Annotated in this window: 38 protein-coding genes; 22 read left to right on the top strand and 16 right to left on the bottom strand. The window is 57.9% G+C overall.

The window, feature by feature from the left end; translation table 11 throughout:
* Positions 1-369 precede the first annotated feature (369 nt).
* Entirely contained in the window at positions 370-876 is a 507-nt protein-coding gene (locus WCO56_10400; GenBank protein MEI7729972.1) for a hypothetical protein, read from the top strand.
* An 18-nt stretch (positions 877-894) separates the two neighbouring features.
* Positions 895-1641, top strand: coding sequence for a hypothetical protein (locus tag WCO56_10395; GenBank protein ID MEI7729971.1), 747 nt, complete (start codon positions 895-897; stop codon positions 1639-1641).
* Between the two features lie 9 nt (positions 1642-1650).
* Here the strand turns inward: WCO56_10395 and folE2 are convergent, their stop codons facing one another.
* Together folE2 and WCO56_10385 are read right to left on the bottom strand one after the other, a co-directional pair.
* Complete coding sequence (folE2, locus tag WCO56_10390) at positions 1651-2436, bottom strand: GTP cyclohydrolase FolE2 (protein ID MEI7729970.1); 786 nt, start codon at positions 2434-2436, stop codon at positions 1651-1653.
* Positions 2437-2574: 138 nt separating this feature from the next.
* A complete protein-coding gene (locus WCO56_10385) occupies positions 2575-3603 on the bottom strand; it encodes an SDR family oxidoreductase (protein ID MEI7729969.1) in 1029 nt (342 codons plus the stop codon).
* A 355-nt stretch (positions 3604-3958) separates the two neighbouring features.
* On the opposite strand from WCO56_10385, the gene WCO56_10380 reads away from it, so the two are divergent.
* From WCO56_10380 to WCO56_10360, 5 genes are read left to right on the top strand one after another with little or no spacing between them, the layout of a single operon-like run.
* Entirely contained in the window at positions 3959-4723 is a 765-nt protein-coding gene (locus WCO56_10380) for an outer membrane lipoprotein-sorting protein (GenBank protein ID MEI7729968.1), read from the top strand.
* Positions 4724-4726: 3 nt separating this feature from the next.
* Positions 4727-5944, top strand: a complete 1218-nt coding sequence (gene bamD / locus WCO56_10375; protein ID MEI7729967.1) for an outer membrane protein assembly factor BamD — start codon at positions 4727-4729, stop codon at positions 5942-5944.
* A gap of 39 nt (positions 5945-5983) precedes the next feature.
* Entirely contained in the window at positions 5984-7765 is a 1782-nt protein-coding gene (locus tag WCO56_10370) for a glycine--tRNA ligase (GenBank protein ID MEI7729966.1), read from the top strand.
* Positions 7766-7804: 39 nt separating this feature from the next.
* Positions 7805-8344: a DUF2127 domain-containing protein gene (locus WCO56_10365; protein ID MEI7729965.1), complete on the top strand. Its 540-nt coding sequence runs from the start codon at positions 7805-7807 to the stop codon at positions 8342-8344.
* A gap of 42 nt (positions 8345-8386) precedes the next feature.
* Positions 8387-9160, top strand: coding sequence for a hypothetical protein (locus WCO56_10360; protein MEI7729964.1), 774 nt, complete (start codon positions 8387-8389; stop codon positions 9158-9160).
* A 35-nt stretch (positions 9161-9195) separates the two neighbouring features.
* Here the strand turns inward: WCO56_10360 and WCO56_10355 are convergent, their stop codons facing one another.
* The 5 genes from WCO56_10355 to WCO56_10335 form a co-directional block, all read right to left on the bottom strand.
* Entirely contained in the window at positions 9196-10167 is a 972-nt protein-coding gene (locus tag WCO56_10355; protein MEI7729963.1) for a glycosyltransferase family 2 protein, read from the bottom strand.
* Positions 10168-10203: 36 nt separating this feature from the next.
* Entirely contained in the window at positions 10204-11067 is an 864-nt protein-coding gene (locus WCO56_10350) for a serine/threonine-protein kinase (protein ID MEI7729962.1), read from the bottom strand.
* A gap of 54 nt (positions 11068-11121) precedes the next feature.
* The gene (locus WCO56_10345; GenBank protein MEI7729961.1) at positions 11122-11592 is read right to left on the bottom strand and encodes a hypothetical protein; all 471 of its coding nucleotides are present in this window, start codon (positions 11590-11592) and stop codon (positions 11122-11124) included.
* Positions 11589-11897: an ATP-dependent Clp protease adaptor ClpS gene (locus WCO56_10340; protein ID MEI7729960.1), complete on the bottom strand. Its 309-nt coding sequence runs from the start codon at positions 11895-11897 to the stop codon at positions 11589-11591. The genes WCO56_10345 and WCO56_10340 overlap by 4 nt, the downstream gene beginning before the upstream one ends.
* Before the next feature lie 129 nt (positions 11898-12026).
* Positions 12027-13877, bottom strand: coding sequence for a hypothetical protein (locus WCO56_10335; protein ID MEI7729959.1), 1851 nt, complete (start codon positions 13875-13877; stop codon positions 12027-12029).
* A gap of 147 nt (positions 13878-14024) precedes the next feature.
* Here WCO56_10335 and WCO56_10330 point away from each other — a divergent pair, with 147 nt between their 5' ends.
* From WCO56_10330 to def, 3 genes are all read left to right on the top strand, one after another.
* The gene (locus tag WCO56_10330; protein MEI7729958.1) at positions 14025-14990 is read left to right on the top strand and encodes a ParB/RepB/Spo0J family partition protein; all 966 of its coding nucleotides are present in this window, start codon (positions 14025-14027) and stop codon (positions 14988-14990) included.
* A gap of 22 nt (positions 14991-15012) precedes the next feature.
* A complete protein-coding gene (locus WCO56_10325; GenBank protein ID MEI7729957.1) occupies positions 15013-16149 on the top strand; it encodes a hypothetical protein in 1137 nt (378 codons plus the stop codon).
* Positions 16150-16258: 109 nt separating this feature from the next.
* The gene (gene def, locus WCO56_10320; protein ID MEI7729956.1) at positions 16259-16837 is read left to right on the top strand and encodes a peptide deformylase; all 579 of its coding nucleotides are present in this window, start codon (positions 16259-16261) and stop codon (positions 16835-16837) included.
* A 73-nt stretch (positions 16838-16910) separates the two neighbouring features.
* Here the strand turns inward: def and WCO56_10315 are convergent, their stop codons facing one another.
* Positions 16911-17405 (bottom strand): indolepyruvate oxidoreductase subunit beta, encoded by a 495-nt coding sequence (locus WCO56_10315; protein ID MEI7729955.1) that lies wholly within the window; start codon positions 17403-17405, stop codon positions 16911-16913.
* Positions 17389-19008, bottom strand: a complete 1620-nt coding sequence (locus tag WCO56_10310) for a thiamine pyrophosphate-dependent enzyme (GenBank protein MEI7729954.1) — start codon at positions 19006-19008, stop codon at positions 17389-17391. Before WCO56_10310 ends, WCO56_10315 begins: the two co-directional genes overlap by 17 nt.
* 135 nt (positions 19009-19143) lie before the next feature.
* Here WCO56_10310 and WCO56_10305 point away from each other — a divergent pair, with 135 nt between their 5' ends.
* Positions 19144-20373: an argininosuccinate synthase gene (locus WCO56_10305; GenBank protein MEI7729953.1), complete on the top strand. Its 1230-nt coding sequence runs from the start codon at positions 19144-19146 to the stop codon at positions 20371-20373.
* 82 nt (positions 20374-20455) lie between these two features.
* Here WCO56_10305 and WCO56_10300 read toward each other — a convergent pair whose 3' ends face one another.
* Positions 20456-21565 (bottom strand): aminoglycoside phosphotransferase family protein, encoded by a 1110-nt coding sequence (locus WCO56_10300; protein ID MEI7729952.1) that lies wholly within the window; start codon positions 21563-21565, stop codon positions 20456-20458.
* A 3-nt stretch (positions 21566-21568) separates the two neighbouring features.
* Positions 21569-25111 (bottom strand): DEAD/DEAH box helicase, encoded by a 3543-nt coding sequence (locus tag WCO56_10295; protein ID MEI7729951.1) that lies wholly within the window; start codon positions 25109-25111, stop codon positions 21569-21571.
* Between the two features lie 206 nt (positions 25112-25317).
* Between WCO56_10295 and WCO56_10290 the strand changes: the two genes are divergently transcribed.
* The 11 genes from WCO56_10290 (at position 25318) to WCO56_10240 (ending at position 39090) form a co-directional block, all read left to right on the top strand.
* A complete protein-coding gene (locus WCO56_10290; protein MEI7729950.1) occupies positions 25318-27276 on the top strand; it encodes a hypothetical protein in 1959 nt (652 codons plus the stop codon).
* 23 nt (positions 27277-27299) lie between these two features.
* On the top strand, positions 27300-28409 hold the full coding sequence (locus WCO56_10285; GenBank protein ID MEI7729949.1) for a hypothetical protein: 1110 nt from the start codon (positions 27300-27302) through the stop codon (positions 28407-28409).
* Between the two features lie 306 nt (positions 28410-28715).
* Entirely contained in the window at positions 28716-29816 is a 1101-nt protein-coding gene (gene ilvC / locus WCO56_10280; GenBank protein ID MEI7729948.1) for a ketol-acid reductoisomerase, read from the top strand.
* A gap of 347 nt (positions 29817-30163) precedes the next feature.
* Complete coding sequence (cobA, locus tag WCO56_10275; protein ID MEI7729947.1) at positions 30164-31708, top strand: uroporphyrinogen-III C-methyltransferase; 1545 nt, start codon at positions 30164-30166, stop codon at positions 31706-31708.
* A 56-nt stretch (positions 31709-31764) separates the two neighbouring features.
* The gene (locus WCO56_10270; protein ID MEI7729946.1) at positions 31765-32592 is read left to right on the top strand and encodes a hypothetical protein; all 828 of its coding nucleotides are present in this window, start codon (positions 31765-31767) and stop codon (positions 32590-32592) included.
* 52 nt (positions 32593-32644) lie between these two features.
* Positions 32645-33226: a GNAT family N-acetyltransferase gene (locus WCO56_10265; protein ID MEI7729945.1), complete on the top strand. Its 582-nt coding sequence runs from the start codon at positions 32645-32647 to the stop codon at positions 33224-33226.
* 22 nt (positions 33227-33248) lie between these two features.
* Positions 33249-33536: a zinc ribbon domain-containing protein gene (locus WCO56_10260; protein MEI7729944.1), complete on the top strand. Its 288-nt coding sequence runs from the start codon at positions 33249-33251 to the stop codon at positions 33534-33536.
* Between the two features lie 12 nt (positions 33537-33548).
* The gene (locus tag WCO56_10255) at positions 33549-34499 is read left to right on the top strand and encodes a tetratricopeptide repeat protein (GenBank protein MEI7729943.1); all 951 of its coding nucleotides are present in this window, start codon (positions 33549-33551) and stop codon (positions 34497-34499) included.
* A gap of 105 nt (positions 34500-34604) precedes the next feature.
* Complete coding sequence (locus WCO56_10250) at positions 34605-35594, top strand: malate dehydrogenase (GenBank protein ID MEI7729942.1); 990 nt, start codon at positions 34605-34607, stop codon at positions 35592-35594.
* Positions 35595-35726: 132 nt separating this feature from the next.
* Positions 35727-37754 carry an acetate--CoA ligase gene (gene acs / locus WCO56_10245; protein ID MEI7729941.1) on the top strand — a complete coding sequence of 676 codons (2028 nt, stop codon included), beginning with the start codon at positions 35727-35729 and terminating at the stop codon, positions 37752-37754.
* A gap of 46 nt (positions 37755-37800) precedes the next feature.
* The gene (locus tag WCO56_10240) at positions 37801-39090 is read left to right on the top strand and encodes a hypothetical protein (protein ID MEI7729940.1); all 1290 of its coding nucleotides are present in this window, start codon (positions 37801-37803) and stop codon (positions 39088-39090) included.
* A 24-nt stretch (positions 39091-39114) separates the two neighbouring features.
* Here the strand turns inward: WCO56_10240 and WCO56_10235 are convergent, their stop codons facing one another.
* From WCO56_10235 to WCO56_10215, 5 genes are all read right to left on the bottom strand, one after another.
* The gene (locus WCO56_10235) at positions 39115-40041 is read right to left on the bottom strand and encodes a phosphatase PAP2 family protein (protein ID MEI7729939.1); all 927 of its coding nucleotides are present in this window, start codon (positions 40039-40041) and stop codon (positions 39115-39117) included.
* A 10-nt stretch (positions 40042-40051) separates the two neighbouring features.
* Positions 40052-41041: an NAD(P)-dependent oxidoreductase gene (locus tag WCO56_10230; protein ID MEI7729938.1), complete on the bottom strand. Its 990-nt coding sequence runs from the start codon at positions 41039-41041 to the stop codon at positions 40052-40054.
* A 56-nt stretch (positions 41042-41097) separates the two neighbouring features.
* Complete coding sequence (locus tag WCO56_10225) at positions 41098-42405, bottom strand: aminotransferase class I/II-fold pyridoxal phosphate-dependent enzyme (protein ID MEI7729937.1); 1308 nt, start codon at positions 42403-42405, stop codon at positions 41098-41100.
* A 371-nt stretch (positions 42406-42776) separates the two neighbouring features.
* Positions 42777-43001 (bottom strand): DDE transposase family protein, encoded by a 225-nt coding sequence (locus tag WCO56_10220; protein MEI7729936.1) that lies wholly within the window; start codon positions 42999-43001, stop codon positions 42777-42779.
* Positions 43002-43231: 230 nt separating this feature from the next.
* Positions 43232-43576, bottom strand: a complete 345-nt coding sequence (locus tag WCO56_10215; protein ID MEI7729935.1) for a hypothetical protein — start codon at positions 43574-43576, stop codon at positions 43232-43234.
* Positions 43577-43605 lie beyond the last annotated feature (29 nt).

Below are 43605 nucleotides of genomic sequence, written 5' to 3'. Positions count from 1 at the left end.
GCCGGGGAACAGGGCAGGGGCGCTCATCCGGGGTTCCCGGACGCGCTCACCGTTCACCGTGGTTCGCTGGGGCCGCAGCATAAGACGCAAATTTGACGCAGGGACGCTACGATCAACATACGCAGAACCACGATTCCTGTCAAATCGCCGCCGGACGCCCCGCCCCCGCCCGGCGCGGGAAAATTTGGAGTGCGGTGGCAACCAAAGGGGGAAAAGGGGGCGGCGGGCGACACCGCTTTGGATTTATGCCGTCCACTGGAGAGAGCGCGAGTGTACTTGGGCTGCTCAAATATCGTGGCTTAGGACGGTGTACTTTGTGCTCGTATTTTCGGGATGGTTTCGCCAGAGTGCGTGCGGAAAGGCAACGGGATGAATCTTGCGCTGAATCCGTTTGTGCCCGGCCAACTGGTTGGCGCGGGGCGGTTCAAACTGGTCAAACAAATTGGCCAGGGCGGGATGGGCGTGGTCTGGCTGGCGGAGGATGAGCAGTTGCAGGAGGCCGTCGCCCTCAAGTTTGTCTCGCCCCTGATGCAGAATGACCCGGAAGCCCTGGCCGGGTTGCGCCGGGAAACCATCCGCGCCCGGCGGTTGACGCATCCGCGCATTGTGCGCATTCACGATTTTCACCATCTGCCGGGCGAAGGGCTCGCGTTTCTATCCATGGAGTATGTGGCGGGGCAATCGCTGGAGCAGGAACGCCGGAAGCAACCGGACGGCTGCTTTCCGTGGCCGGTGTTGGCTCCGTGGGTGGGCCAGTTATTGCGGGGCGCTTCCTGGCGCACGGATGATCCCGCGTATCTGCTCGCTTCCTATCGCGCCAGTGATACCTCTCGGGCGCGCAGCAGTTATGGCTTTAGGATAGTTCTGGGCGGTTGAACCATGGATGATTAACTTATGAAGCAATTCCTTACTGATTCCAATACCGGTTGCGCGAGCCGTTCGGCCCGTCGCTGGCTGCAACGCGTGGCGCTGCTGGGCCTGCTTTGGCCGGTTGGGTGGCTCGCGGCGGCGGAAACCTCCGGCAAGGACGCCGATCACCCAACCCTCAAGGAGATGAAAGCCGTGCTGGGCCAAACTGCGCCCGATACGATGGTCAAGCTCATGAGCAAGACGCCGTTTAAAATCGGCAAGGACTTTACCAATGAGGTGGTGGAAGTGGGCGCGCCGGGCTGGGCGCCGATCAGCGGACCGGAGAGTGAGGATAAGTTCTGGCTGGTCAAAGCGCGCACCACGATGGACCTGACCCGCGGGACGCTGAAGACCAATCTAACGCTCGGGGTGATGTATCGCGTGTATCGCGGCGACAACCAATGGAAGGCCGTCTATGCGGGGCTTTACGAGGCGGGGGATATCGAGCAGCAAGCCCGCCAGATCGGCGGCATTTTCTGGAAGACCAAAGGCAGTGGTTCCCCGGCGGTCCGCAACGCCTGCATTAATAATCTGCGCCAGTTGGATGGTGCCAAGGAACAGTGGGCGTTGGAAAACAAGAAGCGCTTGCAGGATGCCCCTGACTGGGAAGACCTCATTGGCTTCGACAAGTACATCAAGAACAAGCCCGAATGCCCGGACGGCGGCACGTATATATTGGGGACGATGGCCGATCGGCCCGCGTGCAGCATTGAAGGACACGTGCTCCGCTGAGCCGCGCTGTTAGCCCTTCTCGATGCAGGCGTAGGCGTTGTGGTTGTGGATACTCTCGTAGTTCTCCGCTTCGACGCGGTACCACGTGACGTCCGGATGGGCGTTGAGCTTGAGCGCCACGTTCCGCACGAGGTCCTCCACAAACACCGGGTTCTCGTACGCCCGTTCGGTGACGGCTTTTTCATCCTGCCGTTTGAGCAATGAATAGAGTTCCGAACTGGCGGAGCTTTCCACCATGGCGATCAAATCCTCAATCCAGATGGAATTCCGGGAGCGGATGGCCACGGTGACCACCCCGCGCTGGTTATGCGCGCTGTACTGGCTGATGGCCTTGGAGCAGGGGCACAGGGTGGTCACCGGCACCTTCACCGTGAGCTTGAAATCAATTTCCTCGCCGCAGGCGGCGGCATCGAAGCGGGCGGTGTAATCCATCAGGCCTTCCATGCGGGACACGGGCGCTTGCTTGGTCATGAAATAGGGGAACTCCATCTCCAGGTGCGCGGTGGCCGAGTGCAGCTTCTTCTGCATGGCAAAGAGGATGTCCGGAATGTTGTCCACATGCACGATGTTGCCGTGGGCATTCAGCACCTCGATAAACCGACTCATGTGGGTGCCCTTGAATTCCTTGGGCAGATCCACGAACATGCCGATGGTGGCGATGGTGTTCTGGAGGGCGCGCGATTTATCCAGCACCTGGATGGGGAAACGCAGGCCGCGCACGCCGACCTTGTCAATGCGGATATCCCGATGGTCGCGTTCGCTCTGCTTGTCGGTCATGGGCACTTTCGGTTTCATCTGTGCGGATGTTTCATGGTCTGCCGCCGCCGTGGTGATCTGTTCTTCCTGCAACAACATGGCCAAACGTAGCAGCGGTTTCGCCAATGGCAAAAAGCAATCTTGCGTTCCCCTGGGCCGCTGGTTGCCCCGCGTGGTTCATCCCACGTTCAATTGGTACCATGCCAGCGCCTCGTCCAATCCGGCGGAAAGTGAGTGCGTGGGCACGTAGCCGAGCCGGGTTTGGGCCTTGGAAATATCCGCCAGCGAATGGCGCACGTCGCCATCCCGGAATTCGCGGTACACCGGATCGGCGATTTTCAGGCCGGGCCGGGCGTGCTGGAGTTTCTCCCGCAAATAGTGAAATAATTGGTTCAGGGTGGTGCGTTCGCCCACAGCGACGTTGTACGCCTGGTTCACGGCGTCCGGGTTCGCTGCGGTGGCCGCCAGCAGATTGGCCTGCACCACATTGGCGATATAACAAAAATCGCGGCTCGTTTCGCCGTCGCCATTGATGAACACATCCTCCCCCTTGAGCATCGTGGCGATCCACTTGGGGATGACGGCGGCATAAGCGCCATCCGGGTCCTGGCGCTGGCCAAATACATTGAAGTAGCGCAATCCCACGGTTTCCAGTCCGTAGTTGAGCGCGCAGACGCCGGCATAAATTTCATCCATCCATTTGGTGGCCGCATAGGGGGAGAGCGGAGTGCCGATCTTGTCCTCGACCTTCGGCAGGCCGGGATGGTCGCCGTAGATGGAACTGCTGGAGGCGAAGACCACGCGGCGGACCCGCTGGTCGCGGGCGGCCAGCAGCATGTTCAGAGTGCCGGTCACATTGGCATCGTGGCTCACCAGCGGTTCGGCGATGGACCGCGGCACGGAACCGAGTGCGCCCTGGTGCAACACGTAATCCACTCCCAGGCAGGCATCCTGACACGCCGCCGCATTCCGAATATCGCCTTCCTTGAATTGAAAACACTGCCACTGCGCGGGCGTTACCTTGGCTTGGACCTGATCGAGGTTCTTGCGGTAGCCGGTGGCGAAATTATCCAGGCCGACCACGCGCTGGTCCAGGCGCAGCAGGGTTTCGACCAAATTGCTGCCGATGAAGCCGGCGCTTCCGGTCACCAGCCAGGTTTTGGGCGTGCTGCGTAATGTTGCTTGTAAAATTTGGTATGCGGTCATGAGTAATCAAGGATTCCTGAGTTTGTTGGACATATGCGGGAAGCTATCCATGGTGATGCAGGGCTGGCACTTCACGACATCAAAATGCGATCCCACCTCTTGGCGGACTGAGCCAGCGCAATGCCTTGAGGATGGCAACCCGGCGCAGCCAAGCCTCACACTGCCGAATTCGTCATTTAAACGCTTCACCCACATGATATCGTTGTCTGGCGGGGGGCCAGTCATGAACCGGATTGCCCGCACCAGGCACCCGGCGACTGTGGGCTGGAACGTTCCGTAAATCAATACTGCAAATCGGGCAAATACTGGAATCTCATGCTTGAACCGGCACGCAGTCAATGTAACTATCGGGGCAATGGATAACACGTTGCGAAATCGTTTAGGCCAGATGGTCCTTTGTTGCGTCTGGTTCTGCCTTGCGGAGCGCGGATTTGGCGCGGCAACTTCCCCGCCGGAAGTGTTACTGAATGATCCCGTTGCCGGTCAAACGCTTGCCGCTGAATTGCGCGCCGTGCGGGTGCCGGAGCGGGTGGAGTTGCGCGGCGTGATGAAGCTGAAACGTTCCGGTCAGGATATGCGGCAAGTATCATTTGTCTTTACCACGTTTCCGATCACCAATGGTTGGCGCGCCACGTATCGCTTACTTTTTCCGGACAATACGGACCTTTCCCGCGTTTATGCCATCACGCATCAGTTTGGTTCCACGAACGCCTATGCGGTGGTGATGGAAGCGGGTACGCGCGTGGCGGGCGCGGCGGAGCCGTTGGGCGAAAGCGATTTTCTGCTCGGGGATTTGGGGCTGGAATTCCTGCATTGGCCGCAGCAGGTGCTCATCAAGAAGGAACTGAAGCGCGGACGTGCCTGTCAGGTGCTGGAATCCCGGCCCAGCCCGACGGGAACCTCGTTGGGGTACGGACGGGTTCTGGCGTGGGTGGATACGGAGACCGGTGGCATCATTCAGGCCGATGCGTACGATGCGGCTGGCAAGGCGCTCAAGGAATTTCAGTTGAACAGCTTCAAAAAGGTGGACGGCCAGTGGCAGTTGGAGGAAATGCAGATTGTCAATGTCCAGGATAAACGCCGCACGCGGCTGACGTTTGAACTGGAGAAGAAGCCGTAACGCATGGAAGAAACCACCGCCCATGCCATTCGCGGCACGCTGATCTTGATCTCCGCGCTGCTGTTGTGCGGCGTGGTGGCGTGGTGGAGCTTCAGGCGCAGTGTGGACCAGGCGCGCTGGGTGATGCGTATCGGACTTTCGGTGGTGATACTGGGAGCCATGGTGTACACCACCAAGGCCGGGATGGGCGGAATCACGGAAATATTCTCCCTTCTCGCCGGGTGTGTCTTTGCTTTGATGCTGGCCATCCTCTGGGGGCCTTCGATCATTGGGTTGTTTGCCAAGCCGCTGGGGGAGATGTTCACCGGCAGCGATGAACCGCCGGATCCCGAGCCGCTGTATTCCGTCGCCATGGCGCGCCGGCAGCAGGGGCTTTTCCAAGCCGCAATCCATGAAGTGCAGATGCAATTGCAACAGTTCCCGCAGGATGTCACCGGGCAGATGCTGCTGGCGGAGATCCAAGCGGAGAACTTGCGGGACCTAGCGTTGGCGGAGATTACTATCCTGCGTTTGTGTAACCAACCGGGGCATCCGCCGGCCACCATTGCTTTGGCGCTCGCCAGCCTGGCGGATTGGCAATTGAGCGTCGCGCACGATATCGAAGCCGCCCGCCAGGCGATGGAACAAATCATTGAGCGTTTTCCCGATACGGAGTTTGCCATGCAGGCCCGCCAGCGCATCGCTCATTTGCCCACCGCCGAGATGTTGGACGAGAAGCAGCATGGCAAAACCGTGACTTTGACGCCGTGGGTGAAAGACATGGGCTTGCGCAAGGTGGCCATTGCGGCGGAAGACGTCGTCAAGTCCAAGGAACCCAACGAGGCCGCCGCCGAATGGGTGGCGCACTTGACCGAGCATCCGGCGGACACCGACGCGCGGGAACGGCTGGCACGGTTGTACGCGGAAGAATTGGATCGCTTGGACTTGGCGGTGGAGCAAATGGAAGCGCTGATTCATTGTGAGCATCTGCCGGTGAAGCAAGTGGCGCATTATTACCATGTGCTGGCGGATATGCAGGTGCGGGTTGGCCGGAACCTTGAGGCGGCGAAGGCTGCCCTTCAACGGCTGATTGAGCGGTTCCCCAACACCGCCCACGCCGTCCAGGCCGAGACCCGTAAATCCACTCTGGCCAATGAGTTGCCCCGGCCGGAGCATGATCCCATTAAACTCGGCACGTATGACAACCGGATGGGTTTGAAGCAAAAAACACGCTCGCCTTGACATCCTGGCACGCCTGCCGGAAACTCCCCGCTTAAATTTATGGCTGAACCGAAACAAAATGAATTGATGGAAAAGATCGTTTCCCTCTGCAAACGCCGGGGATTCGTCTACCAATCTTCCGAAATCTACGGTGGCATTAATGGTTTTTGGGATTACGGCCCACTCGGGGCGGAACTGAAGCGGAATGTCAAAGACCTTTGGTGGCGCTCGATGGTGCACCTCCGGGATGACGTCGTTGGCTTGGAGGCCACGATCATCATGCATCCGAAGATTTGGCGCGCCTCGGGGCATGTGGACACCTTTTGTGATCCCATGTGCGATTGCTTGCTGACCAAGAAGCGTTTTCGCGCTGACCAGATTGATCCGCAATCCGGCCTCGCCTATTATTACACGGGCGCCAAGGACGCGGTTTCCGGCAAAGAGAACAATGAGCCGTATGCGGTGTTGTTGCCGGTTGGCAAACCGCCGGAAAGCGCTCGCAAAACCGCCACGGTGTTCTACCAGATGCGCGGGCTGCAGAATGTGCAGTTGCAGGGCGAGCGCATGGAAAAAGTGGAAAACTCCCAGCGCTTCAACCCGGAGAATGGCTCGCTCCTGACGGAGCCGCGTCCCTTCAACCTGATGTTCAAGACGTACGTGGGGCCGGTGGCGGACGAGGAGAATGTGGCCTTTCTGCGGCCGGAAACCGCGCAAGCCATCTTCGCGCAGTTCAAGAACGTGGTGGAAACGTCGCGGCAGAAGGTGCCGTTTGGCATTGGGCAAATGGGCAAGGCGTTTCGGAACGAAGTCACGCCGCGTAACTTCACATTCCGCTCGCGCGAGTTTGAGCAAATGGAGCTGGAGTTCTTCATCAAACCGGATGAAACGGTGGCGGCCCAGGTGGGCGAGGTGGCCAGCGTCAGTGGGGCAGGGCACCCGGGCGAACCGAAGCCCAACTGGGGTTGGCAGATGTGGCACAAGTATTGGGTGGAAGAGCGCCTGAGCTTTTACGAAAGCATTGGTTTGCCGCGCACGTCGTTGGAGGAGTATTGGCAGAAACCGGAGGAGTTGGCGCATTACGCCCGGGCCACGGTGGATTTGCTGTATAAGTTCCCGTTCGGCACGCAAGAACTGGAAGGCATTGCGGCGCGCGGTGACTTTGATTTGACGCAGCACCAGAAACACAGCGGCAAAGGCATGGAAGTCTTTGACGAGGAAGTGCGCCAGACCTGGACCAAGCTGGACGACACCCGCAAGCAGGCGTTGCGCGACCAATTCCTCGCGGCCAAACGCGCGGGCTTTATTAAAAAAGGAGTCGTCGAGGCAGAGGCCCAGGCGCAAGCAGAAGCCGAAACCAAGACCTATTTCGAGAAACTCGCGAAGGGATTGTTCATCCCGCACGTCATCGAACCCTCCGCCGGGGTGGATCGCCTGATCCTGGCGCTGCTCTGCAACGCCTATTCCGAAGAGGAGACCGTGGATGAAAAGGGCAAAAAGGAAGTGCGCGTAGTGATGAAGTTTCATCCGCGCGTGGCACCCGTCAAAGTCGGGATATTCCCCCTGCTCAAGAATAAGCCGGAACTCGTGGCCAAGGCGCGCGCGATCTATAATCAGTTGCGGGTGAAGATGACCGCCTTTTACGACGAGGCCGGCTCGATTGGCCGGCGGTATGCGCGCCAGGACGAGGCTGGCACGCCGTTTGGTGTCACCATTGACTTCGATACGCTGGGTGAAACCCCGGAGTTGAAGGATACCGTGACGCTGCGCGATCGCGACACGCAGAAGCAGGAGCGCGTCAAGATTGACGATCTGCTGCCGTTGCTGCTGCAAAAGCTTCAGTAACTTGATGTTTATACGCGGGCGGGTTGCCCGTGAATACGGATGAACGAGAGCAAAACGCAGGACGCCACTCAGGACGGGCAAGGCCACCGCACGGCGGCTTTGTCCGGCATTGCCTCGTTTAAACTGGGCAAGGGACTCTTCTTTTTTCTGGTGGCTTGGGCGGTGTACTGTTTATCGGATGATGACCTGCATGAGGCGTTCAGCATCGTGTTGCTGACGTTTCATCAGGACCCCAAACTCCATGCCTTTGACGGTACGTTTAAATGGTTATCCACCATCACGGAATCCAACATGTTGTGGGTGGCCGGCGGCATATTAAGTTATGCGTTGCTCGCCATGGTCGAGGGAGTTGGGCTGTTCCTGCGGTATTATTGGGCGGCCTATCTGGCGATTGCGGAATCTGCGATCTTCATCCCGATGGAAATCGTCAAGCTGATGAACCATTTCACCTGGCTGATGCTGGGGTTGCTGCTGCTGAATATCTTTATTTTGATCTACCTCTGGATTAATCGCCATCGGCTCTTCCGGCATACCCACTATCACGACCGGCATAAAGCCAAACCGCCGGTGTCCACGTAACAACCCTTTGACTTGCGACCGGTTGGATTGCATATTATCGCCATGAGTTTTGACATTTCGCAACTGCTAGATGGCTGGGAATACCAGCCCGGACAAGTCATGGTCCGGCGGTTTGTCGCGGCGGATGGTCTGGAAAAAATTCAATTGCGCGTGGATCTGGGACTGCTCCAAATGAATGTCGAGGGGCGGCCCGATGGAAAGCGCCCCAATGGGTGTCCTTCGCTTTGGGAGTTTTTTGCCAAGCGCCTGGCAAAACACCAGCAGGAGCATGATGGCAATGTCGAAGATTTCACGTTGTCCGGCGAGGATTGCTCCCGCCTGCAGATGGAGGCGCTGCAATATCATCACCGGTGTATTTGCCTGCTGCAACTCAATGATTTCAGCGGGGTGGTGCGGGATACGGAGCGCAATCTGGAAGTCTTCAATTTTGTCAACGAGCACGCCGAGTCGGATGAGATGGCTTGGGGCCTGATTCAATTCCGTCCCCAAGTGGTAATGATTCACACGCGCGCCTTGGCGGCGCAGGTGCTGGCGACGGAAGACTATCCCGAGGCCATCCGCATCATGGAGGAAGGCATTGAGGATTTACGCGGGTTCTTCCGGGAAACGGATCGGCCGGACCTGGCGGATAATTCAGCGGAAATTCTATCGTTGGAGGATTGGCTGTCGGACTTGCGCGCCAAGCGCCCGCTTTCCCAACGCGAGCGTTTGGAGCAGGCGCTGGCAGATGCCTTGCAGAACGAGAATTACGAGAAGGCGGCCCAAGTCCGGGATGCGTTGCGAAAACTGGAATCCCGGGATAGCGCGGGAAAATAACCGGCGCAATCTGGTTGCCGGTCTGCGGGACGTGGCTAGCGGCGTTTCACGGCTCGGTAAACTTGCGAGCACAGTTTGACTCCGCGCCAGCCGAGCAGGCGGATGCACCCTTTCAGCAAGGAACGGGAAAACGTTTCGGGTGGCGCTTGCAAAAAAACTCCGCAATTATATTTCAACATGCGCGGGGAGAATCCGGCCCCATGCCGAAGCAGGGCATTGGCCGGAAAGATGTTCAGCGACAGATGCCGGGCGCGGTCGAAACGCGCCTTTGAATCCCGCAGATGCAGCAAATGGTAGTTGCGTTTGGCTTGTACGAAGTCCACACAGAATTTCAGCCCGCGCAGTTCAATCTTGGTGGTGCCGCGCTCGGCGTGAAAATGGCTGCGCGCAAACGCCATGCAGGCATTGGTGCGCGCCCCGCCATAGTGATAGGCCAGGTTGAACCACATTTCCCAGTCGCCGCAGAACAGCGACGTGGTGCGGAAGCCGCCCAGCGACTTCGCGTCCTTGGGACGGAACAACGTGCCGGGAAACAACGTCAGATTTAGGTCGGCAAACTGGTTCATATCCAGTTCCTCCATCTCCTTGGACAGCGGCGGACAGCCAAAACCATGCTCCTGGCCCGTTTGATCCGTGTAACGCCCGCGCCCGCAATAGAAACCGCGATCCGGGAAGGCCGACGCGAGGCGGATGGCGTTTTCAATGAAGTCCGTGGCCAGGTAATCGTCGTCGTGGAGGATGGATAACCACGGCGTCGGGCATTGTTCCAGGCAGGTGTTCCAGTTGCCGAACAATCCGTGCCGCACCGGGCTGCGATAGTACGTGATACGATCCCCGAACTTCGCCAGCACCAAGTCGCGCAGGCTCGCATCGGGGCCGCAGTCTTCCACCACCATCACGCGCACTGGCACGGTTTGCGATAGCGCGCTCTCCACCGCTTTCAGGATGTAATCCCGCCGGTTATACACCGTCACCGCAATGGTTATGTCGCTCGGAGCGATGCTCATGGGATTGGCTGGGTTCGCTGGGCGGGCCGCAAATGCTTAACTGACATACAGTGCGGACTTCAGCTCATGCACCACGCTGCTCATGATGGGGTAACGCTTATCCGGATCATTATCCAGACACCGCAGGATTACCTTTTCCAGGGTGGCGGGTATGTCCGGATTTAATTCGCGCGGGGCAATGAACGAATCGGTGCGGGCTAACTGGCGGCGTAATACTTCATCCGGGGTTTCGCCGGGGAACGGCTTCTGATACGTCAGCAACTCGTATGCTGTGACGCCGAATGCAAAGATATCCGCGCGATGATCCATCGGTTTGCGCTGCAATTGTTCCGGGGCCATGTAGTGCGGGGTGCCGGGGTTGCGCGAGGTTTTCTTGGGTTTCTCCGGAATGGGTTGGCAAAGGTCGAAATCCACCAGCCGGATCGCCCCGCTGCGGGTCATGATGACATTCTCCGGCTTGAAATCCAGGTGCATCACATGATTGTCGTGCATGTGTTCCAGCGCGACGGACATATCAATCAGGATATTCGCGATATTCTCCGAAAACAGCGGGTCATTGCGCGCCTGCAACAATTTCAGGTTCGAGCTTTCCACGTACTCCATCAGCAGGTACAGCGTGCTCTCCATTTTGCCGTGGTCCAGATACCTTACGATCCCCTCATGGGGCGGCAACGACGCCAGAATCTCGCACCCGCGGGTGAACCGCCCGCGAGCGATGAAATTAAACCGGAATTTGTCATGCATCCGGCGCAGCGCGTATGTCTGCCCTTGCGCGTCGGTGGCCACCCAGATATCCGCCATGCCGCCGCTATTGATCAACTCATGCAAATAAAAGCGTCCGAAGGGCCGGGGTTGCCCTTTGGCGCCTTCGTTCATATCTTTATTCGGATCAAATGCCATGCTGCGTGCGCGGTTTCAATATCATAGACGCATCGGGTCTGTCATCGGTTAAATTTATTCCAATGCCTCCAGGATATTCGCTTGGAAGAACCCGCTCACATCCATCGCCCAGAGATGCGGCAGCGTCTTTTCGCTGATTTCGAGCTTATTGGCATCCAAATCCTCCGGCGCGCCGGCGGCATACCAACTGCCCACGCGCAAATCATTCAATATTTGCAGGAACCATTCCACCTCGCTGAGTTCCAGCGTGAATTTGCACCCGGCGGCGTTGGGTTTGAACCGCTCCGGTAGGCCCAGGAACTTTGCCAACCGCAGGCGGTTCTCGGCTTTCTGCACCGCGAGCGCCTCCTCCAGCATCTGCTGATCCGCCCGTTGTTTTGCTTCCTCGCGGGGCGCGTGTTTGCTCAACGGTTGATAGCCGGTGCTCAGCACCGGGTAACGGCTGAGCACCTCCAACAGCAAGGGCGCTTCCTTCTTGCCCAATTGGAACACCAGCGCCGTCTCGGTGCGTCGCAGTAACCTCATTCGGCACGCTCCATGGTGGCGTGCAGGCTGTAGCTCTGCAATTGGTGAACGTAATGTTCCGATTTTTCCAAGCCCTCGCGGACCAGGACGCTCTTCCCATTAGCATGTACCTCGCGCATGTGGATTTCCGCCTTTTGGCGGGTCCAACCAAACACGGTTTGGAAGACATGGGTGACGTACGTCATGAAATTTACGGGATCATTCCAGCATATAACCAGATACCCCGGTTCCAAGGCATCCTTGGAATCGGTGTCGGTCGTATGATTGATGTCGGGTAACACCAATGGTTCCAGTGTTTCTGGCATGGGAGTACTTTATGCATAGCCCGGACAAAAATCAATCCGGCATTATTGGCGTTCCGTTCTGGGGGATTATTTTTCATGGCCAACCGCGCTGCTCGTCACCTACCAGCGACCAGATAGTCCCTGCAACACTCAGTAAGGCACGGGCTGGCCACGGTCATCGGTGCGAAAGGTGAATTTGAAGCGTCCGACGGCGTTTGTTTGAGCAGGAATCCGACCCGACAACTGGTATGTTTGGTGTGGCTCCAGCAGCAGATCCGGTGGGAGCGGATAGAGGTGCTCGCACGTTGAGGTAGTCGAAAACGCCACTGGCGATTTGAGCATGAGGTGCTGTTTGCGTGTCTGGATTGTTCCGAGGCATCCCCACAGCGTCAGCACGTTGGATAAAGGCAGGACTTTGCCGAGCCTCACTTCAACCGAGGCATTACGGTTGTGTTGGGAGAAGCCTGGCGTCCAAACATGCAGAAAAACTTGGTCGCCCGAAAATGTGTATTTCCCCCAATCCAGCGATCCACGGGGCAGGAGGGTCAGGGCTTGGGCTTTGGCGGTGATCCATTCGGCTCCCAGTTCGTTCGTCCGATATTCGCGAAGCCCCGCAAAACCACCATAACACGACGCCACGCGGCGGGTGGAAGTATCCTGGGTGGGGGCAAAACTGCTCAGCAGCATACCGTTCGAGTCGAGGTCATCCAATCCCCCATGAGTACCTCCGAATCTGGCTAACCGGCTGGCGGCTCGAACCAGCCAATCCGCATGGACATAACCGTCGTTCAAGCTGATGAGAATGGTCGCGGGATTGAGGGCGGCCCGGGTGTGGCCCCAGGCAATGCGCTCCAGTGCCAGCGGATACCGAAGGGGCAGGGTTTCAGCCATCCAAGCATCGGACGCGGCATACCCATTGACATCCAACTGCCCTTTTTGGGCGAGCGTTACGAGCACCGGGCGGTAGTTGAGGGGATCGCCTGATTCGGGGGCATAGCGGAAAGAGTTATTGGCGGTATCCCATGCGATACTGGCCCGTTCGCCCTTTGAGTTCATGACGATGAAGCGATTGGTTTCACCGGGAATCTGAGCCGACAATACGTCCACGCCTTGCAGGTGCGAGAGGAGTTCCACCAGTTGTTCGGTTTCGGCAGGCTGATTGTGGAGTTCCACCCAGGACTCGATCCCGGCCGTTGGCAGCACCACATCCTTGGGCTGAAGCAGGGATTTCGTGATCCGATATCCCGCCTTTTTCAAATAACTCCGAATCTGGACCCGCTGGCCGGCGCCGGTATGGTTATTCGCGTGATCCGACAGGATTAAAACTTCAAGTTCCCGTCCCTCGCGTGCCAGGTAGCGCGCGCGCAGTTCCGTCAGCTTTTTATCCAGCGTGGCCAGCATGGTAAAAATGTCGCACGCCATGTGCTGGGCGGAGTCGGTCGAGACAAAATACGCGTAGTAGTTCGCGTCCGGGCTGGTGGTGTTGAGAAAATCCTCTACCAATTTATCTGCCTCGTATTGAAAGGTCTTGCGCGGACGGACATAACCCATGGCATTGTGAACGCTGCTATTCACCCGCCAAGTCATCTGCTTTTCGTACTCCATGGAACTGGTCACCCCGTTCATCCATATCTCCTGGTTTGCCGCAATGCTGAAGTAGGTGCGCTGGTATCCGGGTAGCGGGCGATTGCCGAAAATCTCAGTCCAAGCAACATCGCTGGCGGAGGGAAAGGTTGAGACCAGGCGGCTGACCGGGAAATAGCCCTGATGAAAACCCTGTAGCTGACACAATTTGCCGTGCCGATCTTTGTAGGTGATGCCTTCCTGCAACGCTTTCACGTCGCGATATGCGATGCTATCCAGCGCCAAAACCAATCGTCGGGGAGCGCCGAGCGCACTCAACGAGGGAATGGTCAGGAGAGTCGCGAGCAGAAGCAAAATAGTTTGGCTCGCAGCTCTGCTGTGACGGGCCGACTTGGTGATGTTCGGGCTGGTATTCACGGAACCGATCCTGCGGCTGGGGGGCTTGTTGTTTGTGCCACCAACGCCGCACGCTTAGGGAAACATTGATTTTCGTTGGTGTCCATGGAAATCAGCCGGTGGAAAAATCATTTTGCCTTTTTCGCGAAGGTTCGCCACTCTCCCTGCATGGTCAAGCAAGTATTGGGACGCGGACTCGGCGCTCTTTTGAGCGGTCACGCCACGGCAGGCAAGCCGGCGGCGGCCAATCCCATTGGGGCGACGGTCCCCCCGGCTCCAGAATCCGCCCACGCTGCCGCTCCACTGCCGTCGCCGCCAGCGCCGGTAGATGCGCGGGAAAGAATATTGACCGTGCCGATGGATCGTATTCGCGCCTGCCCGTTGCAGCCGCGCAAGGATTTCACGGCGGAGGCTATCAAGGAGCTGGCGGATTCCATTCGCGAGCAGGGTATCATCAACCCGTTGGTCGTGCGCCAAAAAGGTGAGGTGTACGAATTGATTGCCGGGGAACGCCGCTGGCGCGCCTCACAATCCCTTGGCTTGGCCAGTGTGCCGGTGATTGTTCGTGAGGCGGATGATGTCACCGTGCTGGAGTTATCCCTGATTGAGAACTTGCAGCGCGAAAACCTGAATGCGATTGAAGAGGCGCATGGGTATGCGCAGTTGATCAGCCAGTTCCAATTGACCCAGGAAGAAGCGGCGATCAAGGTGGGTAAAAGCCGTGCCATGGTAGCGAACGCTGTGCGCCTACTCAGACTGCCGGCGGAGATTCAGACCTGGATTCGCGAAGGCCGGTTATCCGTGGGCCATGCCAAAGTGATTCTCGGCCTGAATACGGATGAAGAACAGTATCTGGCGGCGGAACGCGCTTTGCGGGATGGGCTCAGCGTGCGGCAGCTTGAGGAGATGGTGGCCTTGTGGCAAAATCCGGCGGCGGTTCCCAAACCCGGCAAAGTGAAAAGCTCGGGGGTTCGAGACCTGCATGTGGTGGCTTTGGAAAGCCGGATGCAGGAGCGCTTTGGCACGAAGGTAACCCTGCGCTATCGCCAGGGGAAAGGCTCGCTGGAGATTCGCTTTTACAGCGATGACGAGCTGGAACGAATTTTAGGAATTGCGGGCATCAAGCCCGAATGACTCGACGGTAATAATAACTAACATGAAAATACAACCCATGATTGATTCGCAGGAATTGAGGACGCAGTGCGCCGACCAATTGAGCGCTGCCGTCAAACAGGTGAACAAACTTACCGCCTTCGTTGGCTTGGATGGTTTCGTGGACGAAATCATCCACGCGGTGGACAAACGTGAAAACGCGGAAACCTTCCAACGCATTGCCACCATCAGCAAGTTGGGTGAGCGTATTATTGCCGCGGCGGGCCGCAGTACCAATGTCGAATTAGTGCGCCAACTGACCAAACTCGGCGGCAACGGCCCCATCATGGGCAATGCGCTGGCCAGTTTTGGCATTCAGGTCACCTATGTCGGCGCGCTGGGTTGGCCGAATCTGCACCCGGTTTTCAAAGGCTTCTCCAAGATTGCGGAAGTTCACACCATTGGCGAACCCGGGTACACGGATGCCTTGGAATTCGAGGATGGCAAACTATTGTTCGGCAAGCTGGTCCAGTTGGCGGAAATCACCTGGCCCAACATTCAGGCCCGTTATGGCCGCGAAAAGTTTGCCAAAAAATTCCAGCAATCAAACCTCGTCGGCTTTGTCAACTGGACGATGTTGCCCTACATGAGCGACATTTGGGAATCCTGCCTCAAAGAACTTTGCAAAGACATGAAAGGCCCCAAACGCACGCTGTTTGTGGACCTGGCGGATCCGGAAAAACGCTCGAATAGCGATATTACGCGCGCGCTGAAGTTGATCGTCAAGTTTAACAAGTTCTTCAACGTCATTCTGGGGTTGAACGAAAAAGAGGCGTTTGAAATCGGGCGGGTGTTGGGTTTGGCGGAACAACCGCATACGCCTGAAGGGTTGGCGGTGCTCACACAGGAAATCCTGAAACATGTGTCGGTGAGCACGCTGGTGGTGCATCCGACGTCGTACGCGTTGGCGGCCAGCAAGGATGGCGTTACCATCGTCAAGGGACCGTTCGTGGAAAAACCGTTCATTACGACCGGTGCCGGCGATCACTTCAATTCCGGTTTCTGCCTGGGCAAGCTGCTCGGCTTCGACAACACGATGAGCGTGATGTGCGGGGTGACCACCAGCGGGTTCTATGTGCGCACAGCCAAGAGTCCCGCCGTGAAAGATCTGGTTGGCATGTTGCGCAAGTGGCCCGCTTGATTCAAACGAAAATTAAGTCGCCCTCTCCCGCAAGATGGGGAGAGGGTGGGATTGGTTCATGAAATGCCTCATGATTTGAGGTTCTGCGAATGCTTTTGTTTGGCAAAAAATGATTTTAGAAATTGTAAAATATGGGCATCCGGTGTTACGCCAAAAGGGTGTACTGGTGGATGAGGTTACGCCGGAAATTCGGCGGTTGATCAAGGACATGTTCGAGACGATGTATGAAAACAACGGGATCGGACTGGCCGCGCAGCAGGTCGGCCAGGCACTGCAATTGACGGTGATTGATGTGCGCACAATCACGGACCGGCCATCCACGTTGGAAATCAATGGCGAACCGGCCGAAGTGGACAGCATCATGCCACTGGTGCTGATTAATCCGGTGCTCACGCCCAGTGGCGATCCTGCCAAGGGCCCGGAAGGGTGCCTGAGTTTTCCCGAGATGTATGCCGATATCGTCCGTCCGGCAGGAGTGCTCGTGTCGGCGGAAGATGCGGATGGAAAACGAATTCGTTTCCGGTGCGGCGGGTTATTGGCGCGCGCTATTCAGCATGAAACGGACCATTTGCATGGTATTCTTTTCATAGACCGTATGACGCGGTCCGTCAAAGAAGATATGCGCCCCGAATTGGAAAAGTTACAGGCAAAAACCAAGGCCGAATTGGAAAAGAAAATGAAGAAGTAAGGAGATATAGCGCTCCTGCCCCAACACCGGTGTAACTGCTGGATGCCCTTAACGGCTGAACTGTCTTATCCAATCACGGTTTCCCGGCTTGGCGTCCGAGTTCAAAGGCCTGGCTGTTTCCAGTGAAGAAGGTTTCGGCAAAGTTTTCCTTGAGGGCTTGCAGCCAGATTTCGGCAGGGATATCCAGACGGCTGCTGAGGAAACCGAGCATGGCCACGTTCAGGCTTTTTTTGTTGGGGAGCTTGGTGGCGTCAATCAGGTCCGGGGTGATGAGGGTACCGGTGCTGGGGCGCAGCAGCCATTGGTTGGGGGCGACTTGATCCGGCGAGAGCACTACCAGAAAATCCGCTTCCGCTGGCGGCACCATCGGGCTGAATACCTGGCGTCCGTAGCGGATATCGCTGCAAACACTGCCGCCGCGCTGGCTCATGCCGTGGACTTCGCTCTTTTTGACGTCGTGCCCGGCGCGGAAGATCGCATCCACAAGAATATCCGAGGCTTTGAGCACGCCCTGGCCACCGAGGCCGGCGACGACGATGTTAGTGACTTTGTCAGGGGGTTGGGACATGGTCGCAATTCCTTTCCGCATCGAGGCGTTCGTATTCGCGCAGTTTGTTGACGATGAGAATGCAAGGGCGGCGCACGATGATGACCGCCAGTTCGTCCTGCTTGAGGCATCTAGCCAGCAGGTCTTCAAATTCATTTGAGCCGAGCCGGGGCTCGACGACATAGACGTTGGGCACACCCGCCGCACGGCAGAGATCTTCCAGCACCAGGCGTCGCGAAGGTTCGTGCGCCAGCGAGCGTCCTGTGCTCGGGTTCTCCTGATGCCCCGTCATGGCGGTGGTGTAGTTATCGAGGATGATGACGACGTGGCCGGTGGCGGGCGGGTTGTACGCCATATCCACGACGCCGGTGATGCCGCTGTGGACAAAGGTGCTATCCCCGATGAGGCTGACGACGCGCCGGGCTTCCTCCGGCGGCAACACTTTACGCAACCCCAACCCAACGCCGATGCTCGCGCCCATGCAGACGCAGGTATCCATGCCCTCGAACGGCGGCAGCACGCCCAACGTGTAACAGCCGATGTCCCCCGCGACGATGCAGTCGAGTTTGCGCAAGGTCGTGAAGACTTGCCGGTACGAGCAGGCGTCGCAGAGCTGCGGCGGTTTGCCGGGTGGCTTGGGCGGTTCGGGGGAAAGGTCGTGGGCGATGATTTTGCGCACGCGCGCGACGTTCAGTTCGCCAAAACGAAAGACGGACGGCTTGCCTTCGACAGGGATGCCGGCGGCGGTGAGGGCTTCGACGAGGTACGGATCGCCTTCTTCGATGACCACGCAGCGCTTCACGGTTTTGGCAAAGGCGGCGATGGCTTGCAAGGGTAGGGGATAGGTGAATCCGAGCTTAAGCACGCTGGCCTCGGGAACTGCCTCGCGCACGTGCATATAGGAGATGCCGGAGGTGATGATGCCGAGCGAGTTGTTTCCGGCAACGACGCGGTTCAACGCGCACGTCTCATTCCATTGCGCCAGCTCGTCCAGTTTCTGCCGCAACTTGCGGTGCGCCGGGCGCGCGTAGGCGGGAATCATCACTCGCCCCGGAATATCCCGTTTGAAGGCGGGTGGATTCGCCGGGCCTTGGGCGGCGCGCGGTTGGACGATGGTCTTGCTGTGGCAGACGCGGGTGGTGACCCGCAGGATGACGGGAATATGGAAGCGCTCGGAAAGTTCAATTGCCGCCCAGGTGAAGTCGTATGCTTCTTGGGAGTCAGAGGGTTCGAGCATCGGCACGCCCGCCGCTTGCGCGTAACGACGGTTGTCCTGCTCGTTCTGGCTGGAGGCCATGCCGGGGTCATCCGCCGAGATGATTACCAACGCACCGTTAACGCCGGTATAGGACACGGTGAACAGGGGATCGGCCGCCACGTTCAGCCCCACATGTTTCATGGTGCAGAGTGTCCGGGCGCCACCGAAAGCCGCGCCGATTGCCACTTCGAGGGCGACTTTCTCATTGGGCGACCACTGGGCGGGGCCGCCCAGTTCGGAAAAATATTCAAGAATTTCGGTGGATGGCGTGCCGGGATAGCCGGCCCCCAGCGCTACTCCGGCATGAAATGCCGCGAGCGCAATCGCCTCGTCCCCGCTTAATAACTGTCGTTGTTGCTTGCTCATGTTACAAACACCGGTGATTTATGCCTGCCGATCCCGTCTTGGTAAAGCATAGAAAATTGTAATTTCCGCTTTTCTACCGTCGGGAAATGGCGTTTATTCAACGCCGTAACGATTACGGTTGTGGAATTCTAACTTATGAAAATTGTATTAGCCTATTCCGGTGGTCTCGACACTTCGGTGTTGATGTCCTGGATCAAAGAGAAATATAACGCCGAGATGATCGGTTTCTGCGCCAACATTGGCCAGGAAGACGAGCTGAAAGGTTTGGAAAAGAAAGCCAAGCAGACTGGAGCTTCCAAGATTTACATCGAAGATTTGCAGGAGGAGTTCGCCCGCGATTTCATCTTCCCAATGATCCAGGCGGGGGCCATCTATGAAGGCCAGTATTTCCTTGGCACCAGCATCGCCCGCCCGCTCATCGCCAAGCGCATGATTGAAATCGCGCTCGCCGAGAAGGCGGACACCATTGCCCATGGTGCCACTGGCAAGGGCAACGACCAGGTGCGCTTCGAGTTGACCGCCGCTGCCCTGGCGCCCGGCCTGGACATCATCGCCCCGTGGCGCGATGCCTCCTTCCGCGCGCAATTCCCCGGGCGCGCCGAGATGATCCAGTACTGCGAGGATAAAAAAATCCCGGTGCAGGCCACCGCCAAGAAACCCTATTCGAGTGATCGCAACCTGCTGCACATTTCCTTTGAGGCCGGCATTCTGGAAGACCCGTGGATGGACGCCTTTGCGCCCAAGAACAAGGACATGTTCAAGTTGTCCGTCGCGCCCGAGGACGCGCCGAACACGCCCGAGTTCGTTACGTTGGATTTCGTGCAAGGCCTCTGCGTGGCGGTCAATGGTAAACCTCTGAACCCGTTGACCGTGATGAAGGTCCTGAACAAACTGGGTGGCAAACACGGCGTCGGCCGCGTGGACATGGTGGAAAACCGCTACGTCGGCATGAAATCGCGCGGCGTCTATGAAACCCCCGGCGGCTCCATTCTCCAGTTTGCGCATCGTCAGATCGAAAGCCTCACCATGGACCGCGAAGTCATGCACTTGCGCGACTCCCTGATTCCGCGCTATGCGGAGCTGGTCTATTACGGATACTGGTTCGCGCCGGAACGTTTCGCCTTGCAGGCGTTGGTGACGGAAAGCCAGCGCAACGTCACGGGCACCGTCAAAGTGAAGCTCTACAAGGGCAACATTTTTGTATCCGGGCGCAAATCCGCTGTCAGCCTCTACAACCCGCACATCGCCACCATGGAAGCCGATCCGACCAAAGCGTACAATCAGGACGATGCCACCGGGTTCATCCGGCTCAACGGCTTGCGCTTGCGCGTCGCGGCCAAAGTGCATGGTCCGCTGAACAAGTAATCCAAGTTTACGATGGGAACAAAAAGCCCTGGCGCGTTTACCGCGCCAGGGCTTGTTAATTCCTGTGGTGTTCGTTCCAGAGTCACAGACTGTCGGCGAATTTCTGCATGGCGGCTTCCTGGCGCTGGATGGATTCCACGAGTTTGAATTGAGTGCGGCAACGGTCGAGGTTGTGGTCCGGGCGGTGGACGCGAAAATAGACATCACCTTGCAGGAAGTCCGTCAGGAATCGGAGGCCGATGGTGAACGTGATCAGCTTCCCGGCGAAGGCGATCAGGGATCGTTCCTTTTTGTTCAAAAACGGGCTGGCGGATTCCAGGTAACCGCGGGCCAGTGCCTGGAACATGGGGGCATGCATTTTGACCTTGGAGAGATCCTGCTCGTCTTCAAGCGTGGGGCTGGTGGTGGTGCGCACCATGTCGCCAAAGTCGTAGAGGGCGCAACCAGGCATGACGGTATCCAGGTCCACCACGCATAGGGCCTTGCCGGTGTCCGCATCCAGCATCACGTTATTGAATTTGGTGTCGTTATGGGTGATGCGTTCGGGCAGTTCCCCGCTGGCCATCGCATTTAGAATCACATCCACGAGGGGCTCCTGCTTCAGGGCAAAGGCGATTTCTTTTTTCGCCAGAGCGGCGCGGTTGCAATGGTCGGCTTGGGCGGCGTTCTGCAACGCGGTGAAACGCGAGCGGGTATTGTGAAAGTTGGGAATGGTCTCCACCAGGCGCTCGCCGGGGAGATCCGCCAACTGGCATTGAAAATCGCCAAATGCCAAGCCGGCTTGATAGGCTTGCTCCGGGGTTTGTGCCGCTTCAAACGTCTGGGCTCCCTCAATAAACACAAAGGTCCGCCAGTATTCGTTACCGCCGTTGACGTAAAAGTCTTTGCCGTTCTTGGTGGGCACGACCGTTAGCACCCGCCGGGTGATGGCATCGGTGCTCTGCGCCTCAAGCTTGGCGCGCACATGCCGGGTGACACGGGCCAGGTTGGACATGACCGATACCGGGTCTTTGAATACGGAGATGTTAATTTTCTGGTGGATGTACCGGACTTTGATGCCACCCTGGTCATAGGTGGCCGTGTAGGTTTCGTTGATGTGCCCGATTTTACACGGCTCGGCGTGGAGAATCTGCCCGTAAATTTGGAATTGCTGCGAGACGTGCCGCAGCCGCTCTTCTTGATAGATTGCCATATTCTAAATTTCGTCCTCAAATAAATATTTCAGGTCGTCCAGCGTCAGTGCTTTTGCAAAGCTTTCCTCACCCAGCACGTCTTCGGCAAGCGATTTTTTCGTTTTTTGTAACTGCCGGATTTTTTCCTCGATGCTGTTTTTGATCAGGAGGCGGTAGGCGATGACTTTGTTCACTTGGCCGATCCGGTGGGTGCGGTCAATGGCCTGGTTCTCGACGGCCGGATTCCACCAGGGATCAAACATCACCACATACGAGGCGGCGGTCAGGTTCAGCCCAAACCCGCCCGCTTTGAGGGAGATGAGAAACACCGCCGCGCCCTCGGCGGCTTGAAAGGAGGCTACCAATTCGCCGCGGTTCTCGGTATCCCCGGCAAGGTAAAAGTATCGCCACTCGCGGCTGGTCATTTCTCGCTTGAGAATCTCCAGCATGGTGACGAATTGTGAAAAGACGAGGACCTTGTGCCCCTCTTCCAACAAGGGTTCCAGCAAATCCAGCAAGGCGTTGACTTTGGCGCTTTCCGCCCCCATCAACGTATCGTTGACCAGCCCGGGATGGCAGCAAATCTGGCGTAGGCGCAGCAAGGAGGTGAGGAAATGAAAGCGTTGTTCATTGAGTTCCTTCTGGGTTTTAAGCTTGAGCAACATCAGGCGGGCCCGCTTGTACTCCGCCTGGTACAGGGTGCGTTGGTCGCCTTCCAATTCGCAGATCAAATCCTCTTCCACGCGCTCCGGCAAATCCTTGGCCACCTGGCCTTTGGTCCGGCGCAAGAGGAAGGGGCGGACGCGTGCGGACAGGCGCTGGCGGGCCAGGGAATCGGTCTGCAGGTTGTAGCGTTTGCCAAACGCGGTGCGATTGCCCAGCACGCCGGGCATCGCATAGGCGAAGATGCTCCAGAGGTCCATCAGGCGGTTCTCGATGGGCGTGCCGGTGAGCGCCAGCCGTTGTTGCGCCTTCAGGGCGCGGGCCGCCTGCGCCGTCTGGGAATCCGGGTTCTTGATGTATTGCGCTTCATCCAGGATGGCCGCATGCCATTGGCAATTGCCAATCTCGGGCGACAGGCTGCGCAATTGAGGGTAGTTGATGACGATGAGATCATTCGCGGTGCGCGCCTCCTTGAGCGCGTCGGCATCCTCGCCCTGCCAGAGCCGCACTTTGAGTTCCGGCAGAAAGCGCTCTGTTTCGCTGCGCCAGTTGTCCATCACGGATTTGGGGCAGACGACCAGGCTGGGGTGTTTGTTGGCATCGGTCTGGGAGCGCGACCATGCCAGCCAGGTCAGCGCTTGCACCGTTTTGCCCAAGCCCATGTCATCCGCCAAAATCCCGCCGAACCGGTTGGCGGTGAGATAGGCGAGAAAATGGAATCCCTCGATCTGGTAGGGACGCAGGGTGGCACGGATGCTGGCGGGCACCTCCGGGGTGACGCGCGCTTTTAATTCACTGGCGCGGGTCTGAATCTTTTGTGCCTGCTCTTGCGGTAAAAAACGTTGGGCGGCGCTATCCGCCAGTTGGAAGGCGTGGAGGCGTTGCGGCTCGGTGGAAAAGTCGTGCGGGTTCAACCCCAAGCGGGCCAACTGCTGATCCTCCTCTTCGGATAGGTTGAATTGCAGACGGTGCCAGCCTTTTTTCCCCAGGCGCACGAACTTGCCGCCGGCGTTCAGGAGCAATTGCAGTTCTTGCTGGGTCAGATTCGAGTCTTTGACATCCAGTTCGACGCGCAGGTCAAACCAATCCACCTGGGCTTCTTCAACGGACAAACGCACATTGCCGGCCACCGGCCCTTCGCGCAGGCTGGCTAATTCCGGGTCCAACAGCAGCTCGACGTTCGGCGGCAGGTTATTCAGCCATTCCACAAACATTTCCGGGAAGGTCTTGGTGATGCGGACCCGCCATTTGCCCTGGTACCCATCAAATTTTACCCCGAGATCGAATAGCAACCCAGGGACTTTGCCTTGCACCACCCGGTCCACAATGGGAATCATTTCGCCGGGCTTGAGACTCTGGGGTTTAGGCTGATAGTTTAGTTGTGATTCGACGACCCATTGGTCAGAGCGATAATATTCCGTCTCGCCACCCTCGTATTGCGCCGTGACGGTAACCATCAGATAATCAGTTTTCCCGCCCACGTAGGCGGAGTCAATTTCGCATTTCAAACGGGCGGTCATCGTGACTGGCCTGGTGAGTTGCTGGATGCGTTCCGGCAACGGCAGCGCCAGTTTGCCCAAGTACTGGATGCCATCGAGGCTTTCGACGGCGGGGGCGGGAATGGCGATTTTGTTGGTGTTGCCAAAACCATGCGGCACCGGTCCGTGGTAAACGCCGTCGGCCGTCAGATACAACGTTGGGATACCCGCCAACACCGCGAGAATGGCAGGCGGCTCCTGTCCCTCCGCCGTTACCAGTTGCAGCAAGTAGTCGCCGGCGGCGTCTTTGGGTGCCGTCAGATTCATGCGTAGCGGCTGCTCATGCCAGCGCAGGGGTTGGCCTTCGGACGTGGTCAGGAGATGTTTCAGGGGAGCCAACCGGAAAATGCGGTTCAACACCGTCAATGCCGTACTGTCATTGTAGTGCAGGACGTGCCAGTCGGTGGCCGTATAGGGGCGGTACATGGCGGCCCAGAGCATGGCTGTTTCAAAGGGCATCTCCAATAAGCCGGAGTCGAAGCATTGCCCCAGCCTTTTGACGTGGGCTTGCTTCAACTCGGCAAACTCATTGTCCGGCTTGGAACGCCACAGCAGACGGGCGGCGTGATGACTGAAGGCGAGCCGTAATTCGGCCCATTCGTTGAGTTGGTGAAGCGGGACGGCTTGCTTCTGCGCGAGTTGTTGTCGCCAGTTGGCGATTTCTTTCAGTCGCAGCCAGTCCTTCATTTTCTCCTTGATCCGGTCGAGGTTGGTCACTGGCTGCAAGAAGGCCGGGAGCGACAGGTTGCGCCGCAGGATTTCATGCGCCAGGTATTGCCAGAACTCGAGGTCATTGACGGGCGGTTCCGGCCAGAGCTTGAGCGGACTCCAGTTAAAGTCATTCAAACCATAGGTGAAATAGCGCAGATCGCTGGCAGTCATCTGGTAGCCGCGTTGCACGCTATCCCAAAAATTCAACAGCATCCGCAACTGGGTGCTTTCCTCGAGGTTGAGCGCGCGTCCGTTTTTTTCCTTAACGGCGGCGGTCAACGGTGATTTGGGCGTCGGTGGCAAGGCGGTAGCGGGAGTTTTTTTTGGTTTGACTTTGCTGGCGGGCTTGAATTGGCTGGCCTGCTCGTGGAGGGCGAGCAGGGCGGCCACCGTGTGTTTGCAATCCCCCCCTTGCGGGCATTCGCATTCGGTGAGCCACTCATCGGCGGCGTAGTCCAACCAGACTTGATACTTGCCGTCGCCCCCGGAACTGATCACCGTGGCGGAGTAACTTACGCCCGGTTGGTCGCTCTTGAGGTCATGGACATGGCCGGATTGGAACAAAGCACGTCCGCGCCGCTGCACCGTATGCGGCAGCGAACCTAAATAATCGTCAATCGTTGCTCGATCTTTCAGCGGGTTATCATCACTCATACAACAAGCGCATAGCGTCGGGAACAATGTCGCGAAAGACAAGCTGGATTTGATTAAAAATCATGGCACCGCATGGTCATCTGCCATGAACAGGTTGCCGGTCTGAAGATATGAAGCTGTTTCCTAAACGTAACTTGGCTTCCAACGGCCGATCTGATAGAAGCTAGTTGATTGGAAAAAAGAGCTTGGAAGCGAAATATTCAAATATGAACACCATCGTAAAAAAAATGCTCGGCATGGCGGCGTTGCTTTCGGCGTGTGCGGCACCGGCTCAACTTCAAGTGCAACTGCAGCCGCCGGTGCTTTCAAACGGAGTGGTCAACCTGGCGTGGTCGCTCTCTGGCTGGACCAACGGCTCTCCGGTTCAAATTTCGGGAATTCTTGGTGCCCCACAGGTCGGCTTTCCGCAGTGGAGCCTGCTGACCAGCGCCCTCCAGACGAACGGGACAGCCTCCGTCTCCGTGGGGATTTCAAACTTGGCCTGCCAGTTGTTCAGGGGTTTCTCGGTTTCCAATGAGCCCGGCGTCTATTTCCTGGTGGGGTCCAACGCGCTTGTGCCCGCTGGTGGAATGCTGACGGTTCCGTACCTGATCGTGGGTGCGCCGGGGCAGAGCAATTATCTGCTCCAGGTCTTTGACAGTATGAACGGCGCGGCCAACCCGCTTACGCTCGACCAGCGATTTGTGGACGGCGAGACCGTGAGCGGCACCCTGACGCTGGACAGCGTCAATACCCCGTGGGGCAGCCGACAGATGCGGTTTGTCGCGACGGCCAACGATGGGGCGACGTTTTCCACCGAGGCGCAGGTCGTCTCGCAGAGCGACCTCGCCATCACCTACCCGGTGCTCACGAAGCAGGACATTGGCGGCGGGCAAATGGGGTACGTCGGCTACGCCTATTGGGGCATCTCGGTATTTGCCGAGACGCCGCGCACCAACGGCACATGGCATACCTTGGTGTATGATGAAGGCACGCTCGAATTGCTCTACACCAACTCGCAGGATGTCGCCACAACGCTTTCACCGGGCGTGTACGAATGGCCGGGGCCTACCGCTTCTTCGGACGGGTTCACCAATAATGGATTCCTCGTCGCAGTCACCATTGTGCCGCCGGATAACGGCGGGACAAACAACGCGTCGTTGTCGGCGCGGGCGAACTTCACGCTAGCTGGAGCGGTGGCAGGGCCAACACCAGTGGTGCCAGGGACGCCACCGTCATTGCCGTCGTTGCCGCCGCTGCCGCCGCTGCCGGGCACTCACTGGCCGCCAACCGGGCTGGCGTCCGCTGCCAACAGCCCGCTTGACGGCCCGTTCCCCGGAGGTGCAAGTGGCGCTCCTCCGCCGCACGTGAATCCAACCAACTGGATGCGCTTGAAGGTGGTGAAACCGCATCCCGTTCGTGGCTGGGCGACCTGCCACTCACCGGACGCGGATCCATACGATTCGGGCACCAGGGCTGCGATGAATACCGCCCTGCAGAGTCTGACGCTGGTTGGATTATACGTCGGCGACACTTGGGTCACGGCGACGGATGGGAACACCCAGCAAATTGACAATCCTGATGTGAACGATCCCACGATCTTCAACTTGGCGTTTTCGACGGACTGGATTGGACTCAACATCCTCTGCGTTTGGCCAACCCCAGTCTGGCACCATCCGATACTGCATTCCAACGAATGGGTTACCAACACCGCGCCATTGGACACCAAAGGAATGATTATCCATGCCCACGGCAACAGCTCTGGACTGTATTCACGAATTGCTCCCGGTGGTTTCGACCAGACAACCCTGAAGCACTATCGCTTCAGTGCCACGAATCACTTCGCCATTGACGGTTATCTGGGTTGCGATGTGGGAACCAACGCCTTTCATGAGTTCGTTCTTGATAATGCAGGCGTTTTTGGGCCAATGACTGGAACGACATTCAGCCGAAAGTCTATTCCTCCGCACTGGGGCTTTGGTTTCCAGGGCGAGGTTAATTTCAACGACGCCAACCTTTATTTCTGGGGATCCTGGCTGGCGTGGTTCCTTACTGATATGGACGGTGGGCACCTCATAAATTCCTGCCATATAGCCTTTGATAAAGCCAAGCTACAGTCGTCTGGCGGCGACAATGCGGTCGAGACCGGCGTCATTGACGCTATGCAAGTCAACTGGTCTTGGTAACGGTATGGGAGTTTGTGAAAACGATGAAAACGAAAAAACGCTTAGTACTGCCAATGCTGCTGGTGTTGGTGTGCGTCGTTCTTATGGTCGTTCTCTGGACTGACTGGAAATCAACTGCCCAGAGAAACCATGGCTCGAGTGAACGTGGCGCGCCGACCGCTCAGAGTACAGCGCAGGCTGCGGTCAGCAACCAGGTTCTGACTGTGACTGTAAAGCCCGCTACCAACTACGTGGAAATGTTACGAAAGCTGTTGGATCGCACCAATCGCACCAGCATCTATTATGGCGCGGCGGTCCTAGCGACCTTGGAGCGCAACCCGGAACTGGTCGAGTTTGGTCGTACTAATGCCATCGCCACCGTTGAGAGGATGCTGACGCGCATGCCCAATGCGCGCCTCTGGGGTTTGGAGAACGGCCTCCCATCGGACACGCGCGTGTCCGTCAAACCTACCATCGGCAGCGGATTCGATGTTACTCTGCGTTGCCCTCCATTGGAGAACGGCAAGGGTCAGTTATCCTTTGATGTCATGGGAGGCACGACCATGATGGTGATCGAGGCACGGAACAGGCCCAGTACCATGAATTCAGTTTTCCCTTGGAACGGCTCACCCGCTCAAGGTGAAGTTGCGGGCTGGAACTGGAGGGGTGCAAGCCGACCGTTTGACGAAAGTGTGGTGAGGGCAATGGCGCTTGCAGTCCTTTCGGCGATGGGCACCGGACGTCCGGATAATACACCGATGTCCTTCGTCATCACCCCCCATATCCAACCCGACCCTGGTGCAGATCCTGCGGGTGGACCCTACCCGGCACTAAACCAGGTCAACGCAAGGTACCCGTTTGCATTCTTCACCGCCACCGTCACTGATCAAGACCGTGCGAAGCGAGTTGGAGAAGGGTGTATCGCTCAAACTGCTCCCGGACAATACTTCTTGGTAGATGTATTTAATCTGCCGTCGCTCGGAAATCCCGTCTTCGATTTGGCAGAGAAATTCCTTGGCTCGCCGGGTTCGGATGCATGGGCGAAAGCGATCATTGATAAGATCGCTGCGGACCCAAAACATGGCTGGGACGAATTTTTTAAGCGGATACCACGGGTTCCACCGCCGCCGCCGAACTACCGAGATGGTAAATAAACGTCAATCGTTGCTCGATCTTTGAGCGGGTTATCATCACTCATAAAACAAGCGTATAGCGTCGGGAACAATGCCGCAAAAGACAAGCTGGATTTGATGGAAATATGTTTTTCGCTTCACCTTTAAGTTTGACGGATGCGGATTTTCCGGTAAATTGCCCGCTACATCATACGGTATTCGCCGGTTTTGGTGAGTGTCTCCCCTCGACAGAGGAGTGTGGATTATTCTCCAGATTTGGCGAGCAACAGATAACGAACAACGAAAAAGAACGGGGCCTATGGCCCGCAACCAGAAAGAAATACAAACATGGCAATTATTGATTTTGGCGGCACGAAAGAAACCGTGGTGACGCGCAAGGAATTCTCCATCGCCAAGGCGCGCCAAGTCCTCAAGAAAGAGGTCATCGCCATCATCGGCTACGGTGTGCAGGGGCCCGCCCAAGGCCTGAACCTTCGTGATAACGGTTTTAACGTCATTGTGGGCCAGTCCAAGCAGTTCCAGCGCGACTGGGACCGCGCAGTCAAAGACGGCTGGGTTCCCGGCAAAACGTTGTTCGACATCGAAGAAGCGGTGCAGAAGGGCACGATCATTCAGATGCTCGTCTCCGATGCCGCTCAGCGCGTCATCTGGCCCGTCGTGAAGAAAAATCTCAAGGAAGGCGATGCCCTGTATTTCTCGCACGGTTTCTCCATCGCGTACAAAAAGCAGACTGGCGTGATTCCGCCCCCGAATGTGGACGTGATTATGGTCGCCCCGAAGGGTTCCGGCCTCAATGTTCGCCGCAATTTCCTTTCCGGCGCTGGCATTAATTCCAGCTTCGCCGTCGAGCAGGATTTCACCGGTCGCGCCGAAGAGCGCTGTCTGGCCCTCGGTATCGGCGTGGGCTCCGGCTACCTGTTCCCCACCACCTTCCAGCATGAAGTCTTCAGCGACCTGACTGGCGAACGCGGCGTGCTCATGGGTGCGCTGGCTGGCATCATGGAAGCCCAGTATGATGTGTTGCGAGCGGGTGGCCATTCGCCGAGCGAAGCGTTCAATGAAACCGTCGAGGAACTGACCCAGAGCCTCATCCGCCTGGTGGACGAAAACGGCATGGACTGGATGTATTCCAACTGCTCCGCCACCGCCCAGCGCGGCGCGCTGGATTGGAAGCCCAAGTTCAAGAAGGCCACCCTGCCGGTGTTCAAGGAACTTTATCAGCGCGTGAAGAACGGCAAGGAATGCGCCCGTGTGCTCAAGTCCTGCGGCGCCCCGGATTATCAGGTGGGTCTGCAGAAGGAACTGAGCGTTATTCGCGACTCCGAGATGTGGAAGGCCGGCGCCGCCGCGCGCGCCCTGCGTCCCAAGGAAGCTGCCAAGGCCATCTCCAAGAATACCAAGGGCGTGTCAGGCCGTGCCTCAAACTGATCGTGCGTCAATGTTTTACGCGAGACGGCGGGATTTTCCCGCCGTCTTTTTTTTTCCAAAAATTGATTCTGCCTCACCAATTATGCAGTTGGCGGCAGGTGCGCTCGGAGAGCCAGTCCCGTAAGGACGACGGAAACCGGCTGGCAAACCTTCCTGCGGGCCATAGCCGAGAAGGCAGATCGCAACAAGCACCATCGGTTTTCAAAATCAGAGTCTGCTTACGTCGTCACCTACACGATGGTGTTTTTGTTATGTCGTAGCGTGCGGCGTGTTGGTTGGTTCTGTTTCCCACTTTTTCGTGGAAACGGCTGGACCGTGGGCGGCGGTTGCGGCTAAGGTTTCGGGCAATGAAGGCTTACGGAACAGTCTATTTGGTCGGTGCCGGCCCCGGTGACGCGGGGTTGTTGACGTTGCGCGGCGCGGAATTGCTCGCCCGCGCGCAGGTGGTGGTCTATGACGCCCTGGTGAACCCTGAATTGCTGCGCTTGGCGCCCAAGGAGGCGGAGATCATTTACGGCGGCAAGCGTTCCCGCGCTCATGCGATCCCCCAGGGCGAACTGAATCAGTTGCTCGTGGCGAAGGCCAAGACCGGTAAAACGGTGGTGCGCTTGAAAGGGGGCGACCCGTATTTGTTTGGACGCGGCGGGGAGGAAGCCGAGGAGTTGGTGGCGGCCAAGGTGCCGTTCGAGGTGGTGCCCGGCGTGTCTTCGATTTTCGCCGCGCCCAATTATGCCGGCATCCCGCTGACGCACCGGGAGCATTGCTCCGGGTTCACCGTCATCACCGGGCATGAGGACCCGGATAAGGAAACCAGTTCCATAGATTACGAGCACCTGGCCAAGCTACCCGGCACCAAGGTGGTGTTGATGGGGGTGGAGCGGATTCGCGAGATAGCCAAGCGGTTGGTGCAGGAGGGACTGTCCGCCAAAACGCCGGTGGGCATGGTCCGCTGGGGCACCACCGGACGCCAGCAGTTTATCCAAGGCACCTTGGGGACCATTGCGGCGGTGGTGGAGAAGGCCAAGTTCGGTTCGCCAGCGGTGACTGTCATTGGCAGCGTGGTGAGTCTGCGCGAGAAGTTGAACTGGTTTGAGAAACGTCCGATGTTCGGCCAGCGCATTGTGGTCACCCGCACCCGGGAGCAGGCCAGCCAGCTTTCCCGCCAATTGCAGGAGCGCGGGGCGGACGTGTTGGAAATCCCGACGATCAAGATCGTGCCGCCGGAAAACCTGGAGAATCTCAAGGATGCGTTGCTGGAATTGGGTACGTATGACTGGCTGGTATTCACCAGTCCGAACGGGGTCACGGCATTCTTCGATTATCTGATGAAAGGGTTTGGGGACATTCGCGCGGTGGGCAATGTGCGCATTGCGGCCATCGGCCCGGCCACCGCCGCCAAGGTGAAGGAGATGCATTTGCGGGTGGATGTCATGCCGGAGGAATATCTGGCGGCCAAAGTGGGCGACGCCATAGCCAAATTCGAGACGGTGGAAAATCTTAAGATGCTGTTGTTGCGGGCGGAGGTGGCCAATCCGGAGTTGCCGGAGAAGCTGAACGAGATGGGGGCGATTGTGGATGATGTGGCCTGCTACCGCACGGTGCCGGAAACGGACGACCTGACCGGGGCGGCCGCCCGCCTGTTGGAAGAGGGCGCGGATTGGGTCACGTTTGCCAGTAGTTCCTCGGTGGAGAATTTCCATGCGCGGTTTGACCTGCCCAAGTTGCTGGCGAAGTTCCCGGATCTGAAAACGGCTTCGATTGGTCCCGAGACCAGCAAGACCTTGGGGAAGCTGGGTGTCACCCCCACGGTGGAGGGCAAACCGCATACGATTGAGGGGATGTTAAAGGCGGTTGAGGGATTCGCCAAAAAACGGCGGCCAAAGAATTCGTGAACTTCCGTGGTTTTCTGGTTGAAAACCGCCAAGCATGAGTTAAGGTTATTCATAACATGAGTCCGGGCGTTCATAGTGCGACACTGGCGGAGAGCGTTTGCTCCGCTGCCATTGGTATGCCGCATGATGACTACTTCGTCTGGCTGATCGCTGTGCTGGTGGTGACCATTTGCATGTTCGCCATGTTTTCCGCCTATCTGCTCGGGCGCTATTTTCGTGAGCGCAGCCATAGTCGCTGGGCACCCTATAGCGGCGGGGCGTTGGCCCCACGCGCGCCGCTCTTTTACGCCTTTCCGGCGGAAATGGCGTGGAATTGGATGGTGGTGAAGTGTCCGAACCCGATGATTTTGCAAGAAGCATTGCACCTGCACAAGGCCGCGCCCAGCTCGATGCCGGAGGCAATGACCGAGGTGACCAGCCGCAAGTTGTTCATTTCCCAGCCGGTCAATGGCTGGGTGATGGTATTTGGCCCGGGCTTGCCGGAGGTGCATGAGGATGTGGATCGCACGTACCGTTTTTTGCGTGCCCTGAGCCAGCGGGTCGGGCATCTGCAATATTTCAGCGTCAACCGATTGGCTGGCCAGCACGCCTGGGCCATGTTGGATAGCGGGCAGGTGGTCCGCGCCTATGCTTGGGCCGAGGCCACGCTTTGGAACCAGGGTGAAATCACCAAGGCCGAACACGCGCTACGCCTGATCTGCCTGCCTTATGGTGAGACTACCGCAACGTCCAACCCCAAAGCCGCCGACAGTCTCGCCACCAACGCCGAACGCGTCCCGCTGCTGGCGGCGCGGTGGGGTATTGATCCCGGGGTGATTTTTGCCCACATGGGCGCGCAACGCCGCGGCATCGTGGGGGAACTTCCGCAATCCCAGCTTATCTGATGGAATAGAACCCAAAACCTTAACCGATTCATAACCTCAACCTCAAACCTCTATGTCACTAGAATCAGCATTGGAACGTTATCCAAAAGACATCAAACTGAAGGACGGCAGTAAATGCACCCTGCGGGTGCTGGAGCCGGGCGATACGAAGGCGCTCAACGAGTTCTTTATCGCCATGGCCCACGAAGATTTACTCTTCCTCAAACACCGCATGACCGATCCGGCGGTCGTTCGGAAATGGTGCGAACACATTGACCACGGCGAGGATTTCGTGCTGCTAGCGGTGCGGGATAACCAAATTCTAGGTGAAATCACCCTTCATCAGCAGCTCGGCGGTTGGAAGCGACATATCGGGGATGTCACCGTTCATGTGCATCCCTCCTTCCGGGGCAAACACCTAGCCCGGACGTTGATTGCCGAGATTATTGAAATCGGACGCGAATGCGGTTTGGAACGGTTGGAAACCGAATTTATTGGCAAACAAAAGGGGGCCATGAAGATGTTTGGCTTGTTTGGCTTCAGCGAACTGATGCGTTTGAACGATTACGTGAAAGACATGCAGGCCACCAAGCATGACTATGTGCTGATGGGCATGCGCATCGTGACGGATGAGGAATATGCCGGCATGGGATAAGCCCCATGATCTGCGGCCGCCTATGCCCCAACGTCTCCCCCCGGAACTTTGCCCCCAGTGTGGCGCGACCGTGCCGCCGAAAGCGCGCGCCTGCCCTGAATGTGGGGCGGATGAGTTGTCTGGCTGGAGTGATGAGGCAGTGTATGACCGGCTGGCAATTCCCCGCCCGGATTTCGATTATAACGACTATTTGCGCAAGGAATTCGGCACACCGGAAGCAAACCGGTCCCGTGGCATTTCCTGGTTTTGGCGCGTGGTGGCGATTGGACTGGTGGGGCTATTCTTGCTTTGGTGGTTTCATATCCTCTAACGGACCATAGGTATGATGAAATATCTATGGATGGGAATCTGGAGCGCGATTTTTTGGCTGAAGAAAACTTTCAAAAAGCAATTGCCGCCGCCGGTGCCGGAGTTGGCACGCAAGGCTACGGGGCCGCATGAGTTGGCCGGTGAACACGAAGAGGAATTCCGGGCGGAGCAAGCGGAAATCGCCCGGTTGCAGAAGGCGGCGGAGGCGGGGGACATTGACGCCATGGTACACTTGGGAATCAAGTATGCCAGCGGCAAGACCTTACTGGCGGATTACCTCAAAGCGGCGCGCTGGTTTCGCAAGGCCGCCGATCTTGGCAATGGCTTGGGGCAGGTCAATCTCGGCATCTGCTACGCCAATGGCCAGGGCGTGCAAAAGGACTTTCGCGAGGCGGTGAAATGGTTTCGTTTGGCGTCCGAACAGGGCGACGAATGTGCGGAGGTAAGCCTGGGCATCTGTTACCAGAAAGGGCAGGGAGTAACCAAGGATGAGGAAGAAGCGGTGAAATGGTTTCGCAAAGCAGCGGAAAAACAGTATCCCCAGGCACAGATCAGCCTGGCTTCGTGCTATCACCAAGGGCTGGGTGTTCCGCAGAACGAAGAGGAGGCGGTGCGCTGGTTCATGTTGGCGGCACAACAGGGGGTAGGTCCGGCCCAGTATAACGTGGGCAATGCTTATGAGTATGGTGCCGGGGTTTCGCCGGACTTGGAGCAGGCTGCCGCCTGGTATTCCCGCGCCGCCTTGAAAGGGGTGCCCCAAGCACAATATAAGCTGGGCGTTTGCTATCGGGATGGCCGAGGTCTCCGCAAGGATATGATCGAGGCGTACAAATGGCTATCGCTCGCCGCCGACCAGCAGCATGAGGAGGCGCACGAGGAGATGGAACAGCTCAAGTTTGCGCTTTCGGCAGAGCAGATTGACGAGGCGCTGCAGCGCAAGGCTGTTTTCCAAAGGTTTGGGTAGGCCGGCCCTCGGGACAGCAGACCGGAGGCGCGAGTACGATTTTTTGAGAATTTTGCAAAATTTGATTGCCCTTCTTTTGGAAATCTTGCCAGACTCGCGCACTTTATGAGTAATGCACCTATTCGCGTGGCAGTCACCGGCGCAGCCGGTCAGATTGGTTATTCGTTGTTGTTTCGGATTGCGTCGGGCGCCGTCTTCGGCCCGTCGCAGCCGGTCATTCTTCACTTGGTGGAAATCGAGCCCGCCCTGCCCGTCCTGCAAGGGGTGGTGATGGAACTCGATGATTGCGCCTTTCCGTTGCTGAAGGGTGTGGTGCCCACAGCCAACCTGGATGAAGGTTTCCGCAATGTGGACTGGGCACTGCTGGTTGGCAGCGTGCCGCGCAAAGCTGGAATGGAACGCAAGGATCTGCTCGGCATCAACGGTAAAATTTTCATTGGCCAGGGCCAGGCGATCCAGAAGAACGCCGCCAGCAACGTCCGTATTCTCGTGGTGGGCAATCCGTGCAACACCAACTGCATGATTGCCATGAATAACGCCAAGGATATTCCGGCGGATCGTTGGTTCGCCATGACCAAGCTGGACGAAAATCGCGCCAAGGCGCAGATCGCCCAAAAGGCCGGGGTGGATTCCACCCAGGTCTCCCATCTGGCCATCTGGGGAAATCACTCCTCGACGATGTACCCGGATTTTTACAATACCCGCATCGGCGGACGTCCGGCCACGCAGGTTATCACGGATGAAGCCTGGTTCAAGAGCACCTTTATTCCGACGGTGCAGCAGCGCGGGGCGGCGATCATCAAGGCGCGCGGCCTTTCCAGTGCCGCCAGCGCTGCCAATGCTGCCGTGGATACCGTCAAGGCGCTGATCACCCCGACGCATCCCGACGACTGTTTCAGCGTGGGGGTCTGCTCGGATGGCAGTTATGGCATCGAGAAGGGGTTGATTTACTCCTATCCGATTCGCAGCAACGGCACGCAGTGGAGCATTGAGCCGGGCGTGGCGATCAACGAATTCAGCCGCTCGAAGATTGTGGCCACCGAAACCGAACTCAAAGAAGAGAAGGCTATGGTGAGCGAACTGTTGCCAAAATAACCAGTCAACCTACTTGGTTTTCCGTCAAAAAAACCGCCGTGAAAACGGCGGTTTTTTTGTTGGGTGCGGGCTTCCGCTCGAAATTTCAAAACTACTAATTGACAAAAGTACAAAAGCTAATAAATTGCGGGCATGCACAAAGAATGCACGCCCGTCATCAGCGAGCCGTCCCTCGGCGGCATCACTTCCATTCTCAACGAACATCGCGTCTTTCCCCCGGATCGCGCTTTTGCCAGCGCGGCGCATGTCACGTCGCTGGCCAATTATAAGACGCTCTACCAGGAGTCCATTCAGCGACCTGACCAGTTTTGGCGGCGGCAGGCGAAGGCTGAATTGATCTGGAATAAGCCGTTCAAGCAGGTGTTGCAGTGGAAATTGCCGTTCGCGAAGTGGTTCGTGGGCGGGCGACTGAATGTTTCCGAGAACTGTCTGGACCGGTTTCTCGGCACGCCGGAGGCCAACAAGGCGGCGATCATCTGGGAGGGGGAGCCGGATTCCGTCAGCCGCCCCGGAGAGGAGCGGGTGATCACGTTCAAGCAGTTGCATCGCGAGGTGTGCCGGTTCGCCAATGTCTTAAAACGCAACGGGGTCGAGAAGGGGGATCGGGTGATCATCTATTTGCCGCTGGTGCCGGAGGCGGCGATTGCGATGCTGGCGTGCGCACGGATCGGCGCGGTGCATTCGGTGGTTTTTGGCGGGTTCAGCGCCCATTCGGTGGCGGATCGCATCCAGGATTGTCAGGCCAAGGTGGTGCTTACGGCAGATGGCAGTTACCGACGCGGCACGGTTGTCCAGTTGAAGCGTAATGTGGATGACGCGTTGAAGATGACAGATGCTCAGGGCAAGGCGCTGACTGCCAGTGTCAAGAAGGTGATTGTGTTGCGTCGCGCCTATAATGAAATCCACATCGAGGAAGGGCGCGATGTGTGGTGGCATCGTGAATTGGAGTATGTGAGCGCGGAATGTCCGCCGGAGCCCATGGATAGCGAGGCCCCGTTGTTTATTTTGTACACCAGCGGATCAACCGGCAAGCCCAAGGGGATTCTCCACACCACGGCGGGCTATCTGTTGGGCGCGAAATTAAGTAGCAAATATGTTTTTGATTTGAAGAGCACGGACGTGTTCTGGTGTACGGCGGATGTTGGTTGGGTGACCGGGCATAGTTATTTGGTCTATGGGCCGCTGGCCAACGGCACCACCACCGTGATGTATGAGGGTGCGCCGAATTTCCCAGAGCCCGATCGCTTTTGGAAGATTGTCGCCAAGTACGGCGTTTCCATTCTCTACACCGCACCAACGGCCATCCGCGCCTTCATGAAATGGGGCGAGGAATGGCCGCGCAAGCACGATTTACGCTCCCTCCGGCTCTTGGGGTCGGTCGGTGAACCCATCAATCCGGAAGCCTGGATGTGGTACCACGAAATGATTGGCGGCAAGCGTTGTCCCATTGTGGATACGTGGTGGCAGACGGAGACCGGCAGTATCATGATTACTCCATTGCCGGGGGCCATCCCCACGAAGCCGGGCACGGCGACGCTGCCGTTTTTTGGCGTGGATGCCGATGTGGTGGATGAACAAGGAAAATCGGTTCCCGCGAATGTTGGTGGGAAGCTGATTATACGCAAACCGTGGCCCAGCATGTTGCGCGGCTTGTGGGGCGATCCTAAGCGCTACAAGGAAGTGTATTGGAAGGAAGTCAAAGGCGCGTATTTCACCGGCGATGGCTGCCGCCGGGATAAGGATGGCTATTTTTGGATCGTGGGTCGCATTGATGACGTGCTGAATGTCGCCGGGCATCGGATTGGCACTTCCGAGGTGGAAAGCGCACTGGTCAGTCACCACAGCGTGGCGGAAGCGGCGGTCGTAGGGCGTCCCGATGCGTTCAAGGGACAGGCGCTGGTGGCGTTCGTTACCCTTAAAGGCGGGCTTAAATCCACGCCGGAACTCCGCGAGCAATTGCGGGCACATGTGGTGAAGGAAATCGGGGCGATTGCGCGGCCCGACGAGTTGCGCTTTGCCGAGGGGTTGCCGAAGACCCGGTCCGGGAAGATCATGCGGCGCTTGTTGAAAATGGTTGCCGCCGGCACGGAAATCCGGGGCGACACCACGACGCTGGAGGATTTCAGCGTGCTGGCCCGGTTGAACCAAACGGACGAATAACAGAAAAAAGGTTGTCAGCGCGAGCGGCACGGCGCATTTTTGCGGGATGCGCAATCTGGCAAACGTCTTTGGTCTTGCGGTATGGGTGGGCGTGCTTTCCGTGGCCGGCGCGCCGAAAACCGATGAGCACGCGCGGGATTTGTACGCCCAGCTCGCACAGGCTCAGGCCGGCAAGAACCTGGAGCGTGTTGAGCAAATCGCCCGGGAGATGGAGACGTTGCTGGGCGAGCGGGCTGGCGTGCCCGAGGAACCCACGCAATATCAATCGGTGTCGGACGCCGCCCGGCCTTTGACGAAGTCCGAGGTTCTCACCGGCTACAATGCGTACCTCACCCGTCTGCAAAAATCTGGTGAATCCTGGTGGCTCAAGCCCATTGCGGCTACGGAGATTCCAGCCCCACTTCGGTTTGTGGCATCCGTGGTCAGCGGTAGTCTGGCGGCGCGCCGTGCGGGATGCCAGGGACCTGAGCGATTAATGGAAATTGCCTGCCAGGCTGGCGAGTATTTGCGCAAGGCTCAGCAGGAGGCTGGTAATGGCGTTTTCCCCTTTCCCGCCTGGCGTGGCAAGTCGGGCCGCCTGGGGATGTTATCCGAGCGCTTCCTGCGGCGTGCGGAACAGGAGGGGATTCTGAACCAGGTGACCACCAATGGTTGGATGCGGGATGATCGCGGCGGGGGCGATTTGTATTTTGATAACGGGCTTTGCGGCGTGGCGCTGCTGGATTTATTCGAGGCCACCAAGGAAACCAAGTGGCTGTCCTCCGCCCGGGCGGCCGCGGATTGGGCGGCGGCGCAGCCGGTGGTGCCGAATTGGAATTACAATAGTTTTTCCGTGTATCTGTTGGCCGAGGCTTTTCGTGTCACCGGCCAGAGTAATTATCTCGCCGCCGCCAAGGAGAAAGCGCGGCTCGGCATTTATCCGGGGCAATTGAGGCATGGGCCCCACAGCGGTTTATGGGCTGATCCGCACAATGCCAAACCGGCGTACCATTATATCCTCTGCCGTGGGATGGCAGCCTTACTAAAGGTGCTACCGGCGAATGATCCAGATTGGCCACGCTGCCGGGAGACGCTGGAGCGCGCTCTGCTGGTCAGGAATTTGGAGTTATTGAACCATGGGTTGACGAATCCGGACACCGTTATGGAAGTGCTGGCATTGCTGGAATTGCGTTTCCCGGACGGGGATTCCCGATTAGCCTCCGTGAAGCGCAAGGAAGCCTTGGACTTGGTGGCGCGTCACGCTAGCGAACGCCTGCGACAAGGCCACTTGCCAGTCTCGCCGTTTGCATGGGGATTGTATTTGGAAAGTTTGGCGGCATCCAGAGGCAGGCCATAACTTGCGGCGGTTGGTTCGTTAAACTCAGGGAGAGGATTGGCCGGGGGACGTATCGAAACGCGCATACAACCAATTGCCCAAGGCAATCAAGGCCACGCCGGTTATAATACCGCCGAAAACATCCACCAGATAATGGTATCGGCAATACACGGTGGCAAGGCACAGCAGCACGACCGCACCCAAATGCAGCCAGCGGACTCGGCGGAAATGTTGGAAGGAGAAATAGAGCGTACCCAGCGCCACCGCCACGTGACTGCTGGGGAAGGCCGCCCCCGGGGTTTCAAAGTGGTCGTAAATCACCTCCATGACACGATAAAAGAAGCCGCTGCGGACGGAATCTGGGAACGCTGGAATCCAGTCGGGGCGCGCGCCAGCGGGTAGCGTCCAGCCGGGGATGTCCATGTAAAAAATGCGCGGGCCGACCACGGGCAGGAAAATGTAAACCAGATAGCACCCGTAGAAGACCACGGAGATAACCGCAAGGTAATGATGGAACGCCGGGCGTTGCTTGAAATACAGCGCCAACCCCACGCCAGCCACCATGACGTAATAGGAAAAGTAGGCGCCGTACAATGTCTCGCTCACCACCGTCTGCGGGAAGTGCTGCATCCACTCCAGACTGGGCTGGCAGCCGAAGAGGGCTTGGTCCCAGCGCAGGAGCGTTGCGTCCAGGTAACCGCGAACGAATAATTGGTTCAGATGTCCCGTCTCCGAATACATAAAGGAGAATAGCAGGATGGGATAATAACAGCGTAGAAATGTGAGGATGGCGCCGGCGGGTTTGGAGGCGTGGAAGCGGATTAATCCATGTATTCCCAGCAACACGGCGCCATGCACCAGCACATAGACCGGCCATCGCGGCAACCCCGTTTGATGGCATACCAGCACCAGCAGTCCCACCAGCGCGACGTAGCCTTGGGTTGCGTAATCTATGAAACGGTAGTGCGGCACAGTGGTTCGTTTAGCATCGCATCCATTGTTCCGCGCGATACCATAGCAAGGTTGCGGCGGCGCCAACCTTGAAGGTGGTGGTGGCCTCAAAGCCGGTGTCGGACTTCAATTTTGCGGCGCTGCACACCCAACCGGGTGCGGCGAGTTCAGCGTATTTTTGGCGGCTTAAGACATTGGCTTTGCCGGTGAGGCGGGAGATCAGTTCCTGCGCCGCGCAGACCGGGTAAAGCAAAGGTACCGGCAAGGGCAGGGGCAGGGTCCAGGTGTGGAGCTGGTTGGCGACTTCCGCCGCCATCTGGTTGGCGGAGATCATTTCCGGGGCCGCCACGAAGTAGGTTTTATTCTCCGCAGAGGGACAATCCAGGCAATGCACCACGGCCAGGGCCAGATCGCGGGCATAGACCAAGCTCAACGCCTGCTTACCCCCGCCAAATGAGGGCAGCAGATGGGCCTGCACGGCTTTGAAAAGTCGCAGGAACTCTGCATCACGCGGTCCGTACACGGCCGACGGGCGGATAATGGTATGCGGCGAATGGCAGTGTGCGCGGACTTCCGTTTCGCCACCCAGTTTGCTCTTGCCATAATGTGACACTGGCGACGGGGTGTCGGATTCCAGCTTTGGGTGATCCGGAGTAGCGGGACCGGCAGCGGCGAGGCTGGAGATGTGGATGAAGCGCTGAATTTGGTTGCCAGCCTGATTGGCCGCGTTTACCACATTGCGCGTCCCCTGCTGGTTGATGGCGTAAAAGTCGGGAATGCGCAGCGTTTTGGTCAGACCGGCGCAATGAATGACATGCGTAGCCTGCGCCATGGCTGCTTGCAGACGTTCCGGTTGGGTAAGGTCGCCTTCCACGATGGTGACATTGGCAAGGTGTCTCTGAATCAATGTCCGGGAACTGGCGCGGCGCAGCAGTAAAACGGTGGGGATAGCCCGCTCACGCAGCACATCCAGAATATGGCTGCCTACAAACCCCGTTGCGCCTGTGAGGAGAACGTGCATTGCTATCAGGCCAGCCACCCTTGTGGCCGGTATCCGTCATCCAAAAACTGTCCGGTTCAAATCAGTCCCAGTTCTTTACCCACCTTTTGGAATTTCTCCAAGGCAAAATCAATCTGCGCAAACGTGTGCGTTGCCATCAGGCTGACCCGCAATATATCTTGTCCCGGAGGGACACCTGGCGGCACTACCGGGTTGACGAACACCCCTTCGTCTTGCAACCGCTTGGAGAATTGGAACGTCTTGAGCATGTCCCGGACATAGACCGGCAGGATCGGCGTTTGCGAGGCGCCCAAGTCAAAGCCCAGAGTCGTCAACCCGTCCTTCATCCGCTTGGTGTTATGCCATACTTGCGCGATGCGCTCCGGTTCGCGGATCATGATACGCAACGCCTCCAGTACGGCGGCGGCGTTGGCCGGGCTCATGCTGGCGCTGAAGATCAGTGTGCGGGAGGTATGCTTCAGGAAATCAATGGTGTCCGCCTCGCCGGCGATGAATCCGCCCAGGCTGGCCAGCGATTTGCTGAACGTGCCCATGATCAGGTTCACCGCGTCGGTTAAGCCGAAGTGCGCTGCCGTGCCGGCTCCGAACTTGCCGAGCACGCCGATGCCATGCGCGTCGTCCACCATTACCGCCGCCTGGTATTCCTTGGCCAGCCGGCAAAGTTCCGGGAGGTTGATGATGTCGCCTTCCATGCTGAATACGCCGTCTACCACGATCAACTTGCCCGCCTTGCGATCCAACTTCTTCAGGCGGTTTTCCAAGGCGCTCATGTCGTTGTGCGCAAACCGGGAAAGTTCGCCGAGCGAAAGCCGGCACCCCTCCACCAAACTGGCGTGATTGGCTTTATCGGCCAGGATATACTCATCCTTGCCCGCCATGACACTCAGGACCCCGAGGTTCACCTGGAACCCGGTGCTGTAGAGCAACACGGCTTCTTTGCCGGTGAGCTTGGCTAGTTCTTCCTCCAGTTGCAGATGCAGGTCCAGCGTGCCGTTCAGGAACCGGGACCCGGCGCAGCCAGAGCCGTACTTGTCCACGGCAGCCTTGACGGCTTCCTTGATCTTCGGATGGTTGGTCAGCCCCAGGTAACTGTTGGAGCCCAGCATCAGCACCTGCTTGCCGTTCATGGTCACCACTGTGTCCTGCGCTGACGAAATGGTTCGGAAATAGGGGTAAAAACCCGTGGCGCGGGCCTGAGCGGCGTGTTGATAGGTGCGCACCTTGTTATACAAGGGCGGACGCAGATCGCCCGGCTTGGCTGTGACGGGCAAGACCGCGATTTCCGTCCGGCGCTTGTGCGGCGCGTTGGTCGCGGGACTTGGCATCGCAGTTTCGATGGCCACCGATGTATTTTGTCGTATCATAAACAATTATCCCAAAACTCAATCCAATCCAAACCCCGTGATCAAAGCAAATTTTGTGAGACGTGACAATGTTGTATTACGATTGTGTGACATTATTTGCTTTCGCGTCCAATTTCGGCGCTCTGTGGCCCAAATCGCGTCAAGATACCATCTGTTCGGCATCAAGCGGATTTACGGTGATACACGGAGCTTCATGGTTGGATAGCAAGGTCGAGGTCGTGCAAACGTCTTTCCGAGGCAAGCGCCCGCCCAATATTCGGGAAAGCGTTACCGGCGTTCGGTTGGTCGTGGGATCGGCTGTCAAATAACGTCAAGGTGGTTGCTCGTTTTGCCGGTTTCTGGCGCTGCCACAGGGCGTTTGGTTGGCAGGCTCATAGAACGGGATGAGCCTTGAGGATGAGCCGGAGGGCGAGGTGTGGGTGGCGATGGTAAAGTTCAAAGAAGTGTGCCAAAGGCTGACCTTGGTCGAAGGGAATAACGGCCAGGAGTAGGTTGCGGGTGAGGGCGAGGTTGAGCGCGGCGTTGGGTTTGCGATGGCGGTGTCGGTCTTCCTGCCAGGCGCTGGTGTCGCGTTTGTAGTGGTTGCGGTTTTCCACGGACCAGTGCTGGCGAACCGCGCCTGCCGAGCGCGTTTTTTCGTGGGCGGAGAGGCTGGAAAGGAAGAAGCGGGTGTGGCTTTTCCGCGTCTGGAGCGGGTCTTTCTTCGCGGACCAATCGCGCTGGATCGTGATGGCCGAGCGGGTGCCAGGCAGCCCAGCGGTGACGGGGGAAATGGCGGCGATGGCACCGCAACGGCTGTCCAGCCGCCCGTGTTCGCCCTCCTGACTCAGTGCAAAAGGGGGGCGCCTTGGAGGGCCTGCGTCGCACCGACCAGACGTTTGGAGGTATTTTCCTTGGTGCCGACGAGGTAATCGCCGCCTTTTTCCAGGATGACGCGCACGGTGGCTTCCTTGTTGTGGAGCGGATCGGCGGTGATCAGGGCATTGGCCAGTTCGACTTGCGGATCGGCCAGCAGCGCCCGGCCCTCGGAGACTTCGCAGTCTTCCTTCTTCCCGCGGGCCACGGTCATGGCAACAGGGCGGCCGTCCTCGTGGCGGCAGAGCGTGATGATCATGCCGCAGCGTCCGTTGCCGACGCTCTTGCCATCTAGCCCCAGTTTACGAGTTAGCATAGTCGTTTTTCTGTAAGCTGTTTTGGTTT

The organism is Verrucomicrobiota bacterium (assembly GCA_037139415.1).
In the GTDB taxonomy this organism is placed as follows: Bacteria; Verrucomicrobiota; Verrucomicrobiia; order Limisphaerales; family Fontisphaeraceae; genus JBAXGN01.
This window is presented reverse-complemented; position numbering and strand designations above follow the sequence as displayed.

What these genes read in the sequence shown, in the direction of transcription:
- acs (MEI7729941.1), top strand. Translation starts at nt 35,727, where the DNA reads ATGCACAAAGAATGCACGCCCGTCATCAGCGAGCCGTCCCTCGGCGGC.
- WCO56_10385 (MEI7729969.1), bottom strand. Translation starts at nt 3,603, where the DNA reads ATGACCGCATACCAAATTTTACAAGCAACATTACGCAGCACGCCCAAA.
- cobA (MEI7729947.1), top strand. Translation starts at nt 30,164, where the DNA reads ATGAAGGCTTACGGAACAGTCTATTTGGTCGGTGCCGGCCCCGGTGAC.
- WCO56_10285 (MEI7729949.1), top strand. Translation starts at nt 27,300, where the DNA reads ATGAAAACGAAAAAACGCTTAGTACTGCCAATGCTGCTGGTGTTGGTG.
- WCO56_10400 (MEI7729972.1), top strand. Translation starts at nt 370, where the DNA reads ATGAATCTTGCGCTGAATCCGTTTGTGCCCGGCCAACTGGTTGGCGCG.
- WCO56_10300 (MEI7729952.1), bottom strand. Translation starts at nt 21,565, where the DNA reads ATGGCAATCTATCAAGAAGAGCGGCTGCGGCACGTCTCGCAGCAATTC.
- WCO56_10310 (MEI7729954.1), bottom strand. Translation starts at nt 19,008, where the DNA reads ATGAGCAAGCAACAACGACAGTTATTAAGCGGGGACGAGGCGATTGCG.
- WCO56_10325 (MEI7729957.1), top strand. Translation starts at nt 15,013, where the DNA reads ATGAAAATACAACCCATGATTGATTCGCAGGAATTGAGGACGCAGTGC.
- WCO56_10270 (MEI7729946.1), top strand. Translation starts at nt 31,765, where the DNA reads ATGAGTCCGGGCGTTCATAGTGCGACACTGGCGGAGAGCGTTTGCTCC.
- bamD (MEI7729967.1), top strand. Translation starts at nt 4,727, where the DNA reads ATGGAAGAAACCACCGCCCATGCCATTCGCGGCACGCTGATCTTGATC.
- WCO56_10370 (MEI7729966.1), top strand. Translation starts at nt 5,984, where the DNA reads ATGGCTGAACCGAAACAAAATGAATTGATGGAAAAGATCGTTTCCCTC.
- WCO56_10215 (MEI7729935.1), bottom strand. Translation starts at nt 43,576, where the DNA reads ATGCTAACTCGTAAACTGGGGCTAGATGGCAAGAGCGTCGGCAACGGA.
- WCO56_10380 (MEI7729968.1), top strand. Translation starts at nt 3,959, where the DNA reads ATGGATAACACGTTGCGAAATCGTTTAGGCCAGATGGTCCTTTGTTGC.
- WCO56_10315 (MEI7729955.1), bottom strand. Translation starts at nt 17,405, where the DNA reads ATGTCCCAACCCCCTGACAAAGTCACTAACATCGTCGTCGCCGGCCTC.
- WCO56_10365 (MEI7729965.1), top strand. Translation starts at nt 7,805, where the DNA reads ATGAACGAGAGCAAAACGCAGGACGCCACTCAGGACGGGCAAGGCCAC.
- WCO56_10395 (MEI7729971.1), top strand. Translation starts at nt 895, where the DNA reads ATGAAGCAATTCCTTACTGATTCCAATACCGGTTGCGCGAGCCGTTCG.
- WCO56_10250 (MEI7729942.1), top strand. Translation starts at nt 34,605, where the DNA reads ATGAGTAATGCACCTATTCGCGTGGCAGTCACCGGCGCAGCCGGTCAG.
- WCO56_10225 (MEI7729937.1), bottom strand. Translation starts at nt 42,405, where the DNA reads ATGATACGACAAAATACATCGGTGGCCATCGAAACTGCGATGCCAAGT.
- WCO56_10230 (MEI7729938.1), bottom strand. Translation starts at nt 41,041, where the DNA reads ATGCACGTTCTCCTCACAGGCGCAACGGGGTTTGTAGGCAGCCATATT.
- WCO56_10330 (MEI7729958.1), top strand. Translation starts at nt 14,025, where the DNA reads ATGGTCAAGCAAGTATTGGGACGCGGACTCGGCGCTCTTTTGAGCGGT.
- WCO56_10355 (MEI7729963.1), bottom strand. Translation starts at nt 10,167, where the DNA reads ATGAGCATCGCTCCGAGCGACATAACCATTGCGGTGACGGTGTATAAC.
- WCO56_10345 (MEI7729961.1), bottom strand. Translation starts at nt 11,592, where the DNA reads ATGAGGTTACTGCGACGCACCGAGACGGCGCTGGTGTTCCAATTGGGC.
- WCO56_10360 (MEI7729964.1), top strand. Translation starts at nt 8,387, where the DNA reads ATGAGTTTTGACATTTCGCAACTGCTAGATGGCTGGGAATACCAGCCC.
- WCO56_10340 (MEI7729960.1), bottom strand. Translation starts at nt 11,897, where the DNA reads ATGCCAGAAACACTGGAACCATTGGTGTTACCCGACATCAATCATACG.
- WCO56_10290 (MEI7729950.1), top strand. Translation starts at nt 25,318, where the DNA reads ATGAACACCATCGTAAAAAAAATGCTCGGCATGGCGGCGTTGCTTTCG.
- def (MEI7729956.1), top strand. Translation starts at nt 16,259, where the DNA reads ATGATTTTAGAAATTGTAAAATATGGGCATCCGGTGTTACGCCAAAAG.
- WCO56_10350 (MEI7729962.1), bottom strand. Translation starts at nt 11,067, where the DNA reads ATGGCATTTGATCCGAATAAAGATATGAACGAAGGCGCCAAAGGGCAA.
- WCO56_10240 (MEI7729940.1), top strand. Translation starts at nt 37,801, where the DNA reads ATGCGCAATCTGGCAAACGTCTTTGGTCTTGCGGTATGGGTGGGCGTG.
- folE2 (MEI7729970.1), bottom strand. Translation starts at nt 2,436, where the DNA reads ATGAAACCGAAAGTGCCCATGACCGACAAGCAGAGCGAACGCGACCAT.
- WCO56_10265 (MEI7729945.1), top strand. Translation starts at nt 32,645, where the DNA reads ATGTCACTAGAATCAGCATTGGAACGTTATCCAAAAGACATCAAACTG.
- WCO56_10255 (MEI7729943.1), top strand. Translation starts at nt 33,549, where the DNA reads ATGATGAAATATCTATGGATGGGAATCTGGAGCGCGATTTTTTGGCTG.
- WCO56_10305 (MEI7729953.1), top strand. Translation starts at nt 19,144, where the DNA reads ATGAAAATTGTATTAGCCTATTCCGGTGGTCTCGACACTTCGGTGTTG.
- ilvC (MEI7729948.1), top strand. Translation starts at nt 28,716, where the DNA reads ATGGCAATTATTGATTTTGGCGGCACGAAAGAAACCGTGGTGACGCGC.
- WCO56_10295 (MEI7729951.1), bottom strand. Translation starts at nt 25,111, where the DNA reads ATGAGTGATGATAACCCGCTGAAAGATCGAGCAACGATTGACGATTAT.
- WCO56_10260 (MEI7729944.1), top strand. Translation starts at nt 33,249, where the DNA reads ATGCCCCAACGTCTCCCCCCGGAACTTTGCCCCCAGTGTGGCGCGACC.